The sequence below is a fragment of the Ruegeria sp. CF1 genome, from assembly GCF_056537445.1.
In genome coordinates, this window is record NZ_JBQFRN010000018.1 from 1 (window position 1) to 50,826 (window position 50,826).

Sequence of the window (50,826 nt, forward strand, 5' to 3'; positions counted from 1 at the left end):
ACACGAGGTATTGCGGATCATGAGCCAGAACCATCGCGTTCGAAACATTACCATCAAACCCGTGTGGGCCACTCTCAAACAGGGGGGTAGGCAACTTAATTACTCCAACTTGAACTCAGCACTCTTGACGCAAATTTGTCTACAAACTCATTTTTCTCAGTAACCTGAGAACTCATTTACCACACAACGAAGAGACACTTATAAACCAGTCCCTCTATCGCCGCATAAATAGTAGCATAGTCAACGCCTGCCTGCAGCCTTATTTATCAGTTACCCCAGTTCTGCTGACGGGATCACGCAACTCTGATTGCCAACCAATACCGACGATTTCGGCTCTAGACCGCACCACGCCACCGACTGTGGCCGCCGCATTTTCTGGTAGACCAAAGCTCGTGGGGCTGAAGGGTGTGATACTGACTGCGTGGAAACTGATTCCGTTGTAAACTTCTTCGTAGAGCACAATATCGTCTTCGCCCAGATTTTCTCCGGTATGCACTTCAATCAGATACATAGTCGGCTTGCCGGGATCTTCCATTCGGTGCATCGTGACCCAGTACTCGGCACTATTATAGCAGCTTTGCCGAGTCAGGATGCTACTAAGCCTGACCATGATACGCTTGAATTGGATTTCATACCAACCCCAGGGCCGATGAAATTCTGGATATTTAATGACTAGTGAATCTTGTCTGGCTTTAGATGTGACGACAAACTGACCGACATCTCCGGCGCGGTTCATGTCGATCACGAAGATCGCATCGCGCGTGGTGATTTCGTCAATGTTTTCAATCCGAACCTGGCTAGGTTGATGCTATCCTCTTCGCTACGCAGTAATGTATTTTCGCACTCGATAGCGGTTGCTGGCCATTCCAGCCATAGAGACCGGAGCAACCCGCCCCAAGTCGAAGGGCAATAGAATTGTCGGTCTTCCCCACAATTGTCCGGTCAAATGAGCCTACGGGTTATTTTCCATAGATTTAGGAACCTGGCTAAATCGTGCCTAACTCTACTGTCCCTTGTTTCAGAGCGTATCGACATTACTTGGTCAATTCCAGTTCGCGGGTTTCGAATACGGAAACGATACAGGCAACACGAAACAAATACATCCTAGCGCTCAACAATGCCGTCGCTGCGTAGGGAGTATCGGGCAAAACCCGAATCTCAGCCCCTGAGACTATCCACCTCACCTCGGCTCGCACACCAGTTTCAGATAGCTGTATTGTTCTGCCTGAGAGGCGAGTATGACAGCGAATGTCACCAACACCACTGCCAAGTTACTCCGCGCTTGTTTGAACAGCATGCCTCCCCGGTCGCGTGATCGGAAGGAACAATCAGCATCAGGTTATCAGAACCAGCCGACGTCATAGCCAAGATCTCCGAGTAGCAGTCGACCTTTGGCAAGCTGCTGGGCAGCACCCATGCGCCGATGTAATCACTCTGACCTACCCGGCGGTAATAAATAAGCTGAGCGGCCACCCCTGACTGTCGCAGATGGCGTACAACTTCGTGCTCAAACCTCCTTTCGTCCGACCGGCCAAGCGTTCACGCCCATACTGGTCACTGTGCGGTGGGCGTTCAGATAAGTTGCGCCGATCATCATCGACTTCTCTTCACCGTGACCAGCGGCCAGCCCACCCCTCATTTGAAGTGACCTGCCCCCCGAGGCTCCCTCATTCATAACGAGAGTCTGCGGGTTTGGTTTTCATATTCTCCGTCGTCTGATTGGGCAAGCGCGCCGGGCGCAGAGCCCTCAAACTGCTCAAGCGTCCGGCGCGCTTCTGCGGGTGTTTGGTTGCCGAGCGATGAGTGCGGCCTGACGTTGTTGTAGTCGTATCGCCAGAGCGCCAGCTTGCGCCGGGCATCCTCCAGTCTGTCGAACATCTCCTCGTTCAGGAGCTCATCGCGCAGGCTGCCGTTGAAGCTTTCGATGAAGGCGTTCTGCTGCGGCTTGCCCGGATCGATGTAGTGCCAGTCGACGCCGTTGTCGTTGGCCCACTTCAGGATTGCCCGGCTGGTGAACTCGGTCCCGTTGTCGCTGACAATGCTGGTCGGTCTGCCATAGACCCGGACAAGCGCATCCAGCTCCCGCGCCATGAAACACAAACCCCGTCCAAAACAGTGCGGAGTTTCTCTTCCACGGAATGTTGGCGTCTCGCCTTCCTGCGGATTTCTTTGACGACCCTCTCTGTCGTCACTTTGTGCTTCCTGACTCAGCCCCCTGATCCGGGCCGTTTAGGTGTAGGATCCGTTCCTGTTACTTTCTGTAAGCTGCTTCAGCTCTTTCAACTGGTCTACGCCCATTCCGCCGTATATTTTGTCGCCAGCAGTAATAGGTCTGCTCCACAACGCCAATCTGTCTGATCGCGTCGAGACGGGACATTCGTGCACTCTCAGGTCACAACAAGAAAGTGATAGCACCTGCCTTGACAACACACCTTGAGATCCAACAGGAATCGCAGTTCTGGTAGCACTCACTTGACTGACAGGATAAGGTCTCTGTGTTACCAATTTCATGCGCGTGATTACATAACCGATAAATACGGTCATCTCTATCTTTTACTTACATGCTCGCCTAAAGTATCCGACATTTAACTTGCGACATATTCGGCAGCCTTAAAGTAATTCTAGATACTGAAGTATGATGTCGTCGGCCACGTTGCCTGACGTTGTCAAGAAGTATTCGCGCTCCTAAAATCGTCTGCACCAGTATCGTTTACGCAGTTCCGGGAACTCCATCTGCACCCGCCGCGACTAGCGGCCTTTGATCCGCTGCATGACGTTCGATAGCGCAATCTGCGGCGGCAAAGATATGAACATGTGAACGTGACCTCGCGCCGGCACACCCTTAACGATATGCATACCCATCTCGGTGCAGCTCTGGCGGATGATCTCACGAATGCACTCTCGCATCGCTCCCTGCAGGCAGTGTGTATGTTTAAGTTGGAGAAGGTGTGGTCGACTGCAAGTCCAATAGATTGTCGGTATTACAATCTATATTATCCCGCAAAGTAAGCGTAGCATGTAGACTTATCGGGCGATACCACCTTTTGCGCTCCCCAACCCCAAGTTGGTTCACAATCAAAAGCCGGGCAGCGCGACACCAGACGGAAAATGGCAAAAGCCAGGCGGTAAAAAAACCACTCGCTACATGGAAATTGGCAACGGGCATCTGCCCGGCGACAAGTACCTGAAACCAAGCGCTAGATACCAATTGCTTATTTCTTAGAATAACAACAGGGGTGGGGTCAGCGCGGGTGCCGGATCGCGCGATTAATTGAAATCGAGCCAGAGCCACTGTTAAGAAACGGCTCTAACTATCTGGAAAATTCTGACGCCGGACATGCTTTAGCTCGGCATGCTGACCTGTTTCTGAGATCGCCTCGACGCTACACTCAGAAAATGCCTTGGGTGGAAGAGATGGGCCAATCCTTCTACCTTAAACACTAATAGGGACACAGTTCAGATATCGCTTACACATAAAAAAGCAGTCACAGAACTGCTACCGCTTCTCATCACTAACTTTTGAAACGGCAATTAAACCGCCTGCTGCTTGCGGCGGCGCATGAAGCCGAGGCCCGCCAGTCCACCGATCAGCAGAAGGCCGGTCGCGGGCAGCGGTACCGGTGCGGGAACAGGAGCAACGGTAAAGCTCTTGATGACAAAATTGTCGTCCGATTTGCAGTAAAACCAACCACACTTGTGACCATCTGCCAGAACCTTGAAGGACGACGCGATCACATTGCCAAATTTGAACGGGTTCTGCGTGCTCTCATTCGCGACCTTTGTATGCCCCACATAAATGTCCCAGTCGTCCGAGGTATCAACATGCGAGAAGGTCACTGAAACCAAGCGTACCGCCTTTTTGAATGCGAATGTCAACCATTCATCAAACAAGCCATCCAGGGTGCCCGTGTCATCCCAGCTTGTGCGAACTCCAATACCATTACGGAACTGAGAAATTCTGGGGTTATGGCCAAGCGAACCTGCAGTAACCGTTCCAGAAACACCGTCCACATCAAATGAACCTGTGGCTCCGGAAATATTAAGATCCCCACCTCCCATGAGATTCACATGCACTGTGGTAGCATTTGCCCCAAAGGCCATCATCACAATCAGGGATGCAAGTGCCAGAACCTTTTTCATCGTAACCCCTACGAACTTTTTACTTTGTATAATTTTCATTAACTCTAGCAGAATTCACGCCGAAGTGCGAACAAGAATTCGCGAGGTGCCATAAAAAGCCCTATTGCACAGGGGGTTATTCACAATATTAAGGTTTCATTAAGATATTATGCCTCTACTTTTTTGATAGTTAGTGAACAGTTTCGAGTATGCCCCAATTATTGTTTCCCGATAAAGTATCAGCTGCGAATCTGCGGTCCCGACCCAACCAAAGCTTGGGCAGGGTCGCGGAACGCCAGATCAGACTTAAATCGCCCGCTTTCTGACCCATCCCAGGAACGCCTTGTCCGGGCTGCGCAGCGGCTTTCGTCCGTAGCTGGCCCAGAAACTCTGCCATTCCGCCTCCAGCGCGTAGATATCCCAGCCCGGCGCCAGCGCCCGGGCCGCCTCGAGGGTTTCGGGTTTCAGCTGCAGCCCTCCCCCTGCTTCGACCACCACATCGCGTCGGGAGACGCGGATGATGTCGCCCGGCTCTTCGCTCAGCACATAATCGGGCAGGTGATTGGTGGCGATCATGTCGCGCAACATCTTGCGGAACACCCGGCGCGGCGAGGCCGAACCGGATTTCTTCAGCAGCGTCTCAACCGACACCCGCCAATCGCGCTGGCGCCCGCAATGCTTGCGGGCCAATTCATAGATCCGCCGCTCCAGCGGTTTGCGTAGACGAAAGTAATCGCGGCTCAGCGTCAGCACCGATTTCGCCAGCACCGCCCTAAACAGCCAGTCCGACAGTTTGACCGAAACGCTGACCATCCGCCCTGCCCTTGTATGACGCACGATCTCCCAGCTTTCGATCAGACCAAAGCCAGTCGTCGTCTCCACCCCGCCTGTCACCATGTTGGTGGTGATGCGAGTGCCGGCCAGTCTCTCGAACGCCTCGCGCAGCCGCTTGTACCCATCGCCCGAGGTTTCGCGATTGGTCGCCACCAGCAGATCATGTGCCTTCAGATGCAGCACCCGGCTGACCGCGCGCCCGGCATTGATCGCCGCCATCAGCTGACTGATACAGAAGATCAGGATATCCTTGTCATGGATGGTCGCCAGCCCCCGCACCGACGGCGTGACGGTGATTTCCACATCATTATGCTCATAGCTCAGGATGCGCCGGTCCGGCCGGGTCGAGAGCGAAAACATCGGATGCTCCATCGATCCCATGTCGGTCTTGGGTAGCGCATCGAAGATATCGCAGACAAAGAAATCCGCCGTCGGATGCCGGTCTGGCAGCAGCCCCCTTGCCCCCGCGGTCACGTCTCCGCTCATAAAAAATAAATCAGAACTGAAGCACTCCAGCCCATGTTTCTGCCCCTGACCTGCCCGAATCTTTTATCGTGGTTTTATTGACGCCTACCCTAAAGTTATCCACAGACTGGGTAAAGCGCCCGATCGTGGGATCAGAATCGGGTCAACGTGGGATCAGAGTCGCCTGATCGTGGGATCAGATTCACTACTGATTGAAAATGGTGCTCAGAACTGTTTTGTTTCAACGCGTTAGATGACGACTGTGAATCGTGTAACTACTATATAACCATATTCTAACTAAAAAAAAATTGGCACAGCCTTTCACTCGATGGTTTGTGAAATCCTGAATTCTTTGATTTGCTTAGAAAAATACAAGGTGATGCTCATAGTTCTTTCACGTGCCGTATTTTATGGTACACTGGTGAAAACACAGCATATCGAGCAGACAGAACATGGCTATATCTCCGAAAGACGGGTTACCTCCCTATTTCAACATCAATCCTGACGCCGCTCTTGCCGAGCTTGGAGAGCCATCCACTACAGCCAGTTTTGCTGCCATTGCCAGCGCCTGCACTCGGGGCCGGGAAGATCTGGCCAACCGCGGTCTGGAGGATGGTGGGACCCGGCAGTTGCGTCTGTTTTCGACCTGGGAAATCACCCGCTATCTGATCCCGGTTGCAGCCCCGCATTTCCGACGGGTGCTCAAGGCCAACCCGGACCTGCCACAAGGCCGCTCGGAATCAGAAGGCGGGGCCAAGTGGTTTACGCTGGATGAGGTGCTGCGGCTCAGGGCGCATTTCGCCTCGGAAGGATCGAAAGCCAAAGAGTACCGCCCCTATCGTCCCGAAGGATTGCCGGCCAAAATGGTCTCTGTGGCCAACTTCAAGGGCGGTGTGGGCAAAACCTCGACCTGTGCGCATCTGGCCATGTCAGCGGCGCTGGATGGCTACAAGGTGCTGGTGATCGATCTGGACAGCCAGGGGTCAATGACGTCGATCTTTGGCGGCGCGGTCAGGGACGAATGGCAGACGGTATTTCCGTTGCTGGCCCGGCACTATGCCGGATATCTGCGCCGGGAAAATCAGGGACGGTTGGATCGGGGCGAACCGCCCCACCCCATCGACGACACGCTGATGGAGGCGCTGGATACCCGTGCGGATCATCTGATCCAGAAAACCCACTGGCCCAATATCGACCTGATCGGGGCGCAACTGAACCTCTACTGGGCCGAGTTTCAGATTCCGGTCTGGCGCATGCAGGCCCGCGGCTGGAAGCTGTGGGATGCGCTGACCGAGACGCTGGAGGCGGATGGTATCCTCCGCGCGTATGACCTGATCTTCATCGATACCCCGCCCGCGCTTGGGTATCTGACCATCAACGGTCTGGCGGCTGCAGACGTCCTGCTGGTCCCGATGGGGGCCTCGTTTCTGGAGTTTGATTCCACGGGGCGGTTCTTCGACATGTTGCATTCCACCTTCCAGTCGATTGAAGAGGGCGAGAACATGGCGGCCCGGGCGCTGGGGCGCGACGAGATGGCTTTTGAATGGGATGCAGTGCGTACCGTCATCACCCGCTACGACGGCACCCAGCAGGCAGAGCTGGCGGGGCTGATGCAATCGTATCTGGGCGGGGCATTATCACCCCACCGGCAGGAATTCACCGCGCTGATCGGTCAGGCCGGGGAACAGGTGAACGGTATCTACGAGGCCGATTACCGCGATTTCAACCGCGAAACCTATGCCCGTGGGCGCGAGACATTCGACGAAACCTATGCCGCCTTCAAGCGGCTGGTTCTGGGTGTCTGGCGTCGCGAAGAGCTGGCCCTGCAGGCCGCGCAGCAACCCGAGCCGGTTTCATGAGCCCCCTGCCCTGTCCGGGCGGATGTTTCGCGCGCGAAACGCAGCTGCAGGCGGTACCAACTGCCTGTTGCACCGTACGCGCAGGTAACCGGGTGGCACGCAACCGAGTCTATGACAGGCGGATGAGGAGGATTTAAAATGGCAAAACGCAAACGGCTGAACCCTGCCACCCGCACAGATTCCCTGCCTGCCGGTGCCCCTGCCTCGGATATGGCGCTTGAGACGAAATCCATGTTCCCGCCCGTTCAGTCTGTCCCCCCGATTGCACAGGTGGCGGGCGATACGGCGCTGCAGGCCGCAGTGGACGATCTGAGCACCGAGATCCGCACCGCTAGGGCCGAGGGGCGGTTGGTACAGCATGTACCGCTGGCCGCCATCGAGGAAACCCATCTTGTTCGCGACCGCATTGTGGTGGATGGGGATGAGATGTCGGCCCTTGTCGAAAGCCTGCGGGCCCGTGGCCAGCAAACCCCGATCGAAGTGGTCAAGCTGGCCGAGGGCCGGTTCGGTCTGATTTCCGGCTGGCGCCGTCTGACCGCGCTGAAGGCGCTGTATGCGGAAACCGACGAAGAGCGCTTTGCCACCGTGCAGGCGTTGCTCCGCCGCCCCGAGAGCGCCTCGGACGCCTATCTGGCGATGGTCGAGGAAAACGAGATTCGCGTCGGGCTGTCCTATTACGAACGCGCCCGGATCGCTGCGCGCGCGGCCGAACAGGGGGTCTATCCGGATGAGGCCTCTGCGCTGCGCGGTCTGTTCGCCTCGGTCAGCCGGGCGAAACGATCCAAGATCGGATCCTTCATTGTCATCTATCACGCATTGGATGCGTCGCTGCGATTTGCCGCCGCAATCTCGGAGCGGTTGGGGTTGAGCTTGTCAAAAGCCCTCCGGGAAGATCCCACTCTGGGCGCGCGCATCGCCCGGGAACTGGACAAGGTGAAGCCGGATACGGCCGAGGTTGAAGCAGCGTTGCTGACCCGCAGGATCCAGGGGAAAAAAAGCAAAAAACAGGATCTAAATAAGGCTTCTGAGGCATCGATGCGCACCGGGGAAGTGATTGGACCAGTGACCCTGACCCGTTCGGCCGATGGCTCATCCTTGACGCTGACCGGGATGACCGATGATCTGCACGAACGTCTGAAGGCCTGGCTGGCCACCCAGACCTGAAGTGTTTCGCGCGCGAAACATCAGGGTACCGGTGCTTGCCTTGAATCAGCGGACTGGCGATAACGTTGAAAGCATTTGATCCGATTTGAATTTTAATTTGTGGAAGAGTTCCGTGTCAGCCCCTGCCGCTAAAGTTTCCATTATCGTTGTCAGCTACAACACCCGTGACATGACGCTGGAATGTCTGCGTTCCGTGCAAGCGGAGACGCGTCTTCCCTATGAGCTGATTGTGGTGGACAACACCTCAACCGACGGATCCGCCGAGGCAATCGCAGAGGAATTTCCCGGCATCACCCTGCTGGCCGAGAGCGAAAATCATGGTTTTGCCAAGGCCAACAATATAGCTGCCGAGCGGGCGCAGGGTGAATATGTCTTGTTACTCAACCCTGACACCGTTGTTCTGGATGGTGCCATAGACAGGCTTTTAGCCTTTGCCGAATCGCATCCCCGGGCCCGGATTTGGGGCGGGCGCACGCTTTATGGTGACCGTAGCCTCAACCCCACGTCCTGCTGGCGCAGGATGAGCCTGTGGAACATCTGCTGCCGCACGTTTGGACTGACCGGCGTTTTCCCGAACAGTTCGGTTTTCAATTCCGAGGCGTATGGCGGCTGGGACCGCAGCACCGAGCGTCAGGTGGATATCGTTACAGGCTGTTTTTTGTTGATCCGGCGCGAGGACTGGCAGGCATTGGGCGGGTTTGATTTGACCTTTTTCATGTATGGGGAAGAGGCGGATCTGTGCCTGCGCGCCGCCAAAAACCTTGGCGCGTCCCCACGTATGACCCCCGATGCAGTGATCGTGCATTATGGCGGGGCATCAGAAAAGGTACGCAGCGACAAGATGGTACGATTGCTGAGGGCAAAAACCGAGCTGATCAGCCGCCATATCCCCGGTTGGCAGAGGCCGCTGGCCCGGGCATTGTTTGGGGTTTGGCCTCTGACCCGGCGGCTGGCCTTTTCGGTACTGCGCCCTGGAGGCGACAACGCGCTGGTGTGGTCGGAAATATGGAAACGCCGCCATGAATGGCGGCGTGGGTTTTCAGGCTGACAGGTCTTTTCGGCGGTGGTTTTATTCAAACAGCTTGCGCTGAGGGACCACGATTACATCACCCGGTGCCAACACTGTGCTGCCGGGGATGCCGCCGCCATTCGTGCGATAATTGTATAGAAATATCTGGTCGCCCCGGCGCAGCTGAATACGTTTGTCCGCAGCGAAACGGGTCAGCCCGCCAGCCTGGGCAATGGCGTGTAGGATGGTGATGCCCGGGGTTGCGTCCAGCTTGCCGGGGCTGGCAATCTCGCCGGTAACGTAGATCTCCTGGGTCGCCGGAACAGCTGCCGCTGCCGGTACGGCGACTGCACCAACCGAGACAAACACGGTCGGAGGGGCGGCAAAATTGGAGGCCAACGCATTTGTCAGATCCGTTCTGACCTGATCGACGGTACGCCCACCGGCCGAGATGCTGCCGGCAAGCGGAAAGCTGATCGATCCGTCCGGCAATACCAGCGTACTGCGGTTGAGGCTGTTATCCTCAAGCACTTCGATGCTGAGCGTGTCGCCCGATTTGATCCTGTAATTGCTTTGCGCCTGCGCTGCGACTGCAATGAGCATCATGACGAAAAATCCGAACAGAACCCTGAACATGGCTGGTCCTCACAAAGGCTGATGTTGAATGGGCAGATTAGCGCGTATCCATGCCGTCCGTAAGACCCGGAAAGGTCTTAGCCTGCGGGTTGTGACCGGAATGCCCCTTGGAATTCAATTATCTGTCTCAGGTGCGGGAACTGTTTCCGGTTCGTCCGTCAAACGCGCGATCTCGGATTTTACCGTCTCCAACAGCGGGGCAGGGGGATCCAGTTCGATGACCTTTTCAAGCACCTGCAGGGCCTCGCCGGTGCGGTTCAGTGAGGCATAGGTCGCGGCCAGATGATATTGCACCATCGGATCCTCCGGCAGCTCCTGCGCGGCGGGTTCCAGATGCACAAGCGCGTCGTCGAAATCACCGCGGCGATAAGCAATCCAGCCATAAGTGTCCTGAAAGGCGGGAACGTCTGTTCCGCGCAAACGGCGGGCGATCGTGTAAGCACGATCCAGGCTTTCAGCGTCCTCCCGATGTGAGCTCAGAAGGCTGGCCAGATTGTTGGCGAACAGCGGCACGCCGCTGTTTTGGGCATAGAGCACCTCGTAGATATCGATGGCGTCCTCGATATCACCCTCGCGTTCCAGTACCCCGGCTTTGACCCATTGCAGGTTGACGTTGTTGGGCAGGGCGGCGAGGGCATCGTTCAGAATCTGGTTGGCGGCTTCTGCCTCGCCCTGAATGGCTTTGAGACGATAAAGCGCCAGCCAAACCTGTTCGGTTTCAGGCTGGTCCTGCAATATCGCCCGGAAGGTAGTTTCAGCTTCGTCCAGGCGGTTGTCCATGGCCAGAACCGATCCTCTGACGAAACGCAAAGCCGGATCGTCAGGGGTCTTTTGCAGGGCGCTTTCGGCCCGGGTCAGAGCCGTGTCGATCTCGCCTCGTCCGATATAAGACCGGATCAGGCCGATCTCGGCCGCCTGCCCGGATTGCTCGTGCTGTGACAGCGATTCCAGAAAGGATAACAGCGCTTCCTCGTTGCCCTGACCAGCCAGCAACCGGGCGGTGAGATTATGCGAGAGGCTGGCGGTTGCGTCGCCGAAATCGTCCAGCCGATCAATAACCTCCTGTGCTCGGCCCCAATCCTGCAAGTCGATGTATAGCGTTCCAAGGGTTGCCAGCAGTTCGATATTGTCCGGTTGCACCCGCAGCGCATTGATCAAAACGGATTCGGCGTTCAGGCCTTGATCGTTGCTGGCCAGGAAAGCGGCATAGCGTAGTGACTCCGCCGGAGCGGCGCCGGAAGCTTCAACTGCCAGCGACAGCATCTCGGCCATGAGGGCCCGGTTGCCGTCTCGCTCATGCGCGCTGGCTAGAAGTGTCATCAGCCCTGCGTCGCGAGGGCTTTCCCCCAAAGCGGTGCGCAGCAGCGTGATGGCCTCGCCGGGGCGGTCATCTCCGATCAGCCAACCTGCCTGTAACTTGGTCGCCCCCACATGGCGCGAATCCGAGGTCAGGACTTCTTCGACCAACGCTTTTGCCTGATCGGTGTTACCGGTTGTGTTCAGCATCCGGGCGAGTGTGGTCTTGATATTGTCCGTTTCTGCCGATGGCTCGGCGTCGGCCAGTACGTCCTGCAATTCGGCGATGGCCGCTTCGGGATTCTCGCTTTCATAAGTGAACACCGCCCGTAGCGCGCGGTAAGCGGTGTCATGCGGGCCAGAGGTCGCCACGGCGGCGTCCAGTTCGGCAAGGGCGGCCTCCGGACTGCGATAATTGTTGAGGAACCGGATCAGCCGGATGCGACTGTCGGGGCTGTCCGCATCCAGTTCGATTTCCGAGCGCAGATAGGCTTCGGCTTCGGCGAGAAGCTCATTCGTCAGATACCAGTTCAATAGCAGTGAATCGATGTTGGGATCATCGGGGAACCGCTCTGTCATTTCCAGCATCTGGGCTTCGATTCCGTCCGTGTCGTCCATTTCGGCAAGAACTGCCAGCCGCATCGTGTATAGGGCTTTGAAATCCGGAGCGGCCTGAAGCGCCGCGTCGAGCGCATCTACCGCCCCGGGCCAATCCCGGCCTTGAATCAGCTTGTCGATGACGACTTGATGCGCACTGATCAATTCCGGGTTTCCAGCCAGCAATGACTGCGCGGATTCAAAAGCAGCAACCTGCGCCGTGCTGTTCTGATTCTGGGTTGCTGCCCAATAATCCAGCAGCACCAGCATGGAGCGGGCCTGCGGGTCGTCCGGTGCTATTTCAGCGGCAGCACGGCCATGGCGTTCAACCTCGTCCCAGTCGCCATTTTCCAGCGCCATGTCCGCCAGCGCCTGACGCCCTTCCAGATTGTCCGGATATTGCTCGACCAGCCGCAGATATTGACCATAGGCCTCGGGTGTCGCACCGCGTTCGCGCTGCATCCGGGCATAAGTCAGGCGCGCTTCTTTATGGGTGCCGTTCAGCTTGAAAACATTGCGAAACTCGATGGTCGCCCGTTCGATATCGCCGTTTTCAAGATGTTCCAGCGCGGTCTGAAAGTGTTTTTCGGCTCGCTCTTCCGCCGTGTCGCAGGCAGCGAGGAGGCCAACCCCGATGATCAGGGCAAGCCTTAATAAGCTGGTCCTCAGCATATTATTGGTCTTCCGGTCCCAAAATGCAGGAAGCCTGCGTGTCAGTTCGTATCAGTATCCGGTGCAGCGTAGAACAACGCCCACGGTCTTTACAAGAATCGACAGGTCGGTCTTCAGCGTCAAGTTTTCATAATAGTTTGTGTCGAACTGCGCGCGTGCAGCAAACGTTGTCGCGTTTCGGTCCGAAACCTGCCAGGGGCCTGTAATGCCGGGGCGCAATGCGTAATAGGCCTGACCGGGATACAGCGCTTTCTGACTTTCCATCATGGGACGGGGTCCGACAATGGACATGTCGCCACGCAGAACGTTCCACAGTTGCGGTAGCTCGTCGAGGGACGATTTGCGCAGTAATTTACCGACCGGCGTAATACGCGGATCGTCTTTCAGTTTCTGTGTGCTGTTCCATTCGGCCCGGGCTTTGGGGTTGGCGGCCAGATGAGCCTCCAGTCGTTCCTGGGCGTTGGGCACCATGGTGCGGATTTTCAGCATTTCAAAGATGTCGCCATCCTTGCCGATCCGTCGTTGACGAAAAACCGGAGACGCACCGGTCGCCGCAGTAATCAGAACGAAGATGGCAATCAGTGGCGCCGCAATAGGCGCCATCAGGAGAACCAGAGCGATGTCAAAAAAACGCTTGAAGCGATCACGATAGAGCCTTGAAGGCTGTGCTGCGATACTATGGTGACGGAATTGACCAACCGATGCTGTTTCGGCAGCCGAGAATTCTTTTACATGAGTCGTCATAAACAAAATAACCCCAAAACACTTACAACAGTCTGCTCGGACCTCGTTGTCACTCTTAACTTCACGCCGACAAACTGGCGCGCAACACAAACGGGCGATGGTTCTTAGTAATGTCCCCCTGCAGAAGTCTTAACAGTTTTTAGTTTGTATTTGCATAAAAATTGAGTGACGGAAGCCATGAATTTCTTAAGTAATTATATCTAAATGATTTTCATCTCAAGCAAAGTTTAAGCAATGTGCTGCGGCAGTTCAAGGGCCATCATCTATGATCCTATTTCAGGCCGATTGTGCATATTTGCTTCACATTCCAGCCATCATGCTGCCCAATTGTACTGTGGGTTGAAAGACCATCGCTTTGATGCGCCCTGCCTGGATGGCCAGTCCGCATGTGGTGTTGAGTATCTGTACCTGATGACTTTTTTGTTCTTCGTTGCTAAGACCCAATGAGTATTTGAAGAGGGATCTTGTTTTAATGAAGATTGAAGAAACCGCTTTGCAGGGTGTTTTAATCCTGACGCCGATGCGGTTTGGGGATGCACGGGGGTTTTTCAGCGAAAGCTGGAATCGACGCAGGCTGGCAGATTTTGGAATCGATCTGGAATTTGTACAGGACAACCATTCCCTGTCGGGGCAGGTGGGCACTCTGCGCGGATTGCACTTTCAGGCACCGCCTCATGCGCAGGATAAGCTGGTGCGCTGCGGGCGGGGGTGGCTGTTTGATGTCGTCGTCGATATCCGCACAGGCTCACCCACTTTCGGGCATTGGATCGGAGTCGAGTTGTCGGCTGAAAACGGGCGTCAGATTCTGGTGCCCAAGGGGTTCCTGCACGGCTTCGTCACCCGCGAACCCGACACCGAAATCTGTTACAAATGCACAGATTACTACGCACCGGAGTGCGATGGCGCGGTGCGTTGGGACAGTTGTGGTATTGACTGGGAGCTGATCGGCGATCCGGTTCTGTCCGAAAAAGACGCCGCCGCTCCGGCCCTGTCCGATTTCGACAGCCCTTTTGTTTGGGAGGGTGCCGCGTGAAAATCCTTGTGACCGGCGGGGCCGGGTTCATCGGATCGGCTGTGGTTCGGCAGGCCATTGCCGCAGGGCATCAGGTGATCAATCTGGACGCACTGACCTATGCCGCCTGTCTCGACAATGTGGCGAGCGTGGGCAATTCGCCCAATTATGCCTTTGTAGAGGCTGATATTCGTGACCGTGCGGCGATTGATCAGGTCTTTGCCGGCCATAGCCCGGACGCTGTGATGCATTTGGCAGCGGAGTCCCATGTGGACCGTTCGATCGACGGGCCCGGAACCTTTATCGAGACCAATATCACCGGCACCTATACATTGCTTGAGGCTGTGCGGGCGTATTGGCAGGCGCAGAACCGGCCCGAGGGCTTCCGCTTTCACCACATCTCGACCGACGAGGTGTTCGGCTCGCTTGGCGAAAGCGGTGCGTTCACCGAAGAAACGCCTTACGATCCGCGCTCGCCCTATTCGGCCTCGAAAGCGGCCAGCGACCATCTGGTCCGCGCCTGGCACGAGACCTACGGGCTGCCGGTGGTGCTGTCCAATTGCTCGAACAATTACGGGCCGTTTCATTTCCCCGAGAAACTTATCCCGGTGGTGATCCTGAACGCCTTGGCGGGCAAACCGATCCCGGTCTACGGCAAAGGTGAGAATGTGCGCGACTGGCTTTATGTCGAGGACCACGCCGACGCGCTGCTGACCGTACTTCAGAAGGGCAGGGTGGGGCAGTCCTACAATATCGGCGGCGAGAACGAAGCCCGCAACATCGATCTGGTGCGTATGATCTGTAGTATTCTCGACAAAAAACGCCCGCGAAACAGACCCTATTCCGAACAAATTAGCTTTGTTGCCGATCGCCCGGGTCACGATTTGCGTTATGCCATCGATCCGACCCGTATCCGTGATGAACTGGGCTGGCGGCCCTCGGTTACGTTGGAGGAAGGGTTGGAAAAGACGGTGCAGTGGTATCTGGACAATGAAAGCTGGTGGCGGGCCTTGCAGGATCGGCAGGGCGTGGGTGAACGGCTGGGGGTAAAGGCGTGATCCTTGTCTTCGGTAAGACCGGTCAGGTGGCACGGGAACTGGTGGCATATGGGGATGTTGTCTGTCTGGACCGGGCCGGGGCTGACCTGTCGGACCCCGAAGCATGCGACCAAGCCATCCGCTCGCGAAACCCAAGGGCGGTGATCAATGCTGCCGCCTATACGGCTGTGGATCAGGCCGAAGAAGAAGAGGCTCTGGCTACGGTCATCAACGGCAATGCGCCGGGCGCGATGGCGCAAGCCTGCGCTGCCTTGGATGTGCCTCTGGTTCAGATCTCAACCGATTACGTGTTCGATGGCGGCGGCGACACGCCCTGGGCACCGGAAAATGCCACCGGTCCGCTGGGGGCGTATGGGCGTTCGAAGCTTAGGGGGGAACAGGCAGTAAGTAGGGCAGGGGGGTGTTATGCGATCCTGCGGACCTCTTGGGTGGTCTCGGCGCATGGTGCGAATTTCGTCAAGACTATGCTTAGGCTGGGCAAGGAACGTGACCGGCTGACCATCGTTGCCGATCAGATCGGCGGGCCAACCCCGGCGCGCGCCATTGCGGCGGCCTGTATGGAGATTGCCGGGCAGCTTGCCGCTGATCCGGGCAAAACCGGAGCCTACCATTTCGCAGGCGCTCCAGATGTCAGCTGGGCCGGGTTCGCGCGTGAAATCTTTGCGCAGTCGGGCATCACCTGTGACGTCGCGGATATTCCCAGTTCGGATTATCCGACCCCGGCCAGACGACCGCTGAATTCACGGCTGGATTGCACAACATTAGAGACTGTTTTCAGCATTTCCCGCCCCGACTGGCGGCAGGGTTTGAAAGATATTCTGAAGGATTTGGGAGAGATCTGATGACACAGCGCAAAGGGATCATCCTGGCGGGCGGCAGCGGGACGCGGCTTTATCCGATCACCATGGGTCTGTCGAAGCAATTGCTGCCGATCTATGACAAGCCGATGATTTATTACCCGCTCAGCGTGTTGATGCTGGCCGGTATCCGCGAGATCTGCATCATCACCACGCCGCAGGATCAGCAACAGTTTCAGCGCACGCTGGGGGACGGGTTGCAATGGGGTGTGACGCTCAGCTATCAGGTGCAGCCCAGCCCTGACGGGTTGGCACAGGCCTATATTCTGGCCGAGGCGTTTCTGGCAGGCGCGCCATCGGCGATGATCCTGGGTGATAACATCTTTTTTGGCCATGGCTTGCCCAAGTTGATGGCTGCGGCGGATGCCAAACCGGCGGGGGGGACCGTGTTCGGCTATCACGTAGCGGATCCCGAGCGTTATGGCGTTGTTGCCTTCGACGATGTGGGCCGGGCGCGGGAGATCATCGAAAAACCCCCGGTGCCGCCCTCGAAATACGCGGTGACGGGGCTTTACTTTCTGGATGCTACGGCTTCCGAGCGCGCCCGCGCCGTCACGCCGTCCCCGCGCGGCGAGTTGGAGATCACCGAACTGCTGCAATCTTACCTGGAAGAGGGTGCGCTGCAGGTGGAAACCATGGGGCGAGGGTATGCCTGGCTGGATACTGGTACCCATGCCTCGTTATTGGATGCGGGCAATTTCGTGCGCACCCTGGAAGAACGGCAGGGGTTGCAGACTGGCTGTCCCGAAGAGGTCGCCTTTCAACAAGGCTGGATCAGCCGGGGCGAACTGGCCGCACAGGCCGAACGTTTTGCCAAGAACGGGTACGGGGCCTATCTGGCCGGGTTGCTGCAGTAAATTTTTGCAGTAAACGTATGTTTACCTGATGGATAAGGCCCTGCTCGAAGTGGAAACAATGAGGTCAAATCATTGCTTTTGTACCACATATTGTGATGAAATGTGGCGAGACCGACAAGATTATTGCTAAATCAGAACAAAATTAATAAAGTGGCGCACATGGAGTTGGGCAGCGTGTATCTGACTGCCTTTTAGTTTCGTTTAACGAGTGAACCGGGTGAGGGTAATGAAGGTCTTCTTCCAAAAAATAGCTGCGGCTGCGACTGCCGTAACCATTGCCAGCGCTGTTCCGGCGTCGGCTATAACTGTGGATCTCAACGGCCCTGCTGCGGGGGGGTACAAAGAGGTTCAAGTAGATGTGCCTGATGTTTGGTCCCACACCGCCCACGTTGATGCCGGGGCGTATAGCATGACGGATGTGACACCGGGCAACAACGTGCTGGGTGACTTTGTTGCATTCTGTCTGGACCTTGCGGCCTGGATCGGCCGTGGGCAGGGTTATGAGTTTAAGGTTACGGACACGCCATTTTCCAACAGCGTTGATCTGATAGCCAATGGCGCGCTTCAGAGAATTCAGTCGATTTTTGATGCCAACTACAGCGAATCCGTCGCAACCGACAGCAGGAAAACATCGGCTGCGTTTCAGGTGGCTTTGTGGAATGCCGTTTACGATGATGACTGGACCGTCACTGGTGCAGATGGGGACGGCTTCAATGCGGCCGGCAAATGGGGCGGAGTTAACGGCGTGATCAATCAGGCCAACGACTATCTGCTTGCTGCGCAGAATTATAACGGCCCGCAAAAGTGGCGTCTAAGCTTTCTGGAAAGCACGGCCAATCCGCGATATCAGAATCTTGTAACGGTTGCACCGGTGCCTCTGCCAGCCGCTGGCTTGATGCTGGTGGGTGCGTTGGCTGGTTTCGGCCTATTGCGCCGTCGGCGTGCGACCACCTGATTTCAAAAATCTTTTGCGATTTTTCAAAGGGCTGCCATAGAGCGGCCCTTTTTTTACGATGAACATTACCCGGCATGGGCACTGTGTTCGGAATAAGACCTTGCCACATAAGTAGACATTCGGCACATTTACTCTACTTATGAGGGTGGTGCACCATCTCCGTAGCCTGGAGTGTTCCGATGGGAATTCTTTTGTTGGCCGTTCTGGCAAGTAGCATCAGCGCCGCAATAGCGTTGATCGCAGGCTATGGCTTTGTGACCGTGTTTGCAGTCTATTGCTTGACTGGCCTGGCTAGTGTTTTCCTGATTATCCTGCCGTCGATGTGGATGTGTGCACTGAGAAAGTCATGGATCCGGCGCGCACAAGAGAAGCTGACCTCAGAAGCGTGATCACAAGGCCAAAGGGCGCGCGCTATTCGGACACTTTCATGGATTTTGGTTCCATAAAATGAGTGTGATATAGGTCGCTCCGGAATGGCTGTGTGATCTGATATAAGTTGAGTGTGATATCGGAATCCGCAGGCGGAAGCTTCATTAAACCGGTAGCGAGTTTGGGCTTCTCCATAAAATTGCCTGAAATTGATGTCAGACTGGAAACATAAGCGCTCTGATCGTCACAAATGAGAGGTCAGTGGTTGTATTAATAGCTCTGCTGGGCCATGTCAGTGTGGAGTGAATGCGGTTCTGGTCAGACTTGCCCTGATCACATCGCAAGGGTTTGTTGTAGATGGTTTTTAAAGTTTCTCGGTCATCATGACGACGGGTGATCTTTATATCGAACATTTCAGTCTCAGGGAGCGGCCCTTTACATTGTTGCCGGACCCGAGCTTTCTGTATTGGTCTGCGCACCATAAACGCGCGTATTCCATCCTTGAATTTGGCATTATCTCGCGTGCTCCGATTACGCTGATCACTGGCGAAATTGGGTCGGGCAAGACAACCTTGCTGCAAAAGCTGATCAGCCAGATGGATGAGGATGTCACGGTCGGGCTGGTTTCGAACGCCCAGGGCGGGCGCGGGGAGTTGCTGCAATGGGTGCTTAACGCGCTGGATGTGCCGGCAACGCCGCGGGCGCCCTATGTGCAATTGTTTCAGGTTCTGCAGGATTTTCTGGTTGCTGAATATGCCGAAGGCCGCAGAGTTGTACTGATCTTTGACGAGGCGCAGAACCTGTCACGCGAAGGTCTGGAAGAGATACGAATGCTGACCAATATCAACTCTAACAAGGATGAATTGATCCAGTTGATCCTGGTTGGTCAGCCGGAATTGCGTGATGTTGTGCTGCATCCGAAGATGCGTCAGATGGCGCAGCGGGTGGCGGCCAGCTTTCACCTGCCTCGCATGGATCCCGAGACGGTCGCCGCGTATATCGCGCATCGTCTGCAGATTGCAGGTGGGACGGGCGAAGAATTCTCGGCCGAGGCTTGTAATTTGATTTACGAAGCGACAGCGGGTGTGCCGCGATTAGTGAATCAGATCTGCGAGTTCTCAATGCTTTATGCTTGGAGTGAGGAAGTGCATTTGGTTACCTCACAGACTGTAAATAATGTGCTGAAAGACGATGTTTTTTTTGGCGCCATGTCGCAACCAAATAAAGAACCCGAAGATACCCGCCAGGTGCTGAAGCTTGAAACGCATCAACAAGTGTCATCGGAGGAAAAAGCGGGATGAGCAATCTCCGGATACGAATTAACGGAAAACGGGAAGACTGAACGTGGATTTTCGTTACTACTGGTCGATTTTTTCGCGGCGTTTGCCCTATTTTCTGATCGTGGCCTCGGTGATCAGCGCGGCCTCGGTCATCGTCGCGATGGCATTGCCGCCGGCCTATGTGTCCAGCATGAAGCTGATCGTGGAATCGGCGCGTATTCCGGATCAACTGGCCGAGTCGACGGTGCGTACCCCGGCGCAGGAGCAGTTGCAGATTCTGGAGCAGCGTCTGCTGACTCGAGCGAACCTACTGGAGATCGCCAGCGATCAGCGGGTCTTTGCAAATCAATCCGAGATGACGGCCGACCGGGTCGTACAGGCGATGCGGTCCCGCACCTCGGTAAAACCCAGTAGTCGTCGGGCAGCTGTCCCCCTGATGGAGATCAGCTTTGAGGCGCGTACCGGGGCCATCGCAGCGGGTGTGCTCAATGAGTATCTAACCTTGATTCAAAAGGAAGACGTTGAATCCCGCACCGGGCGCGCGACTCAGACGTTGGAGTTCTTTGAAAATGAGGTGAATCGGCTGAGTGAAGAACTGGCCGAACGCAATGCACGTATTCTGTCCTTCAAAACCGAAAACTCTGATGCACTGCCGGAAAGTCTGGATTACCGGCTGAGTCAGCAGACCTTTTTGCAGGAGCGGCTGGCGATGGTGACACGCGAGATTGCGGGTCTTGAAGATCAGCGGCAAAACCTGATCCGTCTTTTTGAGACCACGGGGCAGGTTGGCGGCGTTGGCGAGGTGGCGCTGACACCCGAGCGTCAGCAACTGGAGGTTCTGCGTCGCCAGCTTAACGAGGCGCTGGCGATCTATTCCGAAGAAAACCCGCGTGTGAAAGTTCTGAGGTCCCGGATTGCCCAGGCTGAGGAAGCTGTCCGGGCCCAGCCTGACCCTCAGCCAGAGGAAGAGGCAACAGGGAATTCGCTCTTGGATATTCAACTGGCCGAGATCGCGACGCGGTCCGGTGTGCTTGAGGCACAGAAAAACACCACGGAAGCTCAGCTGGCCGAAGTCACTGATAAGATCAATCGCACGCCCGCAAATGCGATACGGGCCGAGGAGCTGGTTCTGGACCGCGACAATATCCAGCAACAGTACAATCTGGCGGTAGATCGTCTGTCCCGGGCCAGCACTGGTGAGCGGATCGAGGTGACGGCGCAGGGTCAGCGCGTATCCGTGATTGAACCACCGGTGGCACCCAGCAAACCATCCAGACCAAACCGGGCGCTGATTGCAGGCGGCGGCAGTTTTTTTGGCATTTTGTGTGGAATTGCCCTGGTCGTGTTGCTTGAGTTTCTGAACCGCTCGGTTCGTCGGCCGGCAGACCTGGTCTCGCGCCTTGGTGTAACGCCGCTGGCCACCATTCCATATATTGCGACGCCGGGTGAAATCTGGCGGCGGCGGAGCTGGAAACTGGTACGGCTGCTGGCGATTGTGATTGCCGTTCCAGCGGCTGTTTATGCTGTGCATGTCTATTACCAGCCTCTGGATCTGGTTGCTGAGCGGGCCATAGACAAGATCGGGATACGCTGGTGATCGATGAGGCGAGAGAACAGGGACGGAGAGGTTAGCGCGCGATGGAAAAACTGCAGGCAGCGATAGAAAAGGCCCGGTCACAGCGTCAAAAACGCGGCCTGCCACAACCGGTTTCGGTGTCCGAAAAGACACCGGAGAAACCCGCAGATGAGGCGCTTCAGGCCCGTTGGCAAGGGCTTGTACCGGTCGAGGTATCGCAGCGACTGATTGGTGCCAACCGACTGGTCGCCAGCGCGGGTGGTACTGAGGCGGGTCCGTTCGATATGTTGCGTACGCGCATCCTGCAACAGTCCCGCGCAAATGGCTGGAAACGGGTGGCGCTGGTGTCGCCACACAGCGGCTGCGGCAAAAGCACAACAGCGGCCAATCTGGCTTTCAGCTTTGGTCGGCAGCGTGATCTGCGCACGATGGTTCTGGATCTCGATCTGCGCCGGGTCGGTCTGGCGCGCATTCTCGAACAGGATTGTGCGCGTACAATGGGGGATGTTCTGATCGGGGGCGTTGCGTTCGCCGATCATGGCCGCCGGTTGGGGGATAACGTGGCATTGGGGCTGAACAGCAGCCCGGTCCAGAACCCCGCAGAGATTCTGCAAAGTGGCAAGGCCGGCGAAATTTTGGATGCGATTGAGGCTGATTTCAAACCGGACATCATGATCTTCGACATGCCACCGCTGGCAGCGGCTGATGACAATTTTGGCTTCCTCAAAAACGCCGACTGCGCCCTGCTTCTTGCAGCAGCCGAGCGTACTACGGTCGATCAGATCGACGTGGCCGAGCGTCAGTTAGCGGAACTAACCAGCGTGATGGGCATTGTCTTGAATAAATGCCTCTATACTGAGGGCGCATACGGGTACGGGTACGGGTATGGATAGAATGTTCGGGTGTATATTGAGTAATAGGATTTTTGGAGTGATTTCAGACAGTGTACTGCCCGGTGTCGGATGGTGAGATGGCAGAATATCCCAGAGCTTTGTCCATTATCCTATTTCAACTGATCATGACGCTGTGGATTACAAAGCGTTGGTGCTGCTGGATATTCTGGCGGTGGACACACGCAGCTTGCCAACGGGCCGGGTGACCAAGGCGTATGCATCCTGTGGCGGGATTGTAAAAGGATTTTTGTAGGTTGCCCGGGGTTCCGGGTATTTTGGAGAATGATATGGGCGAACGGATGTTGGAGGCAGAAGTGTGATTATTCCTGTGATCTTGTGCGGAGGAACGGAGCCGGGACTTTGGCCTAGTTCGCGTTCGGCCTACCCAAAGCAGTTCGTTGAAATAACAAAGGGGCAAAACCTGTTTAAGAATACGCTCCGGCGGTTGTCGGGTCCTGATTTTGCAACGCCTGTCCTAGTGACTGATGACACGTCCCGCTTTTTGATCGAAGAACAGGCGGCGCAAATGGGGCTAATTGACGGGCAGTTCATACTTGAACCCTGCGCGCGCAACACTGGACCTGCGGTCCTGACTGCAGCCCTGAATGCCAAGGACATGCCGGACGCACTGATGCTGGTCGCGCCATCGGATCACCTGATCCCAGATGCGGAGGCGTTCCGGCAAGCGGTTCGGATCGGGGCCGAAGCCGCCCGCGCTGGGTCGTTGGTGATCTTTGGCGCCACGCCGACACGTCCCGAAGCCGGATTTGATTATCTGCAACTGGCTGGTGCTGACGAAGGGGGGAGGACAGTCAAACTGGCGGGTATTGTCGAAAAAACCGATGCGGACAGGGCCGCGCAAATGCTGGCGCAGGGCGATTGCCTGTGGAATGCCGACATGTACCTTTTCCGGGTGCGCGATATCATTTCAGCGTTCGAGACCCATGCGCCGGACCTGATCGAACCCTGCCGCCAAGCGTTGAGCGAGGGCTATGACGATCTGGGTTTTTACCGTCTGGACGGAGAGGCTTATGAGAACATCCGGGCCACCTCGATCATCTCCGCGGTTATGGGGAAAGCGGATAATACCATTGGGGTTTCGCTGGAAACGCGCTGGTCCGATTTGAATCTGTGGAATTCACTGCACCAGGTTCTGCCCTCTGACGAACAGGATGTTGTCAGCATGGGGTCCGTGACAGCAGTCAATTGCGAGAACACAGTATTGCGCAGCGAAGAGGACCATGTTCGCCTAGTTGGTCTGGGTTTGAGGAACATAGCCGCCGTGGCCACGCGGGATGCGATCCTTGTCGCCGATCTCGATGAGGTGCAGAACGTCGACAGCGTGGTGGCCAAGCTCAGAGCTGAAAATGTGGCGCAGGCCGACGACTATCCCCGGTTCCACCGACCGTGGGGTTGGTATGAAACCCTGTGTCTGGGTGAGAGGTTTCAGGTCAAGCGGATTATGGTCAAGCCGGGGGGCATCCTGAGTTTACAGAGCCATGTGCACCGTGCAGAACACTGGGTAGTCGTGGCTGGAACCGCCCGGGTTACCGTGGACGAAGAGGTCAAGCTGCTGTCCGAGAATGAATCCGTTTATATTCCGCTAGGCGCAGTTCACCGGATGGAGAACCCGGGCAAACTGCCGATGTATCTGATCGAGGTGCAGACCGGGTCTTATCTGGGGGAAGACGACATTGTGCGCTACGAAGATGTCTACAACAGAACATAACCCCGATCCGGCCCATACCACCTTTGACAGCCCCCGCCGGGTTCTGATTGTTGTTGAAAACCTTCCGGTGCCGCTGGACCGGCGCGTCTGGCTTGAGGCCACATCGCTGACGGCGGCAGGTTATCAGGTCAGCGTGATCTGTCCGACCGGCAAGGGGTGGGACAAGCATTACGAGGAAATCAACGGAGTGCATATCTATCGCTACCCCGAGCCTCCTGAGGCCCATTCCGGTGCGGTGGCCTATGCGCGCGAATGGGGTGGGGCGTTGTGGCATATGTTCCGTCTGGCCCGCAAGGTGCGGCGCGAGCACGGCTTTGATGTGATCCACGGCTGCAACCCGCCCGATCTGATCTTTCTGCTGGCGCTGCGGTACCGGATGGCCGGTGTGCGCTATCTTTTTGACCACCATGATGTTTGCCCCGAGCTGTTCGAGGCGAAGTTTGGCAAGCGGGGCCTGCTGTATCGCATCATGCTGATCTGGGAACGCATGACCTTTGCGACCGCGCAGGTGTCCATCGCCACGAATGAAAGCTTTCGCCAGATTGCCATTCATAGGGGAAAAATGGCGCCCGATGACGTGTTTGTTGTCCGTTCGGCCCCCAAGATCGAAAAATTCGAGATCCGGCCAGCGGATCTGGCCATGCGCAAGGGTGCGGGGACTGTGTTGGGCTATGTCGGTGTCATTGGCCAGCAGGAAGGTATGGATCTGCTGGTGGCTGCGGCGGATCATCTGATACGCGACCTTGGCCAGACCGATGTACATTTTGTCATCGTGGGCTTTGGTCCTCATCTGCCTGAGGTCGAGAAGGATGTGCGCGATCGCGGGTTGGAAGCGTATTTTACCTTCACCGGCGCGCTTTATGACGAGGATCTACTCAAGGCGCTCAACAGCGCGGATATCGGCGTCAGCCCGGATCCTAAAAACGCGATGAACGACATCTCGACGATGAACAAAGTCATGGAATATATGACTCTGGAAAAACCGGTTGTGCAGTTCGACCTGAAAGAGGGGAAAGCCTCGGCCGAGGATGCTTCGCTTTATGCTGAGGCCAACGATCCGGTCGATTTCGCCGAGAAGATCAACTGGCTGATACATCATCCCGATGAAGGCCGGGCAATGGGGCAGCGTGGGCGCGCGCGCGTCATGGGCAGCCTGAGCTGGACCCATTCAGTGCCCAGGCTACTGGCGGCCTATGACCGGATTTTTGCCGGGCGCTGAGCCCCCAGAGAAACTACGGGGTAGGGGCGGTGGCCCCTACATTGGCACGAAACTTGGAAGTTTCGAAAGGCTTTGCCCGACAAACCCCAGCAATCTGGCTTCCGCATCGGCCTCGGTTTCGTCCTCGCGGATCGGGGTTACATAGCGCACCAGCGCGCCGTCGGTGCGCCCCATTGTCAGGCCATCGACCACAACCCCGATCTTGGCGGCGAAATCGTTGGTCTGTCGCTTGCCGCGCTGTTCAAACCAGTAATAGACCAGCTGCTTTTGCAGACCCTTCTGGATGACGGCTCGGTTTACCTCGAACGCGCCATAGGCCGGCACGCCCGGATCGATCCGGCGGGGTTCCAGGCTGAAGATCTCCCAGCCGCCGACCGGCAGGCACACCTCGGGCGAATGGATGCCATCGCCTTCGGTTTGCTTGTCGTAGAAGGCAACGAACATGTTGATATGGCCGCTCTGACCGGGTGCGGCATAGGTGGTATTGAGGTAGTCGGTCGCGCCCAGCACCCGCTCGACATCTGGATCGAGCAGGGCCGCCGAGCCTGACCATTCACCAAGCTGGCGCGGGTAAAGCGCAAAGGGGCTGCGGTCGATCGGCACTTTGTCCGGGCTGGGCTGCAGAACCCAAGCCACCGACATTGCCAGTGTCAGCAAGGCGCCCGCAGCCAGCGCGCGTGAGGGCCGGATGGCGAGGATACGTTCAGCCACTGTCAGCAGGCCGCTGGTGTCCAGATCGACCGCTTCGGCCAGTGGTTTTGGGTTTGGGGTCAGGCGTTGCAGCGCGACGGCCATGGCAAACAGGATGGCGATACAGGTGAGGAAAATCACCCAGCCTTCGAAGAAGTGCAAAAATCCCTCGGCCATTTCGATGCCGTGGTGATTGACCAGAACACCTATCACCCCGATGCGGATCGAATTCATCAGCACCGTCAGCGGCGCGGCCGAGATCAACAGCACCACCTTGTGCCAGATCGGCCCGCGATAGAGCAGCGCGAATAGATAGGAGAAGCTGAGGATCGGGAACAGGTAGCGCAGGCCGGAACAGGCCTCGGCCACCTGCAGTTTGTAGACACCCAGATCGATGATATTGCCATCCAGATAGACCGAGACACCGGCCTGCTGCACGAACCAGACGCCGATAACCGAGGAGATGCTCTGCAGAAAGATCGTGAGTTTCCAGTAGATGAAATTCGGCAGCGGCAGCATGAAGACCAGATGCAGTACCGGCAGTTGGTGTCGCCGTCCGATATTCCAACCAAACACGGTCAGCACCACACCGCCTATCCAGATGATCATGGCATAGGTGACAATGTCGGGGACGCTGGCAAGATTGCCCAGGATTGCCACAAACAGCCCGAACGCAATCACCAGGATACCGGGCCAGCGGTCCCTGACCTCGCCCGGCGGCGGCGGGTAATTGCGCATCTCCCGCAGGAACAGATAGAGAGAGATAACCGGGATCAGTGGGCCGTGGCTGTATTCAGCAGTTGCCCAGGCCTGACCCAGCGAAACGATACCGATCCAGAAAATCGGGATCGACCCCAGAACCAGCACTGCGAACCAGAACAGTCCGGCCGGGTTATAGGATTTGACTCGACTGACCTGTGGTACGGATGTTGAAAAATCCACGTGCGTCACCTGATACTCGTTAAACAATGGCTTTCGCGGAGCCCTTGTATCTGATCATAACGAAAACGGGGGGGTATTGGCCACTCAAACCGGGGTTACCGGGTATTTGTGCTGGATTGAGCGGTGAGGACGTTGCTGTCGTTTCTGCATCTGACGAAAATGTGCGTGTGATCCAAGGATTGCTTCCGGGATGACCCGGCTCAAAATCATCGGCTCAGGGTCGTACGATAAAGTCCCGACCAATGGTGAAAAATACGGCATGAGATTGCGCGCGCGGGTCTGTCAATTCTTCACGCATGCGATACCTGTAACCGGTACTCAGGGTCCAGTCTTTGGTCAGCGAGTGCTGATAAGAAGCCGTAAAATTAGCCCGGTCGATTGTTCGGGTGAGTTCGTCGCTGACCGTATAGGCCGCGTTGAGGTTGATGTTGGACACCGCGTTGATGTTATGGGTATACCCCAGAAACAGAGCGGTTCTCAGGATGTTACCCTTGTCTTCGTCAAAATCCAGAGATCGCGCAAACCGTGCGTTGAACTCACCTCTGGGAAGTTGTTGCACCCAATCGAGTGATCCGATGAAATCGGCGCTGTCCAGTTCTGAATCCGCGACGCCGGCGGTAAACGCGAACTCGCCGGTGGGTAATTCGAGGCTGCGCCCTACCGTCAGGTTGCGAATGTCGCCATCTTCGGTGACGATTTGTTCGTACCCGGCCTCAAACGTGCCGTTCGGCATGTCCCGTTCGAACCGCAGCAGTCCCGACGGGCCATCAGTGCGGGTAACAACACCGAACTCCCTTGTGTCGATGGTCGTATAACCAAGCTGCGATTCAAGGCGCCAGATCGATGACAGTTCCACGTTTAGGCCAAAATAACCAATCTTGGTCTTACGACGGGTTTGTTCGGCATCGTCTTGATTGAAGAGCCGATAATCAGCACCCAACACGCCTTCCACCAATGGTGAAAAGCGCAAAAACAAGTCGGCGTCCAGATTGGTGCGGTCATTGTCGGTCAATCCGGGATCTGTGGTGTCGGTATAACGCAAATCCAGATAATCAGCGGCCAGAGCGGCCCCAATGGGCGCTTCCTGACCCAGTTCCAACGCCAGACCTGCTCTGTAGCGCTCGCGATTGCCGGTACCGTTCAGATCATCCAGATCCGGAGGCAGTTCGATCTGGCCATCGCTGTTTTCGAAGTCCTCGAGCGGGCGTAGGAACTGTACGTTAGACTGAAGGTAGCCGACATTGAAGTTGAATGCGGATTGCGCACCCACACGGCCATAGTCCAAATCCAGTCGCTGGTCGTCCAGCCCCGAGTCTGCACCGGGCCCATCGGCTGCGCGCAGCACGGTAGAGGCCACCATTCCGATCCGGTCAAGTGGAGTTTCGTGGACCAGTCCAAAAGAAAGTCCTGTAGCGGCAAATGTGGTTCTGCCCTGGCTGACGGGGTCAAGGTCCAGATTGTCGTCAGTCTCGATACTCTGGCTGAACCCGAAGGTCAGTTCAGTACCAGATTCTTGAGCTAGGGCGGGTGACAGATAGCAAAGAGACCATGCGCCAGTCAAAAGGGTGTGATAGATCAGATGCCGTCTCACAAGTGCCTCAATATTTCCGTCTTTCTGTTGGGCCCCCGATCCCATTGCTTGTTTGTCGTATCAGGCCGTACGTTTTCCTGTACGTGGTTTTCAGAGCTATTTATAGTTCTGAATGGGCGAAACCTGGAAAAAGCTCCAGTTGTGCGCTCTTTGCCCCACTCAGTACTGAGTTTGTTTCCGAAGAGGTAAGGCTATGTTTCATGACACACTGCGAAAAATGGTAAAATCTGTCTGCCACCACAAAGTTGTCTTACATTGTCATGAAGTGTTTGAGGTTTTGGAGCCTAAAGCACTCGACATTTAACTTGCGACATATCCAGCCGCCTTAAAGTAATTCCAGTACTCTTGCGGTGAGTAGAGATCGCAGATTTTAGCAATTGTGTGCTAAACACGTCGGTGAAGGTGCGCACCACACCGGCGCAGATGGGCTTTGAGCCTGGGCAACGCCATTTAATGGGGTTCGGGCCGGGGCCGTAGGGCGGCAAAACAAGAACCAGCCCCCTGCTTTTGCATAACTTTGGCGGCCTGCGTGTTCTTGTGGCTGGCGAGGTCATCGAGCATGACAACCGTCTCCGGTGAGAGTTCCGAAACCCGTACTTGTTCGACGTAAGTGGTGAGGGCCGGACCGTTCATTGCACCCTTGATCATCCAGGACGCAATCATGGCATCTGCGATCAGGCCTGCGATGAACGTTTGCGTCCCCCACGACTCGAAGGGTGCATCCATTACTAGCCGTTCCCTGTGCGGGGAACGACTATGAAGGCGGGCCAAGTTTATTTTCCCCGACGTCGCATTAACAAAGACAACGCGTTCACGATTGGTGGAGACCGCTGGAGCGCGATATACGAACCAATCTTTGCGCTGTGCCGTTCGGCAGCGACCGGTGACTTTTTTGTATGTGAACCCGATCTGCGCAGGAACTCCCCAATGGCGTTCGGATGCACTTGAATGCCCGTGGTGTCCAACAAGGTAGCAGCCAGTTCCTGCATCGTGATATCCCCATACTGCAAGATCAATTCGGTGAAAAAGGCGCGGTGGTGCGGGTCAAGTTTGCCTTTGTCTAGGGGATGGCCCTGCGGCGTGGGCTGGCTCGACCTGTGCGACGGATCGCAAGCGCCCAACACGCCCCTGTGGCCGGTGAGAGTGTGTGCCACAAACCACCCCCGGCCCGCCCAGCCTTCTTCAATGTATCGCTGGAATGTTCGAAGCACATCTGGTAACGGTGCTGACATGATCCATCTTCCCTACCGGGATGTTAACACCTTCAGCTCAAACGGAATCCCCCGATTTAAGTTTTGGGCGGGTGGCTTTAGGGTGTGTAATACTATGGAGTTTGGCTGGCCCGGCCACCGATTTCTATCTAGGCGTGATCCGGAAGTGTATCTGCGGATACAACTAAAGAAACTGGCCGCATCGATCGTTTCTTATATTGGAATGTAAATATGATGAACCGCCGAGGAAAGTTTTCGGCGGTTCAAATGTTCAAAGCTGATGTCAAACTAAGAGATCAACGTATCCTAGCGGCATGGCCTCATCGAAGATCATGATCTCCGACATAGTCCCGTCAAATGCGTGTCTGGTTTCAGAACCGCCATCGGTGCTGCTCCAGCCGAGGCCGCCAATCTGCAGGTTTTGTTTGTTCGTACTTAGCTCGAAGTCGAATTCCTGAACATCCACAAGTTCGCCGTCAACGGCCAAGCCGACCATGCCGTCACCAAACCAGACCTGAACGTCATAATCCTCGTGCGCCTTGATATCTTTAAAAACAAGAACCATGTCGCTGTCTTCGTCTTGAAAACGGGCCTGCAGGTCGTCGCCGCGTAATAGGATTGACATATGGTGCCCGCCGCCATCATAGTATTTGGCGTCTTTGGAAATCAGCCCCTGCTGCCCCTTTAGATCATCGGCGTTGAAGGTGAACGAAACCGTGCCTTCGGTCAACTCAAGGTCTTGATCGTGATCAAGGTTGATGATGTGTTTTTTTCTACCATAAAACTCGGTCGTGCTGCGCTGATAGACGAGATTGGCGTCGGAGTTCTCTGCAGGAGGGGCAGGGGGCGCTTCGTTCACCACGATACGTGCAGTTGCGGTATCGGTATCGATACCGTCCGAAATCGTGTAGGTGAAGCTATCGGTGCCGCTGAAACCCGCATTGGGGGTATAAGTATAGGTGCCGTCTCCATTGTCGGTCAAGGTACCGCTGGCGGGTTGATTCACGCTGGTTAGGGTGATTGCGTCGCCATTGGCATCGATGTCATTGGCTAGCAGATCAGTGGTCACTTTCACCACAAGGTCCATGTCCTGATCGGCAACAAGATTGTCGTCCTTCGCGTCCGGCGCCGTGTTACTTGGTGTGGACGGTGTGTCGTCACCTGGAGCGGACGGTGTGCCATAGATCATGTCCTGCATCTGTGATGGGGACATTTTTCCTTCGATGATGACGATATCAGAGATGGTGCCATCGAACTCATTGGAAAAACCGGCCTTACTAGAGTTGCTGCCCCAGCCAAGCGCGCCGATCTGCAGGGCCTCAACATTGTTTTCCCAAGTCATTGCAAAACTGGCAGAGTGAACCTGTTGTCCGTCCAACCAGATCGCGACATTGTTGTCGCCGAAACTGATCTGGAGGTCATAGTCAGTATTGGCTTTAACCCCGCTGATACGGGCAATCTCGTCCGAGGACCCGTCTTGGAAACGGACAATTAGCGTTCCATTCTCGATGTAGGCGGCCAAGTGGTTGCCACCACCGCTGTAATAGCTGGCATCCTTGCTGATCAGGCCCATCTTACCGGACACGGTGTCAGCATTGAAGCTGAGCGCAATGGTTCCGGTTTGCAGCTCCAATCCGTCGTTATGAGCAACCTCAATCACATCCCCAGAGCTTTTGATATCATGCGTGCCCAATACGCTAAAGGCGGTGTTCTCCAACTGATTAGTGTCAAGCTGGCTCTGATCAGAGTCGGTGCCGGTATCTGTTCCGGTGTTTCCGCCTGTATCATTGCCAGTCCCGGTATCGGGGTCGGGTGCCGGCGTCTGTGCGGAGCTACCGTTATTGTACGATGTGCCATCTCGCAGTTCCATAAGCCTGCCAACGGCACCGAGGCCCGTGGAAAGGTCTATCGGGCTGCCTTCGACCGGTATGAAATCCTGCCACTGGCCGCCATCTCCGCTGAACAGTTTGTTCAGATCGGCGTCGCGACCAAAGACATAGTTGTCGTAGATGCTCGGTTTGGAGCCGGTAGAATCGTCGGAAATAATCTTTACAATATTGTTTCTGACAATAGCTCCACTCGCATTATTTGCCAGTATTATGGTTCCTCCGCCACCGCTGGGCCAAGGCATGATTGTGTTATCCTGAACGATAACATTCGAGGACGGGCTGTCGAGAGTTATGCCGTGTGGCGATCCGACATTAATCAGGTTTTGTTCTATGAGAAGGTTCTGATAGCCGTCGCCTTTCGCATCCGCGAAGAAAAAGCCTTGTGCCGGATGGTGACCTGTCGACGGATCATCATAAAGGTAATTTCCACGGAATATAAGATCTGTGGGGTTTCCATCAGATGTGCCGAACATCTGGATCATGTCCGGGTGATCCGGGTAAACGGAATGCGTATCACGTAGCGTGTTGTTCTCTATCAGGCCAAAATGGGTCGCCCCTTTGATCTGCATGATGTCTGATTGTGCATCGTGTATGTAATTTTCAGTTATCTCAAAGTTGGTGACGTTGGCCATCGTGATCGTGTTATGACCGCCACCGATGTCATTGTTATGCACAACGAGGTTGTCAACATCCCGGAAATATACGCCGGATTTGAGCGCGCTGTTTGTGATGGTTATGTGATGCGCATTATGCTCAATGCGAGGTTGCCCGTTGATGACCAGTCCGTCCAAGTGGATGTTCGATCCGCCTGAAATATCGATGTCGTTGAAGGTTGCACCTAAAGAATTGGCCGCCTTAATCGTGACCTTGGAAGAGAAATCCGCGGAGAGGTTGAGGGTTCCATAGTTGCCATTGGCCAGCAGGATCGTATCCCCCCCGTTGGCTTGTGCTAGCGCAGATTGCAGCTGGGAACTGTTTGAGACGTTGATGGTTGCCATTATGATTAGACCTCATTCTGGCGCGGCAACTTTAACTTACCGCGATGAGTGGTTTCAGTTTTGAAGGGAACTCAGTAACCAAGGCCCAGTTCGCCATCCTTCTAACGGGACACAAAATCTTTAACCGCCAAAAGACAGCATCTAAGTGTTGCTACTCGCACATTACTTGTTAGGCAGACTGTTTGGTGAGTGTGTTTTTTCTGTTTGGTGAGTGTGTTTTTTCTGTGTTGTTTTTACGACTTTGCTAAATTTACTACTGTGGCGATCTGGCCCCATCAAGTCCCAGAGAAAGCATCGGCATCTTTCCCGCATGATAATTTTCAGATCAGTTAGCAAGTAGATGTAATATTAGAACCAATCGACATATACAGCGACTTGCATGATCTGAATGTTTTATATTTTTCAATATCATGGCTAGCTTTTCTTGGGTTTGTCGCCGTTCCCGTGTCACTTTGGCGAAAATCCGCCAAAACAGTAACCTGATCTAGTATGGGTATCCCCGCAAAACCCAGAGCATGCAGGCTTGAGCAATATTCGACCCGATTAAGAGTGTTGGCAGCGGATTTTTCTCGGATTGGGCTGCCTTGGCAATATTCATCATCCGTGATAAGCGAGGAGCGGTTAAATCCTTCCCAACAGCAGCGTAATTGGGGGCAGGATAGTACGCTCTCATGAGTGTTATTGATTTTCCCGGCACGATGAGACCACCCCGCTGGCGCGGGATGATCAAGATTTGTAGTCTGTGCAGGCGGCTTGAGCAGCCGATTGTAGCCTGCATAGCCGTCCACTTGCAGAGTACCTGAGAAGCCCTTGAGGATAGGCATTGCTCCAGCGCCGCTTGCCGGAAGGGCCGACAAGGACCTCCATATGGTGCTTTATATGTCCCACCAAAGCCGTCTCCATTCCAGAACTACTCCTGGAAACGGACTCGCGGATCACAACACTACAAGGCAGGCGGGGGCAAAACACCACTTACGTTTTAGCTGGGAGAAGGAGCGGCGATCAATAGCAACCATTCAGAAAAAGATCATCAAGCCAAGCTGCCGGGTTGAGATATAACTTAATTCATGCGCCAAAGTCTGCTTGCAGGTCAACAACGGCATAAGGCTAGCTGTGGGCGACTTTTTTGAATAGTAGGGCCTTCTTTACTGAGATACGAGAGCTCTTATTTGCAGATACACTGCATACAGTAGATAACGCAGGTTTTGCGGCTGTCCTCGCCACGATGCCCAGCCATAGCGAACTGCTTTTGAGTATTGGCCGGATGCCCGATATCCTCCGGCAATGCGGTGGTAATGGTGGGGCAGTACGCCTGGGTAACACGCCAAAAGATCTGTATGTTTTTTCAAAATATATTCTTGCGCCAACAAGCGCTTTTGCGAGAAATGGGTAACGGAGTTGCCCGTCAGCCGCTGCACGACAAGATTGTCATCAACAAATGCGATTGGTCCAACGGCTGCGATACGCAACATAAGCTCCCAATCAACCAGCGCAGGGAGCGCCTCATCAAAGCCTCCAATATGTTCCAAGATATCGCGCCGTACGACCAGCATTTGGGTAGATATGTAATTTGTGCGCACGAGGCTGGGTAGAATGTTACCATCAAGCGGGTGGATGGTAGGGTCCGGACAGCGCTTTTTTACTGGAGTATTTGGGCGAGTATCTTCTTTTACGAGCATTCCGCAATAAGCGGCGACAAAATCGCTACCCTCCAGACAGGCCATCTGGCGTTTCAATTTTCCGGGGAGCCAAATGTCGTCGCTGTCCTGAAATGCGATCCAAGGCGCTGTAGTGGCGCGGACGCCTAAGTTGCGTGCTTGACTAGGGCCTCGTTTGCCGGAGTTATGCAGAACACGTAATCTGGGATCTTGAATACTGTCTAGAATAGCAACCGTGTTATCGGTTGAACTGTCATCGACAGCGATCAACTCAATCGGATGATAATCTTGTGTTAAGACGCTTTCAATAGACTCACGCACCGTTGCTTCTCGATTGAAGCAGGGCACTACCACCGATACGAGTGGGTTTTCAAACTTCACCGTCGCGTCCTCTTCTGGCTGTCTTGTTCAGTTATCTGGGGTTCGCCTTGTTCGAACCGCGTGTAGCGAGGCTCTGTCCTGGTTGCAGGAGTAACTTCGGTTTCATCATTGGTACAGTCAGAGGTGTAGATCCAGGCCCCGGCTCCGATGAAAAACATCACGAATGCGGACATCGTATCCCAGATGTGAACGGTAATCAGCGTAAAACAAGTGCTGACCAGAACAATTCCATAAGCTGTTCGGCAGCGGTTTACGTCTTCGCGAGATATGGAGGTCCGAGCCAGAGCCAATAAATGCAAGAGGCATGCTAAGGCGATCAGGCTGAACCCTACGAAGCCATATCGCATAGCCATGACCAACCAGAAATTGTCAACCGAAGGTGTAAGCCAATCTGGCCGAACCCAGTCGTTGAAGCCAAGACCGAATATCGGGTAGTTCCAGACAGAATCCCACCCATATCTGTTGGTTGCAATGCGTGTCCAACCGGTGCCGGGGTTGAAGGTCAACGTTTCGATGATGATTATGATAGGGGTTCGGTTGGATGCTAGGTCAACCGCAACATACGCAGTGACTGTCAATGTCAACAAAAGAAGCCACCGCCCATGCATCATACGGTTCCAGATCAGCAATCCGATCTGTACACCACATGCTATCAGAGGGGCGGAAGAAAGTGACATAAATGACATGCCAATCGCTAGTAGAGCGGCCATCATCGCTAGGACTGACCGTCCAGAAAACAGATAGAGGACATTTGCCAGCGCAATGGAGCAAAATAGACCAAACAGAATTGGATGGTGAAAAACCGAATACACCCGCTCCAGACCTAGTCTGCCGTAAGCACTGTTCGCTCTAGAGGGGGCATCAAATATGATACTAAATAGTTCGGGGAGTATCAGTCTCCCAGTTATGGATTCCACCAACGCAAAAGGAAGAAGGCAGATCATGGCAATCAGCATAAACTTGATCATGGCCTTATAGTCTTGTGCATCGCGGATTAGAGCGCGTCCGGCAAAATATCCTCCAACAAGTTCAACTACGGTAATCCCAGCGAAGGGGATGCGCCCGGTTCCGTGCACCACGACAAGCGACAGCATGATCCAGAACCCCGCCAGAAGGAACAAAGTATCTACTAGTGTAAAACGTCCGGCCCGACCTTGTAATACCTTTAGGGCAAATGGAACTGAAAAGATCAGCAGAAATAGTCTGTTAGGTGATAACCGCAGCCCAACCACCTCGAGAGAAATGGGCAGTAAGATAGTCAGCAAGAAAATGATTAGGAGTGACGAAAAAGTCGTTGCCCGCTTGTGGGGAGCCCTTATCTGCTCCTGCCAATTAGTTGTGGCCACATAAATTCTCCATGTGAGCCAATCCCGAGCGATCCGATATACTTGGGTTGCAGGGAAAGACTATCATATTAACTTAGCGTAATTTCTAATAAACTGCCAACTCGGGAAGCGATCAACAATAACCCTTGATCTAAGTTTATAGCGCTCGCGACTACAGGCCCAATCTTCGTCACCTTTGTTACATGAGTCAAACCACTCAATCTCAGACATAAGCATATGCTAAAGGCTATTATTAAACCTCTTTGGTCAAGCCGAAGCGTCCGATCGAAATGGAGGCCAGCTCAATTGGGTCAGGACGATTCCATACCCGGAAACCTATGCTTGAAAACATATCCGATACACATCTTCGTCGCGGTTTGTTTCTTTAGGCCGCGCCGATAGTTGACTCTCTTTACGGTTAACCCTCTACATTGATAGGAAGTCTATGATGCCGCAAGTTAGCTGTTCACAAATTTTACGCCAACACCTGTAAGTAGCGACAAGTCGAAGATGGTTGCAAACAGTAGCTTATGCGTCGGTTTCCTGACGAGGTTAGCAAATTAGTATATGAACCGCATTCTTCATATCACAGCTGACTTTCCAGACATTTATTCGAATCGAAAAACTGTCGCCGTACAAAATTTGATCGAAGGTGTGCCAGAGTTCGAGCACAGTATTATTTCGATCAATCGCATTAACGGCTTAGGCGGGGTGAAGTTTCTTGGTCACGATAATGATGTTACGACACTTTCCTATAAAGCGCCCCCATATGGTGTTTTCCTTAAGACTTTCCTCCACACGTTGGCAGATCAGATTCTTCAGGATATCCAAGAAAGCCGCAGGCGCGTTGATATGGTACATGCCCATAAGTTGACCATTGAAGGAATAGTCGCACACCAGATTTCGCAGGTTTTGGGTTGCCCTTATGTGTGCACAATTTGGGGAAATACTGACCAAAAGTATATTCGAGCTAAGCCTATGATGCGAAAAAGTTGGCATAACATCGCAAAACAAGCTGCTTGGTTGTTCCCTGCCACCCCGTGGGCGGATCGATACGTTTCCAAAAAGCTTTGGCTGAACTCAAAAAAAAGTAGCTTACTTCCAGTAGTCACAAAAGCTAAACACTATCTCCCTCCTTGCGAAACCCCGAGACGGTTGGCAACAGCTTTTCACTTGGCGGGGTGGAAAATGAAAGGGGTGCCAAGACTCCTTATGGCGCTGCGGCAATTACGGGGGACGGCATACGAGGTAGGGCTTGATATTCTTGGCGGTGGCAGCCCGGATCACACTAACGCACTTCAGCGTGAAATTAATAAATATGGTCTCTGCGATCTGGTGACTCTTCGGGGTGCGATTCCTCATGATCAAATGGCGCAGGAACTGAACAGATATTCGGGATTTGTCCTGCCAACCCTGCGGGAGACGTTTGGCATGGTCTATATCGAGGCGCTGTTTTCGGGTGTTCCGATCCTCTATTCAATGGACCGGGGTGTCGATGGATTTTTTGATGAACAGAATGTCGGGGTACGCTGCAACCCCACATCGGTTACGAGTATTGCCAAGGGCATCGAGAAAATTCTGGACAATGTTGGCCCCATGAAACACGAAATCGCCGTGTTGCAGAAGACAGGTGATTTTGATCGTTTCCGTCAGCATAAGGTTTGCCGCGATTACGCCAATCGCGCAGCTTTGATTATCACGGGCGGGCATTCTAGGCTCCAGACTCATTGAGTTTCAGAGCCAGAAGATGACGGCGGCTGCGAGAGCGATGGCTGAGGGTAACACTTTCGGGCATCTATCGTAGCGGGTTGCTACTCGGTGCCAATCCTTCAGCCGATCGAACATGATCTCGATACGGTTGCGTCGTTTGTACCTGAGCTTGTCGTATCACACCGGCTTGACGCGAGACTTCTTGCCTGGGACGCAGGGCAGTATCCATTTGTCTTTCAGAGCCTCCCGAAACCAGTCGGCATCGTAACTGCGGCCAGTGACCTGCCCCCCCGAAACTTCCCTCGTTGTGATGTAGAGTTTGCTCAACCTTTTGAAGGAGCAAAGAGTAGCTTAAGCTTCGCGGAATCCTGTCCAAACATTGGGGAGTAGCTCACAGATTCTACTGGGCTGACATAAAAACTCTGCATACAGTTGGCTTCACTATCGGAATCGCCAGCGCATAAGAGTCCGATAAAGACGGAGTTGCGAGCTAACTTTCCAAGCTAAACCACGTGCAGAATTAGGATCGTCAAGATAATGGCGTATATAGTGCTCATCCATATACTTGCTGACGCATAGGCGTGAGTACAGAAAGGATTCAAAGCCCTGATGATACCCAAGCTGGATAGAAAAAAGATGGGTGTAGCCCGCAGCTAACGCTGCTTTCCAGACTCGAGAGGAAAAACGACCAAACGGAAAAGCAAAAAGCGTAACCGGGAGCCCCAAGCGATCCTCAAGTTCGATCCGTGAGTTGGAAAGCTCGTGATCAAGTTCCTCATCCGAGATGGTGGTTAGATCAACATGCGCCATTCCATGCGATCCAATAGTTACGCCATTTTGCGCGAGTTCCGCAATCATTTCCCAACTCATTCGATTGGGAGAGCCTACATAATCAACGGGAATGAATGAAATAAACCCAGGTATTTCTTCGTTCATCATATGGCGATTATAGATCTGTGTATAATCGGACAATGAGGCGTCATCGAAAGTCAGAAGCACGGAATTATCTATGTTATATGATGGTTCCTTGCAGCGGGTCAGGAATTGATCTGGCGTTATTAACTTATCCTTGAAGAGAGCAAGGTCCGATTGAAACCGCGCCTCGGTCAGGGTCCAGTCGTCACCGCCCTCCTGTTTTCTCAGTTCGTGATAATTAAGAATAATCATAGCGCGCGTATTAATTCGGCTGCCTGTGTGCCCCAAGCCTGCCAATTCAGGTGTGTCTCAAAAGCATTACGGCTTGTCTGCCTCAACCTTTCTAGGTGGTTGGGCTCCTTTATCAGACGGGCGATGGCCTCCGCATATGCTGCTCCCCCGGCTTTTGGTGGAACTAAAATCCCGGTTTCGCCATTCATGATTGCGCCGGGAACACCTCCAGTGGCGGGTGCAATGCTTGGTAATCCATAAGACGCGGCCTCACAAAATACGATTCCGTAGCAGTCGGCGCGTGTTGGTAGGATAAAGAAGTCTGCCTCTTCATATAGTTTTGTTAGCTGATTGAGTTGCGCAGTATCGTTTTTGTTAAGGTAAGGAATAATGGTCAACCCTTCGATATTGATTGCAGCGGGTGGTGTACACCCACAAATAACCAACTCACTCTCAACGCCGGATGATCTGAGGTGATTCAACGCGTCAATTGCGATTTCGGCTCCCTTTTCGGTCCAGCTTACACCAACGAAAAGTAGTCGCACAGGGCCAGGCTTTCTTGGCTGCAGTGCTATTTCTCGTTTCGGTGGGGTACGTATATTAGCGCCCCAGGGTATAACGTGAACCTTCTGAGGATCTGCTCCGTAGTCTTCAATTGCTGATTTAGCGGCCCATCGCGTTGGGTACAAAATAAGGTCCGCCCGCGCAATGGTATTTCGTTCCGCCAAATCCATGGAAGATTTTGCACGGGGAGACAACTTGCGAAAATTAGGATGGTAGTCTTCAGCCAATCTGAAGGTGGTATCAGACGAATAAATCAAAGGAATCTCTTTAGGTGTATTCCAGGCGAAAATTGATCCTGCAGGCGCAAAAACTAGATCCGGAAGCTCCGCCTTTACTTTCCTCGCGCTATCTTTAGCATATTGCTGGATAATGCGATCTTCAAAGACTGCGGGGCTGCGCGGTAGATCAAGTGTTTTTCGCAACCTAGCAATCACCTGATAGGGTTTGAGAAACCATGCGCTCAATGGGCCAATATGTGTTATGTCGAATCCTTGGTTCTGGAGTGCTTCCGACATATTTTTTGGAGTTCCAGACCAAAACTTAACATTACGTGAATCGCCAATCGTGGTAAGTCCGATACGCAGATTCTTGGCCCTCTGATTTGAATTATGGCGCATTGATCAGCCCCACCTGAGTGGTCTAATTCGATTTTTAGTGCATGATCGGACTTTGGTCCATAGAGGCGAAAGATATCGGGACTGACGGGCGGTAGCCCGAAGTGCTGAGGGGTAGTCCAATGTGCGAAAGCTTTCTAAGCAAGCCTCCATCACATCCTCAGAGTAGAAAGTCAGGACAACAACACCAATCATAAGTATGATACTCCACTTCTCGACTATTGAGTGCTCTAACACCCGACATTGCGCCATTCAGGTGTAGAGTTTTCAGTCTTTTCGTAGCATGGCGGACTGGCATCGCTGTCCGAGTTTGCCGAAGTTGCGCTAAGAAACACAAAAAACTGCTTTAGCGGGGGAGGTTCAAGCTTTGTTCACTTCTCAATAGTCATCTTATTTTGGCTGTGCCATTCATGGGCTACGGTATCGGATAATCGCGCCTCCCAACGTCCGCAAATCCGACAGTAGCATTTTATGGTTTTTCGTAACCCATTTTACAGTATTGGCTGTGGCTCTGATTTTGTCCTTCATAGGCAGAGTTGCACGCATAACAGCCTTTTGGTTTGCCCAGATCTGCTGTGAATAGAGCGACGAGAAAACGGTCTTGGCCTTTGGGTTGAACCAAGCGAGTCTTTGGCGTCGGTTTGCGATTTTTACGGAGCGACTTTTATGGTCTCTCCATAGGAACAACTCTTCCGGGACGTATTCAAGCGAACCATGCAAAGCAAGCTCAGCTAACAACGAACGGTCTGAGCCGACAAAAGGCGAAATGGCAGGGGTCTTTTTGAGAATCTCCAACCGAATGAGGCCAAAAACAGTCACGCAGGCATGATCCAAGGCCATGGCCCGCGCAAAACGCTTGATCGGGTCCGAATCATTGAAATCCCATTCTTTCGCATAGTGCCCCGTAACTGTGCCTTCGTCGTTGACGCACTTGGCGCGCGCCTGGGCCAGAACCACAGCGTCATCCCTTTCCAAAACGTTAATGCACTTTTCCAGATATTCCGGCTCGCAGAGATCATCGTGCGCCATCCATTTGAAGTAAGTCCCGGAGGCCTGTTCTACACAAAAATTGAAATTCGGAGCGGCACCGAGGTTTTCAGGATGACAGTGGTAGATAAAACGGGAGTCTTTTGCGACAAAGTGGTGGCAAATATCTTCGGTTTCATCTGTTGAAGCATTATCCGCGATAAGAACTTGGAAATCTCTATAGGTCTGATTTGCAAGGCTTTGCAGTGCAGCTTCGAGAAAATTTGCACCATTGTAGACTGGCAATCCGATAAACACTTTACTCATTCTCTTGTCTCCCTGCCACCCTTGATGCGGAACGAATTATGTCCAGATTTTATCATCAGACTGTGGCATGATCATGAGCCCTTCAAAATCTTAAATAGTGATTGACGCTCGTTTGTATTAAGCGCCCAGAATACAAGAATTGTTAGGTATGCGATCTCGCCAATTACACTGAAGAGTATCAAGTCCATCCATCCATCAGGGGTCTTCAACAACCGTAATCCGCCCCAGACCAGGGCACCACCACAGGCGGGCAGAAGGCCACTCAATAAAACATCATTAGCGAATCTCCGAAGAGAAACGTCAATTAGCCTGAGGCAGAGCCCCCAAAAATAGCTTAGTTGTGCACCGATAGTGATTATCGTGAGGGCCGCTGTGATTCCTACAGCGCCAAACCCAAACCATTTGAGGAAAATCAACATCAAAATCAATCCAGCCAGTTGGAAGAGGAAAGCAGGCAGGTTGAATTCTCTTACGTGGGCCGTTGCCGTTGCGGTGATAGGCAGCAGCACCGTCGCATGTGAAAACGGAAAGATTATCATGAAGAGCACGATGATGAGTGCTGCATCAGAATATTCGGGCCCGAGATAGATATTAATAAAAATGTCTGCATATATGATTAAAGGAGTGGCTAAAGCCATGGAAGCCCAAAGCGCATACCGCCCTCCACGAAGCACTGTAGAAGCTAACCTCTGACGATCTTCCAGCGCATTCATAGCGGTGATGGCCGGTTGTAAAGGCTGTGCAGCAAGGCTGATGGTGCTGTGCATCTGCCTAAATATGGTGGCTCCAATATAGTAATTAGCCACACCAATTGGCGTTCCGTAAAGATTGAGCAGCAAAGTCGCGGCATTAGTATACATGATGGCTCCCAGCCTGCCCAGAGTTGTCCACATACCAAATGAGATCAGTTCCCGCGCTTTGGTAAAATCGAAGAGCCTCCTTTCGAAACGTAATTCCTTTACTAGAAATAGTGAGCGTAGAAGAACAACAGTCATGAACGTCATCTCAGAAATGAAAGTTGATACCACGACCCAAAGCACAGATGTGTCGAATACCAGAAGGAAGTAGACCACCAACCCGGCACGTAGGAAATCCCGTAGAATCTCGAGTGATTTCAGCTCGAAATAGCGTTGCTTAACCTCGTAAGCTGTCGTGAAGGGAATCATGATCATCTGCAGGGTAAAGCTAGTCACCAATAAGCTTATCATGATGCGTGCATCTTCAACCATTCGGGGAGCGATGTTGAAGACATGTTCAATATTAGCAGCCAATAGAAGGCCGGTTGGGACGAAAACACCTGCCGCGGCCAGCAAAGTAGGCAGCAGCGATGATACGATACGTCTAACTTCAGAAAAGTCCCCTTTTGCGTATGAATCCAGAATGTAACGGCTAATTCCACCCGTAAAGAAAGAGAAGAATAGAGGTGCGAATACCAACAGAGACGTGACGACTGGTAACACAGCGAATTCTTCTGCGGGCAGGCGTTTTAGAAGATATTGATACACCCACATCAGCACCAGGAAATTCACCAGACGGGCAATTACGGTGCTGAGCGAATTGATCGCGACCAGTTTTTTGGAAATGGCGATATTCTTGTGCTCGACCGCCATGTCCTATCCCGCGATGACGGCGAAATCCGGGTTCAGGCCCATGTTGCGCACCTGTTCGGTGATCTCGGCCTCGTAAAGCGCGTTTGAGATCAGGACCAGATCGGGGCTGACACCGGGCAGGGCCTCGGGGGCGATCACCGGCAGGGCGACCCCGGGGGCCACCAGCCCGTGTTTGCGCGTATTCAGATCGACCAGCGCCACCAGCGGGCGGGCCGCATCACCCAAGGCGTTGGCGAATGTGATCCCCTTGGAGCCCGCGCCCCAGATGACCACATTGCCCTCAAAACCTGACAGCCGGTCGCGCCAGAGATCCAGTTCCGCAGTGGCGGCCTGGCCAAAGGCATGGGCGGCGCAGGCGATATCGGCGGCCCCGGGATCCAGATAATCCGGCTGGGGCGCGGCAGGCCGAGCCTCGACCATCAGGAATTGCTCACCATACCCGGCGCTGACCGAGATCGGCTCGAACCCGGTGCGGCGGAACAGGGTGGTGATGGCAGGGGCGCTCCAATAGCCCACATGTTCATAGATCACGTCCCACATGGACACCGCATCCAGCATCCATCCGGCATTTGGCACCTCGAAATAGATCGGTACATCGCGATCCCCGATGGCGCGGCGGATATCGGTCATCAGCGGCACCGGCGCATCCACATGTTCCAGCACATGACGGCAGAGGATGGCATCAAAGGGTCGGTCCAGCTGATCCGAGCAGAAATATTCACCCACAATCTCGACATTGTCGCGGGCGGTAAAGGGGGTCTGCTGACCGTCCATCGAGGGGTCGAACCCGGTGGCGGTGGCCACGCCGTATTTGGCCATCAGGTCCAGCATATGCCCGTCGCCGCAGCCGATCTCGACCACATGTTTGCCTTTCAGGCCGTGACGGTCCACCAGACCGGCGGCCAGCTCTTCGGCAAAGGCCTGGAATTTGGGCGAGAAATGCAGCGCGTTCTCATAGCCCGGCGCATAGACCATGCGCGCGGGATCAAAAGCACCGTTCCAGATGAACCCGGTTTCTGGGCAGAGCTTCAGATCCACCGTTCCGGCAGGGGCGGCGCGGGCGGCATCGGCATCAGGCCAGAGCTGGTTGCAGATGACCGGCACCTGATCCAGCCGAAAGATGTCTTGCGCGTTCTCGGCGGTGCAGAGGGGAAAGGTTATGGTCATACCGCCACAAGCTCCGGGTTCAGGCCCATATCGGCCAGTTGCGCGCCAATTTCAGGCAGGTAGATCGGGTTCATCACAATCACCGTGTCGGGCGGGGCGTCTTTCAGGCTTTCAGGGCTGGACACCAGATGCCCGGTGCCCGGCAGGTATTTGCCCTGCTTGAACGGGTTGATGTCGATGACCTGCGCCACCTCAGCCCCCAGATCATTGGTGGTCAGGAAGGACACACCCTTCGAGCCACCGCCCCAGATGGCCACCCGCTTGCCCGCACCATGGCGCGATCGCACGAAATCGGTCCAGTGGGCGCGGATCTCGGCCACTTTCTGCGGGAAGGCCGCAGCCAGGGCGCGCACCGCGTCCAGATCATCCTCTTGCGCCAACACCGGACGGCTTGCTGCCGGTTCCGCATACTGGATGATATATTGATCGTCATAAGCCAGATACAGCTTGGTCACATCGAAACCGGCCCGCCGGAACAGCCGTGCATGGCTGCCTTGGGTGAAATACGAGCAATGTTCGAAATAGATGTCCCAGAACGCGCCTTCCGCAAGCACCCTGTACACATCCGGGGTCTCGAAGAAGACACCCACATCCGAGCGTTCGCCGATCACCTGCGCGATCTCGTCCATGAAGCGGCCAACCTCGGGGATATGTTCCAGCGTGTGGCGGCAGGCGACGAAATCAGGGGCCTCGGCGATGGTGGCAGGGTCGAAATATTCGCGCTGAAAGGTGATCTCGTGCCCATCCGCGCCGGGCAGGCGTTCGGGGATGAAACCGGGATCAACACCCAGACCGATCGTGCCGGTCTGATCCGCCAGTTCCTGTAGAAATTCACCCTTGCCGCAGCCGATCTCAAGCGTGCGCTTGCCTTTCAGATCGTAAAGCGAGGCCACCTCGGCCGCCAGATCACGGGCAAAACGGTTGAAAGTGCCGGAAAAATGCTGACTTTCCTCGGTGGTCGAGGCGTAATCGACCTTGGACAGATCGAAAACGGAATTGAAGACAAAGCCGCAATCGTCACAGAATTTCAGAACCAGCGGATGGCGCGGGAAATTGCGCGCCTCATCCTCGGTGTCCAGCAGAATGCAGCTTTGCACCGGGATGGCGTCCAGCCGGTAAATCTCTGACAGGGTCTGCCCAGCACAGGCCGGGCAAGAGGTCAGTTCAGTCATAAATATGCCCTCCGCCGTCAGGATTCGACGATTTCCAGTTCCGGGATCGGTACAACGAACTTGCCGCCGGCCTGCAGGAAGGCCTGCTGCTGGCGAATGATCTCGTCGCGGAAGTTCCAGGGCAGAATTATTACATAATCCGGATTATCATCCATCAATCTTTCGGGCTCATCGATGCGGATACGCACGCCGGGCATGTATTTGCCCTGCTTGTGGATGTTCTTATCCACCGCGTATTCAATGGTCCGGTCGTTGAGCTGTAGGAAGTTCAGCATGATCGTGCCCTTGGCCGCCGCGCCATAGGCTGCGATGCGCTTGCCATCGGCTTTCAGATTGCCGACCAGCTTGCGCGCCTGATCGCGGAAGGCCCGGACGCGGGCACCGAAGCTCTTGTAGTAATCGAACCGATCCAGACCCAGCTCATGCTCTTCGGCCAGGATATCCGCAACAGCCTGCGTGGGCACCGGTGTCTTGCCAAAGAACAGCCGCAGTGATCCGCCATGGATTGGCACCCGCCGCATATCGTTCAGATATAGCCCGTGCCGTTCAAACAGTGTTTTGGCCGAACCCACCGAGAAATAGCACAGATGCTCGTGATAGATCGTGTCGAACTCGATGAAATCGATCATGTCGCGGACATAGGGAAACTCGACCACAACCTGCCCGTCATCGGCCAGCAGTTCAGCCATGCCTGCCACCAGATCATTCTGGTCGGCCACATGCGCCACCACGTTGTTGGCGATGATGATATCGGCCCGTTTGCCTTGTGCGCGCAATTCGCCGGCCACGCGGGTACCGAAGAAGTCGATCACCGTGTCGATACCCTTTTCGCGCGCTGCCGTGGCGGGTTGCGAGGCCGGATCGATGCCCAGAACGTTGATGCCTTCGCCTTTGAAGTTCTGCAGCATATAGCCGTCGTTCGACGCGATCTCGACCACCAGATTATCCGGTCCGAGCTTGCGTTTCTCGATCAGTTCCAGCGCGTTTTCGCGGGAATGCTTCAGCAGATCTTCGGAGTAGGACGAGAAATAGACATAGTCGTCACCGAACATTTCTTCCGGCGGGCGGGTTTCCAGCAGCTGAACCAGAGTACAATCGGGGCAATAGCCCAAACGCAGTGGGACCAGTGACTCTTTATGCGTCAGCCCACTTTCTTCCAGCAGACCGTCCGAACGGGGCATCAGACCGAGGTCGAGAATGGGTGACAACCCCTTATGACCGCAGGATATGCAGCAGACTTTGGCGCTGTCGGCCACGAAATCCGAAGGGTCGGCTTCCTGCACGTTTTCAGGGGTGCGCGAAGACACTCCGTTTTTGGTGTGCTTCAGGGCCACATCAATGACATCATCGGCGATCAGCTTTTTGATATGGCCGATCCGCTGATAGCGGGGGCCTTCGAATTCTTCCAGCGTCAGGTCCTGCGCCAGATAGGATTCATACAGCGATTGCGCGCCCTTGCGGGCATCCCATTGCGGTTTGAAATGCGGCATCACCCGTTGGATCTTGTCGCAGTTCACCCGATAGGACCGTTTGTCGGGGCCAGCATCATCGGCAAAGGTCACCTCGCAACCCGGAACCACATCGGCCACGATCTCGGCCAATTCGCGGATCTGATAATTGTGCTCGGTCACGCCGACATTGAACGCCTCGTTGCGGATCTTTTCGACCGGCGTGTCCAGCGTCGCCAGAAACGCGCGGCTGATATCTTCGATATGGGTGATCGGCCGCCAGGGCGTGCCATCGGATTTCATATGGATATTGCCCGTGGTCACCGCCCAGGCGACGAGGTTGTTCAGCACCAGATCAAACCGGATGCGCGGGCTGACCCCATAGGCCGTGGCCGAACGCAAGAAGGTCGGGCAGAAGGTATCATCCGCCATCTCGGCCAGCGCCAGTTCGGATTTGACCTTGCTTTCGCCATAAGGTGTGACCGGGTTGAAGGCACCGTTCTCGTCGATGAAATCCGCGCCCGACGCGCCATAGTTCGAGCAGGAGGACGAGAACACAAACCGCGACACCCCGGCCGCCTTGGCGGCGCGGGCCACGCTCATCGTGCCCTCAAAATTGATCTCATAAGTGGTTTCGGGTCGAAAATCGCCTAGCGGATCGTTCGACAGTGCGGCCAGATGCAGGACGGCGTCAAATCCCAGCAAATCTGCTGCCTCAATATCGCGGATATCTTTCAAGATCGTCGGCACTTGCGGCATCTCTCCGCCCGGAGCGAAAGTGCAGCGCTCATACAGGTCGCTGTCGATACCCGCAACTTCATGTCCGGCTGCCTCCAGCATGGGGGTCAGCACCACACCGATATACCCACGGTGACCAGTTACCAATACACGCATATTATTTCTCCCAAACCGCCCAGGGGCGTTCACCGGAATCCCACAGCTTTTGCAGATTGTGCTTGTCGCGCAGGGTGTCCATCGCCGCCCAGAATCCGTCATGAGGATATGCCATCAGCTGACCATCCTTGGCGAGATTCTCCAGCGGCGCATGTTCGAACATGACCATGTCGCCTTCAATATAGTCAAAGACCTGCGGCTCGAGGATGAAAAAAGCACCATTGATCCGACCCTCGGCTGTCTGCGGCTTTTCCTCGAACGCAACAACCTGGTTGCCCTCAAAGCGCATATGACCGTAGCGCGCGGGCGGACGCACCGCAGTGATCGTCGCCAGCTTGCCGTGGCTGCGGTGAAAGGCAAGCAGCTTGTGCAAGTCCACATCCGATACGCCATCGCCCCAGGTCAGCATGAAAGTCCCGTCGCCCATATAAGGCTGCAGTCGCTTGACCCGCCCTCCGGTCAGGGTCTCACCACCGGTTTCTATCAGATCGACGGTCCAGGGCGCGTGATCCTGATCGTGGCGCACCACCGGTTCAGGATGTCCCATATTGACCGTGATATTGCCCGCCAGCGTCCCGTATTCCGCAAAGTAACGCTTGATGTAATTGCCCATATAGCCAAGGGCGACGGCAAAATCGTTATACCCGTAATGGGAATAGGTCATCATGATATGCCACAGGATGGGCATACCTCCGATCTCGACCATTGGCTTGGGCCTGACCGAGGTCTCCTCTGCCAGACGCGTTCCCTTGCCCCCGGCGAGAATTGCAACTTTCATGGAAATTCTCCGTTAACACAAATGTAATCGTAAGCTTGCCAAAGAGACTCTGGCAAAGAAATAGGCCAATTTTATGGAATGAAGCGTTCCTCCGGAAACTGACAATATTTTACTCGATACCGTATTCCAATTAGCGGAAATATGGTGATTTTTCACCTTTCTCAGACCAGAAGCGTATCCGTGAAGATGAAATCATCGCTGTTGAGATCCAGCCCGTAGACACTGTTCAGAAGGCCGACAAGCTCGTCAGCATCGCCATTCTCGCCCACCCGCCAGATCGCGGTGCCCGGTGACAGGCCCGGCGCATCGGTGCTGAGCACGTAATCCGCGGCAACACCCGCCAGCTGCACCTGATCGGTGCCCGAGATGAAATCGTAGACAAAGCCATAATCACCCTCGCCCGCATCAGCCCCGATCCCGTCGTCGTAATAGGTGCCGTTCGCATCCCCGAAGACAAATACATCCGCGCCGCCAGCGCCGACAAACACATCTATCTCGCCCTGACCCGGCGTGGCGCTCCCGGTATCGACGGCGACCTGAACCTCAGCGCTGTCGTCGCCCTGGATAATATCGTTGCCGGTGATCTCAGTGACCGTCAGATCGCCGAAGGTGACATCATAAAAATGAGCCAAAAGATAAATCGAACCAGTTGCAGGCGCTTCATCTAGACTGAAGGTTTCAATTCCTTGTACAGTCCAGTCTATCGGCTCAGTGGTACCGTCTTCCCAGACCTTCAGGCTGTACTGCCGATCATAAATCCCCACCTGTTCGACACTCACCTTGAAGTTGTAGGTCAGGCCCTCGGTTAGGTCGAAATTCTTGGCACTTACCAGTTCAAAAAAACTATGATAGCTTGTGTTCCTAAAATGCTCCGTATATGTGAACGACGCACCTGGTTCATAGCCTGTATTGAGTTGAGTGTCGTTTTGACGTTGAGTATGCCCACCCCATAGCATACCAATGCCAAACGCTTCGGCCACCCCAACCGGATCATCGTTATTCAGATCGTGCATGGTTATGGTAATGTTGAGTTCATAATTGTCCCAATTTTGATCTCCCAAAACCAAAAGCCGGTCATAACCAAGGTCAACCGGACGGATCCCGTTGGCATCCCAAGACCAAGTCCCGTCAACGATCTGAAGCACATCTTGGGCATCCGTCACTGTGTCCCAGTCAATGTTGTAATTCGGGTTCCAGTCGTTGCCGGATTCATATTCGATCACAACGTCTCGGCTGGCCGTTGTACCGTCGCTGAGCATGGCAGTTATCGTGACAACATCATCTGTGCTTGATCCGTCCAAGTCGGAATAGGCGAGTTCAACGTTGAAATCACCTTCATTCTGCAGTCGGCGAGTGTCAGCCCCCATCAAAAGCGTTTGTTCTGGTCCGCTATTAAGGGAATAAGTCAGCGAGATCGGATCTCCACCGACATTGCCGAGGATGTTGATCCATTCCTGCCCTTCCCCCGGAATACCAAAACTTTGGGTGAGGCCATACCAGACATTGATTGGGTTACCGACAGAAATTGTAGTTGTTGCCGTATCCTCAAACTCCCCATCCGAGATGGTGTATGTGAAGCTATCGATTCCATTGAAGCCGCTATCAGGTGTATAAGTATATGTTCCGTTGCCGTTATCGGTTAGGGTGCCATTGGCTGGCTGGGTCACATCTGTCAGGCTGATCGGATCCCCATTCGGATCGCTGTCGTTGGCCAGAAGGTCTGCGGCCACATCCACCACCAGCGCCACGTCCTGATCAGTGGTCAACCCGTCATCCACCGCATCAGGCGCAATGTTGACCGGAGTATAGGTGCCATCCTCGTCCGTGATCGGATCAGCGCTACTTTCGAAATAGTCCACCCGGGCGGTATAGCCTGAGGCCTGACCAGTATTGCCAGCAAAGACCCCTGTCTGCGAGACGGTCAGAGCATGGCTGAAGCTGCCCGCCGTTACCCAGGAGATACCGTCCAGCGAATATTCCATCACCCAATCATCACCGATCCGCTCGACCCGCAGATAAGGCGCCGTCCCTCCGGGAATGGCGGTTCTGAAGGCATTGCTGGAATTGCCGTTCACCGTAGTGGCCGCAAAGGCGTAAAGGTTGCCACCGTCCGAGTAGGTGTCGAAACGGATCCAGTTGTCCGCATCCTGTTCGACCAGTAGACCCTGAAGTTGGTATGCCTCGGTCGGCGTGGTTAGGAACCTGGTTTCGATCTGGAAATCCGCATCCGCTGTGGCCTGCATCGCACGCGCGCCGTTGTTATTGTTATAGACATCATAGTTGCCATCCGGCGTGACCAGATCCAGAAACGCATCCGCGGCATCCGTTCCCAACGCATGGGAAATGCCCGACGGGCCCTCGATCGTCCAGACCGGGTTCAAAACATTGGATGAAAAGTCATCCGAAATGATACCGCTCGGGGAAGGAGTGCCGTCACTTACGGTGATGGTCGCCGTTGCCGTATCCTCAAACTCCCCATCCGAGATGGTGTATGTGAAGCTATCGATTCCATTGAAGCCGCTATCAGGTGTATAAGTATATGTTC

At 54.5% G+C, this 50,826-nt stretch carries 37 protein-coding genes and 5 pseudogenes; 15 read left to right on the plus strand and 27 right to left on the minus strand.

What is annotated here, in order from left to right; genetic code table 11:
- Positions 1-259: 259 nt before the first annotated feature.
- The 6 genes and pseudogenes from ACRZ96_RS20235 to ACRZ96_RS20260 all read right to left on the minus strand — a co-directional run bounded on the left by ACRZ96_RS20235 (position 260) and on the right by ACRZ96_RS20260 (position 5,439).
- Positions 260-736 carry a cupin domain-containing protein gene (locus ACRZ96_RS20235; RefSeq protein ID WP_480815030.1) on the minus strand — a complete coding sequence of 159 codons (477 nt, stop codon included), beginning with the start codon at positions 734-736 and terminating at the stop codon, positions 260-262.
- Positions 737-1,345: 609 nt separating this feature from the next.
- A pseudogene (locus tag ACRZ96_RS20240) lies at positions 1,346-1,642 on the minus strand (IS5/IS1182 family transposase); the annotation flags it as partial.
- Positions 1,643-1,671: 29 nt separating this feature from the next.
- Positions 1,672-2,091: pseudogene (locus ACRZ96_RS20245) on the minus strand (integrase core domain-containing protein); the annotation flags it as partial.
- Positions 2,092-2,610: 519 nt separating this feature from the next.
- A pseudogene (tnpA, locus tag ACRZ96_RS20250) lies at positions 2,611-2,919 on the minus strand (IS200/IS605 family transposase); the annotation flags it as partial.
- Between the two features lie 612 nt (positions 2,920-3,531).
- Positions 3,532-4,140, minus strand: a complete 609-nt coding sequence (locus tag ACRZ96_RS20255) for a VPLPA-CTERM sorting domain-containing protein (protein WP_480814996.1) — start codon at positions 4,138-4,140, stop codon at positions 3,532-3,534.
- Positions 4,141-4,425: 285 nt separating this feature from the next.
- Positions 4,426-5,439, minus strand: coding sequence for a replication initiator protein A (locus ACRZ96_RS20260; protein WP_480814997.1), 1,014 nt, complete (start codon positions 5,437-5,439; stop codon positions 4,426-4,428).
- Positions 5,440-5,870: 431 nt separating this feature from the next.
- On the opposite strand from ACRZ96_RS20260, the gene ACRZ96_RS20265 reads away from it, so the two are divergent.
- The 3 genes from ACRZ96_RS20265 (at position 5,871) to ACRZ96_RS20275 (ending at position 9,489) form a co-directional block, all read left to right on the plus strand.
- Positions 5,871-7,277, plus strand: a complete 1,407-nt coding sequence (locus tag ACRZ96_RS20265) for an AAA family ATPase (protein ID WP_480814998.1) — start codon at positions 5,871-5,873, stop codon at positions 7,275-7,277.
- Positions 7,278-7,415: 138 nt separating this feature from the next.
- Entirely contained in the window at positions 7,416-8,441 is a 1,026-nt protein-coding gene (locus ACRZ96_RS20270; RefSeq protein ID WP_480814999.1) for a ParB/RepB/Spo0J family partition protein, read from the plus strand.
- A 112-nt stretch (positions 8,442-8,553) separates the two neighbouring features.
- On the plus strand, positions 8,554-9,489 hold the full coding sequence (locus ACRZ96_RS20275; RefSeq protein WP_480815000.1) for a glycosyltransferase family 2 protein: 936 nt from the start codon (positions 8,554-8,556) through the stop codon (positions 9,487-9,489).
- A 21-nt stretch (positions 9,490-9,510) separates the two neighbouring features.
- On the opposite strand, the gene ACRZ96_RS20280 is transcribed toward ACRZ96_RS20275, so the two are convergent.
- The 3 genes from ACRZ96_RS20280 to ACRZ96_RS20290 form a co-directional block, all read right to left on the minus strand.
- Entirely contained in the window at positions 9,511-10,086 is a 576-nt protein-coding gene (locus ACRZ96_RS20280; protein ID WP_480815001.1) for a polysaccharide biosynthesis/export family protein, read from the minus strand.
- Positions 10,087-10,200: 114 nt separating this feature from the next.
- Positions 10,201-12,651, minus strand: coding sequence for a tetratricopeptide repeat protein (locus tag ACRZ96_RS20285; RefSeq protein WP_480815002.1), 2,451 nt, complete (start codon positions 12,649-12,651; stop codon positions 10,201-10,203).
- A gap of 51 nt (positions 12,652-12,702) precedes the next feature.
- On the minus strand, positions 12,703-13,395 hold the full coding sequence (locus tag ACRZ96_RS20290; RefSeq protein ID WP_480815003.1) for a sugar transferase: 693 nt from the start codon (positions 13,393-13,395) through the stop codon (positions 12,703-12,705).
- A gap of 472 nt (positions 13,396-13,867) precedes the next feature.
- Here ACRZ96_RS20290 and rfbC point away from each other — a divergent pair, with 472 nt between their 5' ends.
- From rfbC to ACRZ96_RS20345, 11 genes are all read left to right on the plus strand, one after another.
- Positions 13,868-14,428: a dTDP-4-dehydrorhamnose 3,5-epimerase gene (gene rfbC / locus ACRZ96_RS20295; protein WP_480815004.1), complete on the plus strand. Its 561-nt coding sequence runs from the start codon at positions 13,868-13,870 to the stop codon at positions 14,426-14,428.
- Positions 14,425-15,465: a dTDP-glucose 4,6-dehydratase gene (gene rfbB, locus ACRZ96_RS20300; RefSeq protein WP_480815005.1), complete on the plus strand. Its 1,041-nt coding sequence runs from the start codon at positions 14,425-14,427 to the stop codon at positions 15,463-15,465. The genes rfbC and rfbB overlap by 4 nt, the downstream gene beginning before the upstream one ends.
- The gene (gene rfbD, locus ACRZ96_RS20305) at positions 15,462-16,307 is read left to right on the plus strand and encodes a dTDP-4-dehydrorhamnose reductase (protein WP_480815006.1); all 846 of its coding nucleotides are present in this window, start codon (positions 15,462-15,464) and stop codon (positions 16,305-16,307) included. Before rfbB ends, rfbD begins: the two co-directional genes overlap by 4 nt.
- Positions 16,307-17,179, plus strand: coding sequence for a glucose-1-phosphate thymidylyltransferase RfbA (gene rfbA, locus ACRZ96_RS20310; RefSeq protein ID WP_480815007.1), 873 nt, complete (start codon positions 16,307-16,309; stop codon positions 17,177-17,179). Before rfbD ends, rfbA begins: the two co-directional genes overlap by 1 nt.
- Positions 17,180-17,405: 226 nt before the next feature.
- A complete protein-coding gene (locus ACRZ96_RS20315) occupies positions 17,406-18,134 on the plus strand; it encodes a VPLPA-CTERM sorting domain-containing protein (RefSeq protein ID WP_480815008.1) in 729 nt (242 codons plus the stop codon).
- 179 nt (positions 18,135-18,313) lie between these two features.
- Entirely contained in the window at positions 18,314-18,523 is a 210-nt protein-coding gene (locus ACRZ96_RS20320) for a hypothetical protein (protein WP_480815009.1), read from the plus strand.
- A gap of 363 nt (positions 18,524-18,886) precedes the next feature.
- Positions 18,887-19,804, plus strand: coding sequence for an ExeA family protein (locus ACRZ96_RS20325; protein WP_480815010.1), 918 nt, complete (start codon positions 18,887-18,889; stop codon positions 19,802-19,804).
- Between the two features lie 43 nt (positions 19,805-19,847).
- A complete protein-coding gene (locus ACRZ96_RS20330; RefSeq protein ID WP_480815011.1) occupies positions 19,848-21,380 on the plus strand; it encodes a GumC family protein in 1,533 nt (510 codons plus the stop codon).
- 41 nt (positions 21,381-21,421) lie between these two features.
- Positions 21,422-22,252, plus strand: coding sequence for a CpsD/CapB family tyrosine-protein kinase (locus ACRZ96_RS20335; protein WP_480815012.1), 831 nt, complete (start codon positions 21,422-21,424; stop codon positions 22,250-22,252).
- 328 nt (positions 22,253-22,580) lie between these two features.
- Complete coding sequence (locus ACRZ96_RS20340; RefSeq protein WP_480815031.1) at positions 22,581-23,981, plus strand: mannose-1-phosphate guanylyltransferase/mannose-6-phosphate isomerase; 1,401 nt, start codon at positions 22,581-22,583, stop codon at positions 23,979-23,981.
- The gene (locus ACRZ96_RS20345) at positions 23,962-25,200 is read left to right on the plus strand and encodes a glycosyltransferase family 4 protein (protein WP_480815013.1); all 1,239 of its coding nucleotides are present in this window, start codon (positions 23,962-23,964) and stop codon (positions 25,198-25,200) included. Before ACRZ96_RS20340 ends, ACRZ96_RS20345 begins: the two co-directional genes overlap by 20 nt.
- Positions 25,201-25,236: 36 nt before the next feature.
- Here the strand turns inward: ACRZ96_RS20345 and xrtD are convergent, their stop codons facing one another.
- The 8 genes and pseudogenes from xrtD to ACRZ96_RS20385 all read right to left on the minus strand — a co-directional run bounded on the left by xrtD (position 25,237) and on the right by ACRZ96_RS20385 (position 35,906).
- Positions 25,237-26,832, minus strand: a complete 1,596-nt coding sequence (gene xrtD, locus ACRZ96_RS20350; protein WP_480815014.1) for a VPLPA-CTERM-specific exosortase XrtD — start codon at positions 26,830-26,832, stop codon at positions 25,237-25,239.
- 214 nt (positions 26,833-27,046) lie between these two features.
- A complete protein-coding gene (locus tag ACRZ96_RS20355; protein ID WP_480815015.1) occupies positions 27,047-28,423 on the minus strand; it encodes a hypothetical protein in 1,377 nt (458 codons plus the stop codon).
- Between the two features lie 450 nt (positions 28,424-28,873).
- On the minus strand, positions 28,874-29,149 hold the full coding sequence (locus ACRZ96_RS20360) for a hypothetical protein (RefSeq protein WP_480815016.1): 276 nt from the start codon (positions 29,147-29,149) through the stop codon (positions 28,874-28,876).
- Positions 29,150-29,196: 47 nt separating this feature from the next.
- A complete protein-coding gene (locus tag ACRZ96_RS20365) occupies positions 29,197-29,655 on the minus strand; it encodes a transposase (RefSeq protein WP_480815017.1) in 459 nt (152 codons plus the stop codon).
- A gap of 262 nt (positions 29,656-29,917) precedes the next feature.
- On the minus strand, positions 29,918-32,521 hold the full coding sequence (locus ACRZ96_RS20370; RefSeq protein ID WP_480815018.1) for a cadherin-like domain-containing protein: 2,604 nt from the start codon (positions 32,519-32,521) through the stop codon (positions 29,918-29,920).
- 749 nt (positions 32,522-33,270) lie between these two features.
- Positions 33,271-33,357: pseudogene (locus ACRZ96_RS20375) on the minus strand (IS66 family transposase); the annotation flags it as partial.
- A 309-nt stretch (positions 33,358-33,666) separates the two neighbouring features.
- Positions 33,667-34,560, minus strand: coding sequence for a glycosyltransferase family 2 protein (locus ACRZ96_RS20380; protein ID WP_480815019.1), 894 nt, complete (start codon positions 34,558-34,560; stop codon positions 33,667-33,669).
- Positions 34,557-35,906 carry a hypothetical protein gene (locus ACRZ96_RS20385; protein WP_480815020.1) on the minus strand — a complete coding sequence of 450 codons (1,350 nt, stop codon included), beginning with the start codon at positions 35,904-35,906 and terminating at the stop codon, positions 34,557-34,559. Before ACRZ96_RS20385 ends, ACRZ96_RS20380 begins: the two co-directional genes overlap by 4 nt.
- A gap of 546 nt (positions 35,907-36,452) precedes the next feature.
- On the opposite strand from ACRZ96_RS20385, the gene ACRZ96_RS20390 reads away from it, so the two are divergent.
- Positions 36,453-37,616 (plus strand): glycosyltransferase, encoded by a 1,164-nt coding sequence (locus tag ACRZ96_RS20390; RefSeq protein WP_480815021.1) that lies wholly within the window; start codon positions 36,453-36,455, stop codon positions 37,614-37,616.
- Between the two features lie 3 nt (positions 37,617-37,619).
- Here the strand turns inward: ACRZ96_RS20390 and ACRZ96_RS20395 are convergent.
- From ACRZ96_RS20395 to ACRZ96_RS20440, 10 genes and pseudogenes are all read right to left on the minus strand, one after another.
- A pseudogene (locus ACRZ96_RS20395) lies at positions 37,620-37,868 on the minus strand (transposase); the annotation flags it as partial.
- 168 nt (positions 37,869-38,036) lie between these two features.
- Complete coding sequence (locus ACRZ96_RS20400; RefSeq protein ID WP_480815022.1) at positions 38,037-38,762, minus strand: polysaccharide deacetylase family protein; 726 nt, start codon at positions 38,760-38,762, stop codon at positions 38,037-38,039.
- The gene (locus tag ACRZ96_RS20405) at positions 38,759-39,922 is read right to left on the minus strand and encodes a glycosyltransferase family 4 protein (RefSeq protein WP_480815023.1); all 1,164 of its coding nucleotides are present in this window, start codon (positions 39,920-39,922) and stop codon (positions 38,759-38,761) included. The genes ACRZ96_RS20400 and ACRZ96_RS20405 overlap by 4 nt, the downstream gene beginning before the upstream one ends.
- A gap of 405 nt (positions 39,923-40,327) precedes the next feature.
- Entirely contained in the window at positions 40,328-41,212 is an 885-nt protein-coding gene (locus ACRZ96_RS20410; RefSeq protein ID WP_480815024.1) for a glycosyltransferase family 2 protein, read from the minus strand.
- Positions 41,213-41,283: 71 nt separating this feature from the next.
- On the minus strand, positions 41,284-42,822 hold the full coding sequence (locus tag ACRZ96_RS20415; RefSeq protein WP_480815025.1) for a lipopolysaccharide biosynthesis protein: 1,539 nt from the start codon (positions 42,820-42,822) through the stop codon (positions 41,284-41,286).
- A 3-nt stretch (positions 42,823-42,825) separates the two neighbouring features.
- Positions 42,826-43,989, minus strand: coding sequence for a class I SAM-dependent methyltransferase (locus ACRZ96_RS20420; RefSeq protein WP_480815026.1), 1,164 nt, complete (start codon positions 43,987-43,989; stop codon positions 42,826-42,828).
- Entirely contained in the window at positions 43,986-45,161 is a 1,176-nt protein-coding gene (locus ACRZ96_RS20425) for a class I SAM-dependent methyltransferase (RefSeq protein ID WP_480815027.1), read from the minus strand. Before ACRZ96_RS20425 ends, ACRZ96_RS20420 begins: the two co-directional genes overlap by 4 nt.
- Positions 45,162-45,178: 17 nt before the next feature.
- A complete protein-coding gene (locus ACRZ96_RS20430) occupies positions 45,179-47,503 on the minus strand; it encodes an NAD-dependent epimerase/dehydratase family protein (protein WP_480815028.1) in 2,325 nt (774 codons plus the stop codon).
- Position 47,504: 1 nt separating this feature from the next.
- The gene (gene rfbF, locus ACRZ96_RS20435) at positions 47,505-48,281 is read right to left on the minus strand and encodes a glucose-1-phosphate cytidylyltransferase (protein WP_170802998.1); all 777 of its coding nucleotides are present in this window, start codon (positions 48,279-48,281) and stop codon (positions 47,505-47,507) included.
- A 161-nt stretch (positions 48,282-48,442) separates the two neighbouring features.
- A partial coding sequence (locus tag ACRZ96_RS20440; RefSeq protein WP_480815029.1) for a cadherin-like domain-containing protein occupies positions 48,443-50,826 on the minus strand: 2,384 nt, incomplete at its 5' end.

Bases quoted from the DNA above. Each gene is read 5' to 3' on its own strand.
- ACRZ96_RS20235 (WP_480815030.1), bottom strand. From the start codon at position 736: ATGAACCGCGCCGGAGATGTCGGTCAGTTTGTCGTCACATCTAAAGCC.
- ACRZ96_RS20255 (WP_480814996.1), bottom strand. From the start codon at position 4,140: ATGAAAAAGGTTCTGGCACTTGCATCCCTGATTGTGATGATGGCCTTT.
- ACRZ96_RS20260 (WP_480814997.1), bottom strand. From the start codon at position 5,439: ATGAGCGGAGACGTGACCGCGGGGGCAAGGGGGCTGCTGCCAGACCGG.
- ACRZ96_RS20265 (WP_480814998.1), top strand. From the start codon at position 5,871: ATGGCTATATCTCCGAAAGACGGGTTACCTCCCTATTTCAACATCAAT.
- ACRZ96_RS20270 (WP_480814999.1), top strand. From the start codon at position 7,416: ATGGCAAAACGCAAACGGCTGAACCCTGCCACCCGCACAGATTCCCTG.
- ACRZ96_RS20280 (WP_480815001.1), bottom strand. From the start codon at position 10,086: ATGTTCAGGGTTCTGTTCGGATTTTTCGTCATGATGCTCATTGCAGTC.
- ACRZ96_RS20285 (WP_480815002.1), bottom strand. From the start codon at position 12,651: ATGCTGAGGACCAGCTTATTAAGGCTTGCCCTGATCATCGGGGTTGGC.
- ACRZ96_RS20290 (WP_480815003.1), bottom strand. From the start codon at position 13,395: ATGACGACTCATGTAAAAGAATTCTCGGCTGCCGAAACAGCATCGGTT.
- rfbC (WP_480815004.1), top strand. From the start codon at position 13,868: ATGAAGATTGAAGAAACCGCTTTGCAGGGTGTTTTAATCCTGACGCCG.
- rfbA (WP_480815007.1), top strand. From the start codon at position 16,307: ATGACACAGCGCAAAGGGATCATCCTGGCGGGCGGCAGCGGGACGCGG.
- ACRZ96_RS20315 (WP_480815008.1), top strand. From the start codon at position 17,406: ATGAAGGTCTTCTTCCAAAAAATAGCTGCGGCTGCGACTGCCGTAACC.
- ACRZ96_RS20320 (WP_480815009.1), top strand. From the start codon at position 18,314: ATGGGAATTCTTTTGTTGGCCGTTCTGGCAAGTAGCATCAGCGCCGCA.
- ACRZ96_RS20325 (WP_480815010.1), top strand. From the start codon at position 18,887: ATGACGACGGGTGATCTTTATATCGAACATTTCAGTCTCAGGGAGCGG.
- ACRZ96_RS20335 (WP_480815012.1), top strand. From the start codon at position 21,422: ATGGAAAAACTGCAGGCAGCGATAGAAAAGGCCCGGTCACAGCGTCAA.
- ACRZ96_RS20345 (WP_480815013.1), top strand. From the start codon at position 23,962: ATGTCTACAACAGAACATAACCCCGATCCGGCCCATACCACCTTTGAC.
- ACRZ96_RS20360 (WP_480815016.1), bottom strand. From the start codon at position 29,149: ATGGATGCACCCTTCGAGTCGTGGGGGACGCAAACGTTCATCGCAGGC.
- ACRZ96_RS20365 (WP_480815017.1), bottom strand. From the start codon at position 29,655: ATGTCAGCACCGTTACCAGATGTGCTTCGAACATTCCAGCGATACATT.
- ACRZ96_RS20370 (WP_480815018.1), bottom strand. From the start codon at position 32,521: ATGGCAACCATCAACGTCTCAAACAGTTCCCAGCTGCAATCTGCGCTA.
- ACRZ96_RS20390 (WP_480815021.1), top strand. From the start codon at position 36,453: ATGAACCGCATTCTTCATATCACAGCTGACTTTCCAGACATTTATTCG.
- ACRZ96_RS20400 (WP_480815022.1), bottom strand. From the start codon at position 38,762: ATGATTATTCTTAATTATCACGAACTGAGAAAACAGGAGGGCGGTGAC.
- ACRZ96_RS20405 (WP_480815023.1), bottom strand. From the start codon at position 39,922: ATGCGCCATAATTCAAATCAGAGGGCCAAGAATCTGCGTATCGGACTT.
- ACRZ96_RS20410 (WP_480815024.1), bottom strand. From the start codon at position 41,212: ATGAGTAAAGTGTTTATCGGATTGCCAGTCTACAATGGTGCAAATTTT.
- ACRZ96_RS20415 (WP_480815025.1), bottom strand. From the start codon at position 42,822: ATGGCGGTCGAGCACAAGAATATCGCCATTTCCAAAAAACTGGTCGCG.
- ACRZ96_RS20420 (WP_480815026.1), bottom strand. From the start codon at position 43,989: ATGACCATAACCTTTCCCCTCTGCACCGCCGAGAACGCGCAAGACATC.
- ACRZ96_RS20425 (WP_480815027.1), bottom strand. From the start codon at position 45,161: ATGACTGAACTGACCTCTTGCCCGGCCTGTGCTGGGCAGACCCTGTCA.
- ACRZ96_RS20430 (WP_480815028.1), bottom strand. From the start codon at position 47,503: ATGCGTGTATTGGTAACTGGTCACCGTGGGTATATCGGTGTGGTGCTG.
- rfbF (WP_170802998.1), bottom strand. From the start codon at position 48,281: ATGAAAGTTGCAATTCTCGCCGGGGGCAAGGGAACGCGTCTGGCAGAG.